Here is a 57671-nt window from a genome sequence, read left to right on the forward strand (position 1 = left end):
GCTATTCTAATAGAGAACGATTATGAGTAAATACTATTACTTGGTAGCCGGTTTGCCTGAACTCACTCTTGAGGATAGTAAACTGAGTTATACAGTAGCCGATTTTAAAACTGAAATTTATCCCGGAATCTCTTCTTCAGACCAGAAGCTGATAGATTTGTTCTATCTGAAATTTGATAATGCAAATGTCTTGAAATTGCTTGAAGACAAGGAGGCTGTTATCGATTTAAGAGGAAATTTCTCTGCGGAAGAACTTATCGAATACATCGGTGTGATAAAAGAAGGTGGTGAGGTTCATCCGAATGACTTCCCTTCCTACATCTCTGTTTTTATTTCTGATTATTTTAATACCCCAGCAGAAAGTGCTGTGTTGCATGAAGATCATTTGGCAGCACTGTACTACGAGTATGCCATGAAATGTGGAAATAAGTTTATCGCATCTTGGTTTGAATTCAATCTGACTATAAATAATATTCTGGTAGCATTTACGGCTCGTAAATATAAATGGGACATAGCACAGAATATTGTAGGCGATACAGAGGTTTGTGAAGCATTGCGTACGTCCGGTGCTCGCGACTTCGGGTTGTCTGGTGAGGTAGATTGCCTGGAACAGTTAGTAAAAATCAGTGAAATAACCGAACTGGTAGAGCGTGAAAAGAAGCTTGATTCATTGCGTTGGGATTGGATGGAAGAAGCTACGTTTTTCAATTATTTTACGATTGAACGCATTTTCGCTTTCTTATTGCAATTGGAAATGATTGAGCGATGGATATCATTGGACAAAGATAAAGGAAATCAGCTATTCCGAAGCATTATTGATACGCTGAAGGATGAGGTACAGATTCCCGCAGAATTTAGGTAAATAAATAACTAAAATTATATGGCAACAAAAGGAACTGTTAGTGGCGTTATTGCCAACATGGTGACCCTCGTCGTTGACGGACCGGTAGCACAGAATGAGATTTGTTATATCTCAACTGGTGGCGACAAGCTGATGGCGGAGGTGATTAAGGTGGTAGGTTCACATGTATACGTCCAAGTGTTTGAGAGCACTCGCGGACTGAAAGTGGGAGCTGAAGCCGAATTTACAGGACACATGCTTGAAGTGACTCTGGGTCCGGGCATGTTATCAAAAAACTACGATGGTTTGCAAAATGACCTCGACAAGATGGAGGGTGTTTTCCTCAAAAGAGGTGAATATACATATCCGTTGGATAAAGAAAGAGTCTGGCATTTTGTGCCATTGGTAAAAGTCGGCGATAAAGTAGAAGCTTCGGCATGGCTGGGACAAGTGGATGAAAACTTTCAGCCGCTGAAAATTATGGCACCTTTTACATTGAAGGGTACTTGTACGGTTGAGTCTATTGCTGACGAAGGTGATTATAAGATAGAAGATAGGATGGCTGTATTGAAGGATGAAGAAGGTAATCTTATCGACGTAAATATGATTCAGAGATGGCCGGTGAAACGTGCTATGAAGAATTATAAAGAAAAGCCACGTCCATTCAAACTGCTGGAGACCGGCGTGCGCGTGATTGATACAGTAAATCCGATTGTTGAAGGCGGCACGGGATTTATTCCCGGTCCGTTTGGTACCGGTAAAACCGTACTTCAGCATGCCATCTCAAAACAGGCCGAAGCAGATATCGTTATTATCGCTGCTTGTGGTGAGCGTGCGAATGAGGTAGTGGAAATCTTTACCGAGTTCCCAGAATTGGTTGATCCACATACAGGACGTAAATTGATGGAGCGTACCATTATTATTGCGAACACTTCGAACATGCCGGTAGCTGCCCGTGAGGCATCTGTATATACGGCAATGACAATCGCAGAATATTATCGTGCAATGGGCTTGAAGATTTTGTTGATGGCCGACTCTACTTCCCGTTGGGCACAGGCATTGCGTGAGATGTCCAACCGTATGGAAGAGTTGCCTGGACCGGATGCTTTCCCAATGGACTTGTCTTCTATCATTTCTAACTTTTACGGTCGTGCAGGATATGTGAAACTGAACAATGATAAAACCGGTTCTATTACCTTTATCGGTACAGTGTCTCCGGCAGGTGGTAACCTGAAGGAACCTGTGACAGAGAATACAAAGAAAGTAGCTCGTTGTTTTTACGCTCTCGAACAGGATCGTGCAGATAAGAAACGTTATCCGGCTGTGAACCCGATTGACTCTTATTCCAAATATATTGAATATCCGGAATTTGAAGCATACATCTCCGAACATATCAATGATGAATGGATTGGTAAAGTAAATGAAATTAAAACTCGTTTGCAACGTGGAAAGGAAATTGCTGAGCAGATTAACATCCTGGGTGATGATGGTGTACCTGTAGAGTATCATGTTATCTTCTGGAAATCAGAATTGATTGACTTCGTTATTCTTCAGCAGGATGCATTTGATGAAATTGATGCTGTAACCCCTATGGAGCGTCAGGAAGCTATTCTGGATATGGTTATTGATATCTGTCATACTGAGTTTGAATTTGATAACTTCAATGAAGTAATGGATTACTTTAAGAAGATGATCAATATCTGTAAACAGATGAACTACTCGAAGTTTAAATCAGAAGATTATGAAGGTTTCCGGAAGCAACTGAAAGAGTTGATTGATGAAAAGAAACTTCAATCGTAATTGCTAAATAGTAAATAGTAAATCGCTAAATTGTAAATATATAAATGGCAACAAAAGCATTTCAAAAAATATATACCAAGATTACTCAGATCACCAAAGCAACCTGTTCGCTGAAGGCGACAGGAGTAGGGTATGATGAGTTGGCTACCGTAAATGGCAAACTGGCCCAGGTAGTAAAGATTGCCGGTGATGAAGTGACGTTGCAGGTATTTGAAGGAACCGAAGGTATCCCGACGAATGCTGAAGTCGTTTTTCTGGGTAAATCGCCTACACTGAAAGTGAGCGAACAGCTTGCCGGTCGTTTTTTCAATGCCTTTGGCGATCCGATTGACGGAGGACCAGAGATTGAAGGGCAGGAAGTAGAAATCGGTGGTCCGTCTGTGAATCCGGTTCGCCGTAAACAGCCGTCGGAGCTCATTGCGACAGGTATTGCAGGTATCGACCTGAACAATACACTGGTATCCGGACAAAAGATTCCGTTCTTTGCAGACCCGGATCAACCATTCAATCAGGTAATGGCAAATGTGGCATTGCGCGCAGAAACCGATAAGATTATTCTTGGTGGTATGGGTATGACGAATGATGACTACCTGTATTTTAAGAATGTCTTCTCTAATGCAGGTGCGCTCGATCGTATTGTCAGTTTTGTAAATACAACAGAGAATCCTCCGGTAGAACGTTTGCTGGTTCCGGATATGGCATTGACAGCTGCTGAGTATTTCGCCGTGCAAAATAATGAAAAGGTGCTGGTACTACTTACTGATATGACCTCTTATGCGGATGCATTGGCAATCGTGTCAAACCGTATGGATCAGATCCCTTCGAAAGACTCTATGCCTGGTTCTATCTATTCAGATTTGGCAAAGATTTATGAAAAGGCCGTTCAATTCCCTGATGGTGGTTCTATCACTATTATTGCCGTAACTACGTTATCTGGTGGCGATATTACACATGCCGTACCTGATAATACGGGTTATATCACTGAGGGACAGTTGTTCCTGCGCCGTGATAGCGATATTGGTAAAGTTATTGTTGACCCGTTCCGCTCTCTATCTCGTTTGAAACAGTTGGTAACGGGTAAAAAGACTCGTAAAGACCATCCGCAGGTGATGAATGCTGCCGTACGTCTGTATGCCGATGCTGCTAACGCCAAGACAAAGCTGGAAAATGGTTTCGACCTTACTAACTATGACGAACGTACTTTATCTTTTGCCAAAGATTACTCCAATCAGTTACTTGCCATTGATGTTAATCTGGATACAACTGAGATGTTGGATGTAGCTTGGGGATTATTTGGTAAGTATTTCCGTCCGGAAGAGGTGAATATTAAGAAGGAACTGGTGGATCAGTATTGGCCTAAGTAATAAAATTTACGATTAGACGATTTACAATTTACGATTAGAATATGTAGATTGTAGTAGTAAAAGAAGTAATTTCAATCGTCTATTTGTAAATTGTTAAATAGTAAAATAAACGAGATGGCTATAAAATTTCAATATAATAAGACATCCCTTCAGCAGCTTGAAAAGCAACTGAAAGTGCGGGTACGTACGCTTCCTATTATTAAAAATAAGGAGAGTGCACTACGCATGGAAGTGAAACGTTGTAAAACGGAAGCGGCTGATCTGGAGGAGAGACTGGAGAAACAAATCCAGGCTTATGAAGCCATGTTCGCACTTTGGAATGAGTTTGATGCCTCATTGATAAAGGTTAATGATGTTCATCTTGGTATAAAAAAGATTGCCGGTGTACGTGTGCCGTTGCTCGAAAATGTTGATTTCGAGATACGTCCGTACAGCATGTTCAATGCCCCTAAATGGTATGCAGATGGTCTGCATCTGCTTAAGGAGCTTGCACAGACGGCTATCGAAAGAGAATTTATATTGGCCAAGCTGAACTTGTTGGAACATGCGAGGAAAAAGACCACTCAGAAAGTGAATCTTTTTGAGAAGGTACAGATACCGGGCTATCAGGATGCACTGCGAAAGATAAAACGATTTATGGAGGATGAAGAAAACTTGTCCAAGTCATCGCAGAAGATCCTGAAATCTCAGCAAGAAAAAAGGAAGGAGGTAGAGGCATGATTACGAAAATGAAGAAAATTACATTCCTTGCTTATCACAAGGAGTATGAGTCATTTCTGAATAGTCTCCGCGAACTTGGAGTGGTACATACTGTAGAAAAGCAGCAAGGTGCCGCAGATAATACGGAACTGCAAGATAACATTCGGCTTTCATCTCGCCTGGCAGCTACTTTGAAATTGCTTCAGAATATAAAGCTGGAGAAAGATACGCTACCCGTTAAAGAGGGAGGGACTCCAGATCGGGGTATGCAGGTATTGGATGAAGTAGATGCATTGCAGGCTGAAAAGAATAAATTATCTCAGCAATTGCAGGTGTATGCTAAAGAACGAGATGCATTGTTGGCGTGGGGTGATTTTGAACCGGAGAGTATTCAGCGTCTGAATGATGCTGGGTATACAATCGGTTTCTACACCTGTTCTGAAGGCAATTATAAAGAAGAATGGGAAACAGAATATCACGCAATGGTGATTAACCGGATTTCTTCAAAAGTATTCTTTATAACTGTAACGAAAGCAGGAGAAGAGGTAGATCTGGACGTAGAACAGGTGAAACTTCCGGTTTATTCGTTGACACGTGTGCAACAGCTCTATGCTGATACAGAGCAGGCTATTACTGAGAATGACCGGAAATTGGCTGCTCTTGCAGAGAAGGATATTCCTGCCTTGAAGGAAGCACAGAAAGAACTGCAGAGCAATATAGAGTTCTCCAAAGTAGTGTTGAGTACGGAACAGGCTGCAGGTGAAAAACTAATGCTGTTGGAAGGATGGGCCCCTGCCCGTAATAAAATAGAGATTGAAGCTTTTCTGGATGCATCTCATGTATATTATGAGATTTCTGATCCTACTCCGGAAGATAATGTACCTATTGAACTGAATAATAAAGGATTTTTCTCCTGGTTTGAGCCGATTTGTAAATTGTATATGTTACCGAAGTATAATGAATTGGATTTAACTCCATTCTTTGCTCCGTTTTTTATGATTTTCTTCGGGCTCTGTTTGGGAGACTCCGGATATGGATTATTCCTGTTTATCGGTGCTACAGCTTACCGTCTAATGGCAAAGAAACTGACTCCGTCAACTAAATCAATTATCTCACTGATTCAGGTGTTGGCTACATCTACTTTCTTTTGTGGACTGTTGACGGGTACTTTCTTTGGTGCTAATATCTATGACCTTGACTGGCCCATTGTGCAGCGACTGAAACATGCAGTATTTATGGATAATAACGATATGTTCCAACTTTCACTGATTTTGGGTGTGGTACAGATTATGTTTGGTATGGTGCTGAAAGCTGTAAATCAAACAATACAGTTTGGCTTTAAGTATGCTGTTGCTACTATTGGCTGGATTATCTTGTTGGTGTCTATGGGGATTTCTGCACTGTTGCCGGCTGTGTTGCCAATGGGGGGAACTATACATTTGGTAATTCTTGGTATTGCCGCTGTTATGATCTTCCTTTTCAATACACCTGGAAAGAATGTTTTCCTTAATATCGGACTCGGTTTGTGGGATTCCTATAATATGGTTACCGGGCTCTTGGGAGATGTTCTTTCATATGTTCGTCTGTTTGCCCTGGGGCTTTCGGGAGGAATTTTGGCGGGAGTGTTCAATAGTCTTGCTACAGGAATGAGTCCTGATAATGCAATTATGGGACCTATTGTGATGGTTTTGATCTTTGTAATCGGGCATGCCATTAACATATTTATGAATGTACTTGGGGCAATGGTTCACCCGATGCGTCTGACGTTTGTAGAGTTTTTTAAGAATTCCGGTTATGAAGGCGGCGGAAAAGAGTACAAACCATTTAGGAAATAAGTACTAAAAACGAAGAATTATAAATAGAATAATAAACTAAAAAATAAAATTAAGATTATGGAAATGAATTTGTTTATTGCCTACATTGGCATCGCGGTAATGGTTGGTTTGTCGGGCATCGGTAGTGCATACGGAGTAACTATTGCAGGTAACGCTGCTATCGGCGCGTTGAAAAAGAATGATAGTGCATTTGGTAACTTCCTTGTATTGACAGCACTTCCCGGTACACAAGGGCTGTATGGCTTTGCCGGATATTTTATGTTCCAGACGATTTTTGGTATTCTTACTCCTCAGATTACGGCAATTCAGGCTTCTGCTGTATTGGGTGCAGGTATTGCTTTGGGATTGGTTGCTTTGTTTTCTGCTATTCGTCAGGGACAGGTTTGCGCCAATGGTATTGCTGCCATCGGACAGGGACATAATGTATTTAGTAATACGTTGATTCTTGCCGTATTTCCAGAGCTTTACGCTATCGTAGCTTTAGCTGCTACTTTCTTGATCGGTAGTGCATTGGCTTAATCTGATTATTGATAAATCAAAGCATTCAGCAGGTATTATATAAGAACTGCTAAGTGACAAGAATCTGGCTCCTATAATAGAAATATTATAGGAGTTCTTGTTTTTATAAATAGCTTTCAAATGAATTGATAGCGTAGTTAATTGGCACATTAACGCATTATTAAACCTAATTCTGAAACATTATTTATCTCAAAAGTTATACTTTAAAAACAGAAGCCGATATTGAAGTGAAATATATCACTTTTTTCTTCCTTTAAAACAACTTCTTATAAGACTTTGCAAACGTTTGTTGCCTTCCGTTAGCTTATATTTTCTGCATAAAGCATTATTTTTCAATAAATAATGCGTATTTTTGCACCCACGTAATAAAAAAAGAGTTCTAAACAATTATATGGTAAAAGATTTATTAACCCCCGATTATATCTTCGAAGCCAGCTGGGAGGTATGCAATAAAGTGGGAGGGATCTACACTGTTCTGTCTACAAGGGCGAACACATTGCAAACCGCTTTTCGTGATAAATTGTTCTTTATTGGTCCGGATGTATGGCAAGGCAAGGATAACCCCTTGTTTATTGAGTCCGATAATCTTTGTGCTGCATGGAAAGAGCATGCACGTGAAAAAGATAACCTTTCTGTTCGTGTCGGACGTTGGAATATTCCGGGTAACCCCATTGTTATTTTAGTTGATTTTCAGCCGTTTTTTGAAAAGAAGGATGAGATATATACAGAAATGTGGAATCGTTTTCAGGTAGATTCGTTGCACGCTTATGGCGATTATGATGAAGCTTCCATGTTTTCGTATGCTGCCGGAAGGGTAGTAGAAAGTTTCTATCGTTACAATCTGACGGAGAATGATAAAGTAGTTTATCAGGCACATGAATGGATGACAGGCCTTGGAGCACTTTATTTGCAGATGGCTGTTCCCGAAATTGCAACTATTTTCACAACTCATGCAACGTCTATCGGACGCTCTATAGCAGGTAACAATAAGCCGCTATATGATTATCTGTTTGCATATAACGGAGATCAAATGGCTGGAGAATTGAATATGCAATCCAAACATTCTATTGAAAAGCAGACTGCTCACTATGTGGATTGTTTTACGACTGTGAGCGAAATAACCAACAATGAGTGTAAGGAGTTGCTTGACAAGTCGGCAGATGTAGTGCTGATGAATGGTTTTGAGGATGATTTTGTGCCGAAAGGAAGTACTTTCACGGGTAAACGTAAACGTGCCCGTTCGACAATGTTGAATGTTGCCAATAAATTAATGGGAACAAATTTGGGTGATGACACGTTAATTATCGGAACCAGTGGACGTTATGAATTTAAGAATAAAGGTATTGATGTCTTTTTGGAGTCATTGAACCGCCTTAATCGTGATAAGAATTTAAAAAGAGAAGTATTGGCATTTGTCAATGTACCTGGTTGGGTGGGAGACCCCCGGGAAGATTTACAGGCGCGTTTGAAAAGCAAAGAGAAGTTTGATACGCCGCTGGAAGTACCTTTTATTACGCATTGGTTGCATAATATGACACATGATCAGGTACTTGATATGCTGAAATATCTCGGAATGAATAATCATCCGGAAGATAAAGTGAAAGTGATATTTGTACCATGCTATTTGAACGGTAGAGATGGTATATTAAATAAAGACTATTATGATCTGCTGTTAGGTCAGGATCTGAGTGTTTATCCTTCTTATTATGAACCATGGGGATATACGCCATTAGAAAGTGTCGCTTTCCGTGTGCCTACTATAACAACTGATCTTGCAGGTTTTGGTCTTTGGGTGAAAAGCCTGAAAAACCAGCATGGCATTAATGATGGAGTAGAAGTATTGCATCGGTCGGATTACAACTATTCCGAAGTGGCCGATGGTATTAAAGATACTATCTCTCTATTTTCCGGAAAAACAGAAAACGAAGTAAAGGAAATCCGCAAACATGCAGCTGAAATCGCAGAACAGGCGTTGTGGAAGCACTTTATTAAATATTATTATGAGGCTTATGACATTGCTTTACGCAGTGCAATGAAACGTCAGCTGAATTAAATTTATTCATCAACAAGTAAATCATAAACATTATGAAAGTTAAAGTTAGTAATGTGAACACTCCGAACTGGAAAGAGGTAACTGTAAAATCCCGAGTTCCGGTAGAATTAGAAAAACTATCTGAAATAGCTCGGAACATTTGGTGGTCCTGGAATTATGAGGCTACTGAATTGTTCTCTGATTTGGACCCGGCTCTTTGGAAAGAGGTTGGTCAGAATCCGGTGCTTCTTCTTGAACGCATGAGTTATGAGAAACTGGAAGCTTTGTCTAAAGACAAGGTGATTTTGAGACGCATGAATGATGTGTATTCCAAGTTTAGAGATTATATGGATGTGAAACCGGACGCTACTCGTCCGTCGGTAGCTTATTTCAGTATGGAATATGGCTTGACTCACGTTCTTAAAATATATTCCGGTGGTCTGGGCGTTCTTGCCGGTGACTATCTGAAAGAAGCTTCTGATAGTAATGTAGATCTTTGCGCTGTAGGATTCCTTTATCGTTATGGTTACTTTACCCAGTCTTTGTCTATGGATGGACAGCAGATTGCTAATTACGAAGCACAGAACTTTGGACAATTGCCTATCGACCGTGTTCTTGATGCTGACGGTAAACCGGTGGTAGTAGACGTTCCTTATATGAACTACTTTGTACATGCCAACGTATGGCGCGTAAATGTGGGTCGTATTTCTTTATATCTGTTGGATACGGATAACGAACTGAACAGTGAATTTGACCGTCCTATCACTCATCAGCTGTATGGTGGTGACTGGGAAAATCGTTTGAAACAGGAAATCCTGTTAGGTATCGGTGGTATCCTGACATTGAAAGCTTTGGGTATCAAGAAGGATATCTATCATTGTAACGAAGGACATGCTGCATTGATCAATGTTCAGCGTATCTGTGATTATGTGGCTACTGGCCTGACATTCGACCAGTCTATCGAGTTGGTTCGTGCTTCTTCTCTTTATACAGTTCATACTCCGGTTCCTGCCGGACATGACTACTTCGACGAAGGTCTTTTTGGTAAATATATGGGTGGATATCCTGCGATGATGGGTATCAGCTGGGACGATTTGATGGATCTCGGACGTAATAATCCGGGTGATAAGGGAGAACGTTTCTGTATGTCTGTATTTGCTTGCAACACTTCTCAGGAAGTTAATGGTGTAAGCTGGCTGCACGGAAAAGTTTCTCAGGAAATGTTTGCTTCCATCTGGAAAGGTTACTTCCCGGAAGAGAGCCATGTAGGTTATGTTACTAATGGTGTACACTTCCCAACTTGGAGTGCTACGGAGTGGAAGCAACTATATGCTAAATATTTCAATGAAAACTTCTTGTATGATCAGTCTAACCCGAAAATTTGGGAAGCTATCTACAATGTATCCGATGAAGAAATCTGGAAAACTCGTTTGACCATGAAGAACAAGCTGGTGGATTATATCCGCAAGCAGTTCCGTGAAACATGGTTGAAGAACCAGGGTGATCCTTCACGTATCGTTTCATTAATGGATAAGATCAATCCTAATGCCTTACTGATTGGTTTCGGCCGTCGTTTTGCTACTTACAAACGTGCTCATCTGTTGTTTACTGATCTGGAACGTCTGGCTAAGATTGTTAACAATCCCGATTATCCGGTACAATTCCTTTTCACAGGTAAGGCTCACCCGCATGATGGTGCCGGTCAAGGCTTGATTAAGAGGATTATTGAAATTTCCCGTCGTCCGGAATTCCTGGGTAAGATTATTTTCCTCGAGAATTATGATATGCAGTTGGCACGTCGTTTGGTATCCGGAGTTGATATTTGGTTGAATACTCCGACTCGTCCGTTGGAAGCATCGGGTACATCTGGTGAGAAAGCGTTGATGAATGGTGTGGTTAACTTCTCTGTACTTGATGGATGGTGGCTGGAAGGTTACCGTGAAGGTGCAGGCTGGGCATTAACAGAAAAACGTACTTACCAGAATCAAGATCATCAGGATCAGTTGGATGCTGCTACTATTTACAGTATCCTTGAAACAGAAATTCTGCCGTTGTATTATGCACGTAATAAGAAGGGATATTCTGAAGGTTGGGTGAAGACTGTAAAGAACTCTATTGCCCAGATTGCTCCTCACTATACAATGAAACGTCAGCTTGATGATTATTATAATAAGTTCTATATCAAAGAAGCAAAACGTTTCCAAATGTTGTCTGCTAATGATAATGCCAAAGCAAAAGAGATAGCAGCATGGAAAGAGGAAGTAGTTGAAAAGTGGGATTCAATTGAAATTGTATCTTGCGAAAAGACAGAAGAGCTTGTGAAGGGAGCTATCGAAAGCGGAAAAGAGTATACAATCACTTATGTAATCGATGAAAAAGGCTTGAATGACGCCGTAGGACTCGAGTTAGTGACTACTTATACGACTGCCGATGATAAGCAACATGTTTATTCGGTAGAACCGTTCAGTGTTATCAAGAAGGAAGGCAACCTGTACACATTCCAGGCAAAACACAGCTTGTCTAATGCAGGAAGCTTTAAGGTATCTTACCGTATGTTCCCAAAGAACCCGGATCTTCCTCATCGTCAGGACTTCTGCTACGTACGCTGGTTTGTGTAACAAACAGCTATAAAGTATTATAATAAAAATAGCCCTTGCAATAGTAAAATATTGCAAGGGCTAATTGTTTGTATATGAAGTTGTGTCAAAAGTCTGAGAAAGCTATCAATATGTAACTTTAGAAACGCAGATTAACACAAATGACCGCGGATTTAATTTAATCTTTGCGTTAATTAGCGTTAATCTGCGTTTTAATGATGGTTAATTTACTTTATTGACGCACCCTCACGATCTTTTTTTATTTCAGTACTTCAGCCAGTTTGCTTTGGAGTCCTTCGCCGTGGAGTCCACGTGCGATGATTGTACCTTCACCGTCAATCAGAATGGTATGAGGAATACTGTTTACAGCATACAATTGTGCACCTTCACTACCCCAATATTTCAGATCGGACATCTGTGGCCATGTGATTTTCAGATTCTTGATAGATTCTTTCCATGCATCAGCGCTCTGGTCAAGTGATACACCTACAATCTCAAAGTTTTTGCCTTTATATTTAGCATAAGCATCTACGAGATTAGGCATTTCACGACGGCAAGGACCGCACCAGCTTGCCCAGAAATCAATAAGAACAACTTTACCTTTGCCTACATAGTCAGACAATTTAACGGGTTTGCCGTCAGGAGTCAACATTTCGAAATCAATGAATTTTTGTCCTACAGCGGTCTTCTTCTGCTTCTCAGTCATTTCCTTGATCTTTACGATTGTTTCGTCATTCTGAAATTGGGCTGGAATTTGTTGCAACAAAGCATCATTTTCCGCAGTTGTCATATTGTAATAGTTGGTTTTGAACAGATGAATACCGACAGGGTTTGTGATATTCTTCTCGATGCCTTCTTTGTAGACCTGTCCCAACTCTTCTTCGAGTTTTTCAAGTTCCTTCATATTGGTTTCTTTCTGTTCATCGGTTATATCGGCACTTCTCATTGATTCATAAAGAGGAGTTGCTTTCTGATTCAACGCATTGATTTTGTTACGGATTTCCTGATATGCATTATTATTGGCTGTACCGGTTGCCGAATCATTATCTCTGGTCAGTGCTATATTGATCTTACCATTTTCAAGGAAGAAGTCTATAAGTAAAGCGTCGTTACCCTTACCGGATGTAATGTAACGGTTGACAGCAGAGTCCTGCACACCTTCAAAGGTGAAAGTTCCTTTTGTGATAATTGCAGTATCCAGTTTGCTAAGCTGTCTGCCTACTACTTCCTGTAAAAATACAGTGTCACCGTCTGCCGCTCCTTCTACTGTACCGGTGATAACGTAGCCGGGTTTGTTGCCGTTACATGCTACCATACCTAAAGCGGCGGCAGCAACGAACAAATAAGTTAACTTTTTCATACTTTTGTGAGATTAGTGAATAAATATTTATGCAAAGATAGATTATTTTTCACTCTTATCGTGGGAAAACTCTGTTATATTAGATTAACACGTAGGAGGAAATCGTAGAAATGTGTACCTTTGCATCCCAAATTGAGTATGAATATGCAAGAAAACAAATCCATTATCGAGGTTAATGCCGTATCGAAGTTCTTTGGCGAAAAGACCGCTTTGGATAATGTGACCTTAAACGTAAAGAAGGGAGAATTCGTGACGATTCTCGGACCTTCGGGTTGTGGTAAAACCACATTATTGCGCCTTATTGCTGGTTTTCAGACGGCTACGGAGGGTGAAATAAAGATATCGGGTAAGGAAATAACACAGACACCGCCCCATAAGCGTCCGGTGAATACCGTGTTTCAAAAGTACGCTCTTTTCCCACATCTGAATGTGTATGATAATATTGCTTTCGGCTTGAAGCTGAAAAAGACACCGAAGCAGGTCATCGAAAAGAAAGTGAAAGCTGCTTTGAAGATGGTGGGCATGACGGATTATGAATATCGTGATGTCGATTCGCTTTCGGGTGGACAGCAACAACGCGTAGCTATTGCCCGTGCCATAGTCAATGAGCCGGAAGTATTGTTGCTTGACGAACCATTGGCTGCACTTGACCTCAAGATGCGCAAGGACATGCAGATGGAGTTGAAGGAGATGCACAAGAGGCTGGGCATCACATTTGTGTATGTGACACATGACCAGGAAGAGGCCTTGACACTGAGTGACACTATTGTGGTGATGAGTGAAGGAAGAATTCAGCAGATTGGTACACCGATTGATATATATAATGAACCGATCAATTCATTTGTTGCCGACTTTATAGGTGAAAGTAACATCTTGAACGGAACGATGGTGAAAGATAAGCAGGTTCGTTTTTGCGGAACCGAGTTCGAATGTGTGGACGAAGGTTTTGGTGAGAATGTGCCGGTGGATGTGGTGATTCGTCCGGAAGATTTATACATCTTTCCTGTGTCTGACATGGCACAGCTGGTGGGAGTCGTGCAGTCTTCCGTATTCAAAGGAGTACATTATGAAATGACGGTGCTTTGCAATGGATATGAATTTCTGGTGCAGGATTATCATCATTTTGAAGTCGGTGCTGAAGTAGGACTATTGGTGAAGCCGTTCGATATTCATATTATGAGAAAAGAGCGTGTCTGCAATACTTTTGAAGGTAAGTTGATTGATGATACGCATGTAGAATTCCTTGGATGTAACTTTGAGTGTGCTCCTGTTTCCGATATTGCTGCCGGTACAGATGTCCGTGTAGAAGTAGATTTCGACAAAATCATTTTGCAGGATAATGAAGAGGATGGTATGCTGACGGGAGATGTGAAATTTATACTTTACAAAGGAGATCACTATCATCTGACTGTGTGGTCGGATTGGGACGAGAATGTTTTTGTAGATACGAATGACGTATGGGACGATGGCGATCGTGTAGGTATTACTATCCCTCCAGACGGAATCCGGATAATTAATAATTAGAAATTAAAAGTAAAGAGGTGAATAAGTTATCAATATTTTTTTCATCACGTAAGAGTTGGACCCTCCCTTACATTATCTTTTCGGCGATATTTGTTGTTATTCCGTTGCTTCTTATTGTGGTCTATGCATTTACCGATGACAGCGGGCATCTTACACTGGAGAACTTTGAGAAGTTCTTTACTCACCATGAGGCAATCAACACTTTTGTATATTCTATCGGAATAGCTATTATAACAACACTTATTTGTATCCTTTTGGGGTATCCGGCAGCCTGGATTCTGAGTAATGCCAAGTTGAACCGTTCCAAAACTTTGGTAGTGCTGTTTATCCTTCCCATGTGGGTTAATATCCTGGTGCGTACACTTGCTACTGTTGCTTTATTCGATTTTTTCAGTATGCCACTGGGAGAGGGAGCATTGATTTTTGGTATGGTGTACAACTTTATTCCTTTCATGATTTATCCTATTTACAATACGTTGCAGAAGATGGATCATAGTTATATTGAAGCAGCACAGGATCTGGGAGCCAATCCGGTTCAGGTGTTTCTCAAAGCTGTTCTGCCCCTGTCTATGCCGGGAGTAATGAGTGGTATTATGATGGTGTTTATGCCTACTATTTCTACCTTTGCCATTGCCGAACTATTGACGATGAACAATATTAAACTTTTTGGTACTACTATTCAGGAGAATATCAACAATAGTATGTGGAACTATGGTGCAGCATTGTCGCTTATTATGTTGCTGCTGATTGCTGCCACCTCACTGTTCAGTACAGATGATAAAGATAATTCTAACGAAGGAGGTGGGCTATGGTAAAGAAGATTTTCGCTCAGACCTATTTGTGGATATTGCTTTTGCTGCTTTATTCGCCAATTGTGATTATTGTGATTTATTCGTTTACCGAAGCCAAAGTTTTAGGAAACTGGACCGGGTTTTCAACAAAACTCTACTCTTCTCTGTTTACAACCGGGACGCATCATTCGTTGATGAATGCGCTGATGAATACGATTACTATCGCTTTGATAGCAGCTACAGCTTCTACCTTGTTGGGGAGTATTACAGCTATTGGTATTTTTAATTTAAAGACCCGTGCCCGTAAAACCATCGGCTTTGTGAATAGTATTCCTATTCTGAATGGAGATATTATCACTGGTATTTCTCTGTTTCTGTTGTTTGTTTCGCTGGGTATTTCACAGGGATATACAACTGTGGTACTGGCGCATATTACATTTTGTACTCCCTATGTGGTGCTTAGTGTGTTGCCGCGTCTCAAACAGATGAATCCGAACCTCTACGAAGCGGCTCTTGATTTGGGAGCTACCCCGATGCAGGCACTACGTAAAGTGATTATTCCGGAGATTCGTCCGGGAATGATTAGTGGTTTCATGCTTGCACTGACACTCTCGATTGATGATTTTGCAGTAACGGTGTTCACTATTGGTAATGAAGGGCTCGAGACGCTCTCTACTTATATTTATGCTGATGCCCGTAAGGGAGGACTGACGCCGGAACTCCGTCCGCTTTCTACGATCATCTTTGTGGTAGTTCTCGCACTGCTGATTGTCATCAATCATAGAGCTGGCACTTCCCGTGCGGGGAGTAACGGCAAGCGATAATTGAACGATGATATGGGATAATATAATGAACTGTTTATGAAGAAAATTCTATCTATATTTATTTTATCAGGACTTCTCCTTACCGGTTGCTACAACACAGGTGAGCCGCGTGGGAAGGTATTGAAGATATACAATTGGGCTGATTATATCGGAGAGGGTGTACTGGAAGATTTTCAGGCTTATTATAAAGAGCAGACAGGTGAAGATATCCGCATTGTTTATCAGACATTTGATATCAATGAAATTATGCTTACCAAGATTGAAAAAGGGCATGAGGATTTTGATGTCGTTTGTCCTTCGGAGTATATTATTGAACGTATGTTGAAGAAAGATTTGTTGCTGCCCATTGATACTGCTTTTGCTCATTCGCCCGATTATATGAACAATGTTTCTTCATACATCCGTGAGCAGATAGCCAAACTTAGCCAGCCGGGACGTCCCGCCAATCAGTATGCAGTTTGTTACATGTGGGGTACAGCAGGGATTCTTTATAACAAGGCTTTTGTTACCGAGCAGGAAGTAGATACCTGGGGGTGTCTTTGGGATAAGAAATATGCCGGTAAAATCCTGATGAAAGATGCTTATCGTGATGCATACGGGACGGCTATTATCTATTCTCATGCCAAAGAGCTGGAAGAAGGAAAAGTAACGGTTGAACAACTGATGAACGATTATTCTCCTGAAGCGATGGCTATAGTAGAGAAATATCTCAAAGCGATGAAACCTAATATTGCCGGCTGGGAGGCTGATTTCGGAAAAGAGATGATGACAAAAAACAAAGCCTGGATCAATATGACCTGGAGTGGTGATGCCATGTGGGCCATTGAAGAGGCTGAAGCGGTGGGCGTGGACCTTGATTATGTAGTGCCTAAGGAAGGCAGCAATATCTGGTATGATGGTTGGGTGATTCCAAAGTATGCACGCAATCCGAAAGCTGCCAGTTATTTTATTAATTTCATGTGTCGTCCTGATATTGCTATTCGGAATATGGATGCCTGTGGATACGTAAGTTCTATTGCCTCTCCCGAGATTATGGAAGAGAAAATAGATACAGCGTTGCCTTATTATTCCGACTTGAGTTATTTCTTTGGTCCCGGTGCAGATAGTATTCAGATCAACCGTATTCAGTATCCGGATCGTAGTGTAGTAGAACGTTGTGCGATGATTCGTGATTTTGGTGATAAGACCAAAGATGTACTCGAGATATGGTCCCGTATCAAAGGGGACAATCTGGGAGTGGGTATTACTATTTTTATCTTTGTAGTGGTGGGGGTAATGAGTGGATGGATGATATACAAGCGTATACAACGTTATCAGCGTAATAAATTACAGAGACGGCGCAGCCGCAGAAAGAAGAATCAGAAGTCGTTGTAATCTTATATATTACTCTGTAGTGAAATACACTCATAACTACACAGTCTTAATCAATTATCAATTTTTAATTAATTTGTTTGCAGCATTTCCCTCATGCGAGCGTCTAATAGACAAAACCAGACGCCGCATGAGGGAAATTTGCATCTATACTATTCTATGTCTATTCTGTTCTGTTACTCTCGTGGCGCAGGAAGTCCCGTTCGAAGGGCTTCATCTGGATGATTTGATTTCAGTCCCCGGCGAGCGTAAACCGGGGACTTTCAAATCTCCTCTGCCTGCTGCTAAGTTGCCGGACTTTGAGATTCTTCGTTCCGATAAACCCTTTGTACCCCATTGGCCGCGTCCTTCTCTTCCTGGTATGACTCCGGTACATTTCCCACAAACAAATTATCTTAGGAGTTTGTCTCTTTGGAAACCTTCCCGGCGATTGACTCTTCGCGGAGATTATTTTTCGTCGGGTTCTTTACCGGTAGAAACTTATTCTGCATACAGTATCCGGTCAGAAGCTGAAGCCGGTTATAAACTGACTAAAAAGTTCTCGCTTTACCTTTCTACCAACTATATATCCGATAGGTATCGCACGCCGCGCAGTCTTTACACAATGGGAGCCGGAGGAGGAGTTACTTACCAGTTTAATAATAAATTTCAGTTGAAAACAGGTGTTTATTATCAGTACAATACTGTTTTCAGAAAATGGGAATGGATGTATCTGACTAGTTTTATTTTCTGTTTTTGAGGTCTGTTTGTAATGCATTCCCACCTTTTTTGCATTTATTTCTAAAGAAATTGCCTTTTTTTTTTCTAAATCCCCACTTAATGTCTATATTTACCACGTTTTAAAGATTTCTGATAAGTAAGATACGGTTCCTTCTCAATATTATTGCAGAGTTATTTATCTCCTTAACAAGACTTCTCTAACAAAATCATTTTATTATTTAAGAATTAATTATTTTTTTCGATGAACATTTTTATTGCAGGATTGAGCTATAACATTAGCGATTCCGATTTAACAGAGTTGTTTGCAGAGTATGGAGAAGTAGCCTCAGCAAGAGTTATTTCTGACAGAGAGACTGGCCGTTCTAAAGGTTATGGTTTCGTAGAGATGGCAGATGAAGAAGCCGGTGATAAGGCTATTGCAGCATTGAACGAAGCAGAAATAGATGGCAGAAAGCTTGCTGTATCTGTAGCTCGTCCTAAGACAGAATCTGCTCCGCGTCGCAGCTTTAATGGCGGTGGCAATCGTGGCGGTGGTTACGGTGGCGGTAATCGTGGCGGTGGCTACGGTGGCGGTCGTGACAGATATTAATCTGACGAAAAGCGGAAACGCTATGTACGCATAGTAAAAAGGCATCCAAAGATATTCTTTGGATGCCTTCCTTTTTATATATTTGTAGGATGAGAGAAACACTATCAGACATTGCGCTTTATCATGAGTATAGAGCTACGACGGATGCGAATGGTTTACTGTCCGAACGGACCTGGGAGGATTTGAATCTGGATGATTTTTTCCTGTTTTCCGACCATACTTCCTCTTGCGTAGGTAGGCAATATCTGTATGATATATTGCACTATAATCGCTCATCGGAAGTGGCGGGTCAGGAGAAGATGCTTGATTCTCTTTCTGCTGATACTGTTTTGCGCCGTGATATCCAAAATGAGTTGAAAAAACTGAATCATGTGGATGCCTGCTCGATTGTCTCGTTGTTCTCGGCTACTCATCCGGTCAGTTCACGTTCTTTCTACTTATTACTGAGAGTTTTGCAATTCATACCGGCACTTTCTTTGGGATTGTTGTATATTACTTCTTCTGCCGGGTTTCTCTGGTTAATGTTGGCAGGGCTGCTTGTAAACCTTGTGTTACACTATCGTAAAAAGACAGAGATGCAGGCATATTTGTTTTCTGTGCCACAGTTACTGAACTTGTTGAAGCAGTCAGAAAAATTAACGAAACGACCGCTCTGCCTCTCAATTAATAAGGAGATAACGGAAGTGTTGTCCGACTTAATGCCTTTGAGGAAACGTTTAGCTTCTTTCCGTCTGAGCATCCGCCTTGAAAGCGATTTGGCTTTTATGGTTTATTTATTCACTGAGTTGTTTAACATGTTTTTTCTGACCGAGGCGATCTCTGCATCCCGTGCTTTTTTTCTTTTACAGGGTAAACAGCAGAAGTTAGAACAGGTATTCCGCTTTTTCGGGCTGATAGATGTTTTATGTTCTGTTTCTGAGTTTCGGAGTAAATTGCCCTACTACTCATTACCTGAGTCTTGTTCTGAAGAGATTTCATTTCAGGTAGAGGATATCTACCACCCATTGATAGAAAATTGTGTATCCAATACCATTATCCTTTATGGCAAGTCTGTATTGATTACCGGTTCCAATATGTCGGGAAAGACAAGTTTTATCCGTTCAATAGGAGTGAATCTACTTTCTGCAGGAGCGTTGCATACTTGTTTTGCGCATCGTTTCTGTTCTTTTCCGGATTTGAAGTTAGCTTCTGCTATCCATATGGAAGATAGTTTAATGGAAGGAAAAAGCTTCTTCCTGCAGGAGGTACAGACCGTTAAGGAGATGATTGATCTGAGCCGGGAAGGAAACCATCTGTTTTTACTGGATGAATTGTTTAAAGGAACGAATACAATTGAGCGGATTGCCATAGCCAAAGCAGTACTTTCGGCATTGGTGGTGCAAAGAAACCTTGTGTTTATATCTACCCATGATATTGAACTTGCATCTCTGTTGAAAGCTGAATATGACTTGTATCACTTCTGCGAAAGTGTAGAAGACGGGATACTGTCTTTTGATTACAAACTGAAGTCCGGCCCGGTGACAGAACGTAATGCCATACGCATTCTTGATATTTGCGGTTACCCGCAAGAGGTAATACAAGAAGCCTATGGAGTGGTAGGTCGGATTTCCGGATTTTAATTTTATTTTAATATGTCCGGAAAGGTTATTGTTACTTTTGTGTAGCTGTTTACTTCTGAATCTATTATTATTTTACCACCATATACTGATAGTATCTTCATAGATAGGCTCAGTCCGATTCCTTGACCTGTATATTCGCGTGTATTACTTGCCCGATAAAAGGAGTGGAATATGTGGTGTATTTCTTCCTCCGGAATGCCAATTCCATAGTCTTTTACCTCTATGACCGGGCAACCTTCACGGATATTTAAACTGACGTCTACCTGTGCTTTTGAGTATTTTCGGGCATTATCTATTATGTTTTGCAGTGCGATGCGCAGCAGATAGAAGTTGGCTGTGATATGGACGTTTCCAGCTGTCTCATTCGTGTTGAATGTCACCTGTGGATATTGCAGGCACAAGTCGCGCAGGAGCACAATGAGGTCTATCTTTTCCCTGGCGTTTTGCAATATATCTTCATCCTGGCGGGAGAGGAAAAGCAGGTGTTTTATCAGTTGGGTGATGCGTTTGCTTTCTGTGGAGATGCGTTGCAGCGAGTCTATGTATTCCGTAGCAGAGCGCTCTTTGAGCAGGCTGATTTCACATTCTCCCTGAATGGCGGTGAGCGGGTTATTCAGTTCATGCGAGGCATTGCTGATGAATGACTTTTCTGCCCGGAACGCAGTATCTATCCTGTCCAGCATTTCATTCAAGGTTCTGATAAGTTCGTCCAGTTCGTCTTTGTTATCGAAGGTTTTCATCCGTACATTCAGATTGTTTCCACGAATGCGTTTCAGCTCTTTGAGGATGTGCTGCAAAGGACGCAGAATACGGTTGGCATAAATTCTTCCGAGGAGATAGATGAGGCCGCAGCTTATCAGCAGGAGGAATACGGCGAGCAGAAGGATATGCTTTTGAATCTCGTATCCATAGATATTGTTTGCCATTACCAAAACAATAAAGTCGCCTTCATTGTCGGGGTAGTGGAGTGCAGCGCCTCTCAGCTTGCCATAAACGAAGGAGACCGGGAGATCTTTGAACAGGCGTGCCTGCTGGTTGCTGTCGAGGTATTTGTTCAGAGAATCGTTTACAGCCATCGGTACACTGTCTATGTTTAGCAATATTTCCTGTGCCTGTGGCAGTAGCTCGTTGTACTTCTGCTGAATTTCGCGGTAACTGTATTCGTCTACCTCATCTTTTTCCCAATGTTTCTGAGCAGTCAGATAGGCTTTCTCTATCAGGTAAGAGTCGTAGAGATGATTGATATACCGGGAGGTGAAAAAGTAGAATACCATAACCACCGCAGTGATGGCTCCTACGGTGATGATGGTATAAAACAGTGCTATCCTGGATCCTATTTTCATCTTTTGTACCTCCCTACATCTTTTTTGTTATTGTATTCCCATGATGTACCCCATTCCCACAACCGTATGAATGAGTTTCGTCTCGAAATCTTTATCTATCTTATTCCGCAGATAGTTTACGTAGACATCTACCACATTGGTGTTGGTATCGAAGTTCTTGTCCCACACATCTTTCAACAGCGTAAGGCGCGAGAGAACGGTGCCCTGGTGTGTCATAAAGTACTCTAAAAGGCGGTATTCCTTTACGGTGAGGTCAATGGTGAACTCTCCCCGCTGGGCACGACGGGTATTACAGTCCAATACAAGATCGTTGCAGGTGAGTTGTAATGCCGGGTTCTCTTTACCCCGGCGGAGCAGTGCTTTGATACGGGCTTCCAACTCCTGAAAACTGAAAGGTTTTACCAGATAATCATCTGCTCCGGCATCGAGTCCCTTTACGATATCTTCGGTAGTACCTAATGCCGTGAGCATGACGACGGGGGTCTGATACCCTTCTCTCTGGCGATATTGCCTGCATAGATCCAATCCGTTTGTTCCGGGCATGATAATGTCCAGTATCAGCAAGTCGAATACTTCATTCTGCAACAGTTCCCAGCCGGAAGTGCCGTCATGGGCTACGGTGACTGTGTGCCCGAATTCCCGTAATCCGCGTTCGATGAACGAGGCAATGTTTATCTCATCTTCTACCAATAATATCTTTGCCATGAACGAGTTGTTTTAGTATTTTGCAAATATACGAGATTCACAACAGAGGACACAGGGGGTACGGCGTTTTTTCTTTTGAACCTTGTGATGTGAGGTTCCGTATGGAACGTAGGGTTTGTCACTGAGGTACCTTCCGTTTGTCGGTGGGGTGGATTATTTTACATGTACATCTAATACAGTACGACATGTGCATGTCGTACTGCTCCACATGTACATGTCATGCTGCTTTACATGTACATGTAAAACATCCCTCCTCTACGACCTCCGGTAGGTTTGTTTACGGGGTACGTTCCTTTCCATACCTTTTGTGGTGAATCTGCTCATAACTTCCTCTGATTCAGGTTTCCCTCCTTGTCATACAGCATCTTTTCGTATACCACTTCCACAATCAGCGGGAAAATGAATAGGGCGAAGAAAGTTGCTCCTATCAGTCCGCCGATGATGACAATAGCCAACGGGCGTTGTGATTCCGACCCGATACCATGACTCATAGCTGCCGGCATCAGGCCAATGGCTGCCATAGCTGCCGTCATCACTACCGGACGGATGCGGGAACGCATACTTGTCTGGATCGCTTCGGGCAGGGGGAGCCGTGCCTGTATGTTATGTTTGATATCCGAAATCATGATGACACCATTCTGAATGCAAATGCCAAACAAGGCGATAAACCCGATACCCGCCGAAATGGAGAAGTTGAAGTGCGTGATGAGCAATGCGATAATGCCACCAACAGCGGCGAAAGGTACATTCAGCAGCACCAGTCCGGCATCCCGGGCGTTGGAGAACAACACAAACAGGATGATAAAGATGATGGCAATGCTTACCGGAACTACCTGTGAGAGGCGTTTCGTAGCCCTTTGCTGGTTCTCAAAGTCTCCTGTCCATTTCAGTGTATAGCCTTCGGGCAGATGTATGGAGGCATTCACTTTCTTCTGTGCTTCGGCTACGGCAGTTCCCATATCCCGTCCGCGTACGGAGAATTTCACGGCACAGAAACGGGTGTGGTTATCACGGAATATCAGTAGAGGGCCGGTAATGGTCTTTATCTCTGCCAGCTCTTTGATGGGTATCATGGTACCGTTCATGGTGGGTACCAGTATCTTGCCTATCTCTTCTTCATTTTGGCGGTATTCCGGTTTATACCGCACCATGATGTTAAATTTGCGTTCATCTTCGTAAAGCAATGAAGCCGACTTACCGCCAATGGCCATTTCGATGATGGATTGTACATCTTCTTTGGCTACACCGTAGCGTGCCAGGCTCTGCTCATTCAATTCAATGCGCAGTTCCGGCTGCCCGATGTTACGGATGACACCCAAGTCTTCGATACCTTGCACGGTAGCGAGTATTTTGTCTATTTCTACTGCTATCTTCTCAGACTTGTACAAGTCTTTGCCGAATACTTTTACGGCGATAGACCCTTTGACACCCGAAGCGGCTTCTTCCACATTGTCCGTGATAGGCTGGGAGAAGTTGAAGTCGATACCGGGATAGAGTGAGAGGTCATCCTGCATTTTATCTATCAGTTGCAGTTTGCTTCGTTTGCTTTCCCACTCCTTTTCCGGATAGATATCTACATGAAATTCAATATTGTAGAACCCCGTTGCATCCGTACCGTCGTTGGGGCGTCCGGTCTGCGAAAGCACTTGCCTTACCTCAGGATAAGCAGCGAGCTTGCACCTCATCTGATTGGCGAGTTTCACCGATTCGTTCAGCGAGATACTTTGTGGCAGGGTAGCACGGATGTAGATAGAACCTTCGTTCAACTGTGGCAGGAATTCAGTACCTAACAGAGTAAACATCCACAATCCGACAACAGCCACGATACTTGCCAACCCGATGGATAGTTTGCGGTGCGCATAGCATTTATTGAACAGGGCGCTCGCTTTCTCGTTGATGAAGCGGACAAAGAAGTTGTTCTTTTCACGTACATTCTTCTTTAATAACATAGACGACATCACCGGAACCAGTGTAAGCGTGAATAATAATGCACCCAACAAGGCAAAACCGAGAGTATAGGCGAGAGGTGAGAACATCTTGCCTTCTACTTTCTGGAAAGAGAAGATAGGAATAAGGGCTGTGATAATAATCAGTTTGGAGAAAAAGACAGCCTTTGCCTTGTCTTTGGCTGTATGGCGGATCAATCCCATTTTCGACATACGGTTGAAAGCCGGCATTCCTACTTCCCGTGCTTTCTTATCGAGCGCCACAAATATCCCTTCCACCATTACCACGGCACCGTCTATAATAATACCGAAGTCGATAGCTCCCATCGATAAGAGATTGGCCGACATCCCCATGGCACGCAGGCAGATAAAGGCAAAGAGCAGTGCCAGCGGGATGACTACCGCCACTACCACTGTAGTCCGCCAGTCTGCCATGAATATCAGTACAATGAAGGTCACAAGCAGGATTCCTTCAATCAGGTTATGTGTCACCGTTCGTACGGCGAGGTTTACAAGGTTTTCGCGGTCATAGAAAGGCACAATCTGTACATCCTTGGGCAATACATTCTTGTTGATATCTTCTATTTTGGTCTTTAGAGCATCAATCACTTCTCCTGGGTTTTCTCCCTTACGCATTACGACGATGCCTTGTACTACATCGTCTTCATCCATTCTTCCTACTTGTCCCAGGCGAGGCAGGGAGGATTCGTGTACATCTGCCAGATGGCGTACTAACACAGGAGTGCCGTTGATATTCTTCACTACGATGTTCCGTAACTCTTCCAGGTCGTTGATGAGGCCGATGCCGCGTACTACATATGCCTGTGAACTTTTGGTGATCACGTCGCCACCCACATTGATGTTACTGTTGGCAATGGCGTTGTAAAGCTCAAGCGCGGTGATACCGTAATTAATAAGCTGGTGAGGGTTGACGCTTACTTCAAACGTCTTTACCTCTCCGCCGAAACTAACGATATCCGCCACGCCCGATACCGAACGGAGGTTACGTTCAATCACCCAGTCCTGGATGGTTTTCAGTTCCCGTACGCTTCGCTTATCACTGCGCAAAGTATAGCGGAATATCTCTCCCGTAGGGCCGTAGAGGGGTTGTACTTCCGGTGTTATCCCATCCGGCAGGTCAGCATCATTCAATAAATTGTACACTTGCTGGCGTGCGGTGAAGTCGTCCACCTGATCTTCGAACATCACGTTGATAACCGACAGTCCAAAGAGGGTAGTGGAGCGTATATCTGTTTTCTTCTGCACCGGATTCATCGCTATCTCAATGGGGATAGTGATGAACTTCTCCACTTCTTCGGCACTGCGTCCCGGCCATTGGGTGATGATGGTCACTTTGGTATTCGTTACATCCGGGAAGGCATCAATCGGGGTATGTTTAAAAGATACAACTCCGGCAATGACGGCTATCGTGGTACAGAAAAAGATAAAAAACTTGTTCTTCAGTGAGAAGGCTACAATGTTGTCAATAAACTTATGCATCGTTTGTTCCTCCTTTTAATCTGCATTCAATGCGTTGTAAACCAGCAATACATTTTTATTCAGGATTCGGTCTCCCTCTTGTACACCCGATGAAAGATAGCACTCTTTGCTCAGTTGGCGGTAGACTTCAACTTCCTTTATGGTGAGTTTGCCGTTGGCGTCTGCTGCTACTACGTAGTTCTTTCCATTTTCAAAAACAAGGGCGTGTGAGTCTATGCGCGGCAGTTTCTTACCGGATGCCTTACTTATCACGCATACATTGGTAAACATGCCCGGCTTCAGCAGATAATCTCCATTGGTGAGTTTTACCCGTACACTCATCGTTTTGCTTTCGTTGTTGAGCATGTTGTACACTTTGTCTATCTTTCCGCTGAACTCTTTGTCCGGGTAGGCGAGAGTAGTGATGCGTACCGGAGCACCTTCGTGCACCTTGCTGATGTCGCTCTCGTATACGTCTGCCATTACCCATACATTCTCCAACCCGGAGATGGTAAACATCTCATCGTTTTGGTCCGAACGTATCTGCATCTCTTTATTGATATTCTTTTCTACGATAAAACCGGATACGGGGGCTTTCACCAGATAAAGCGATTTTCCGGCAAGATGATAGATGGAGAAGATCTCCGTGATTCTCTTTTCTTCTGCTTCGGCATTGCTCAGTTCCTGACGGGCTTGCAGTACATCACGTTCTGATGCCATGCCGGAGGTAAACATATCCTGTACAGATTGCAAGTTACGGCGGGCAATGATAAGTTGTTGTTCCGCTTCTTTCTTTTGTTTCTCATAATCGGCTACTTCGCCACTCCGGATGATGGCAAGTACATCACCTTTGCTTACATGATCGCCGATTTCGGCAGAGACCTCAGTCACTGTACCTCCGAAAATAGGAAATACACGTGCCACTTGTTCCTGGTTGAAGGTAACCCTGCCGTTGAGAGTCAGCTCGTCGGTCACTTCATGTGTGTATACAGTATCTACCGATACTACGTGTTGTAAACTGTCTGTAAGGAAGAGCTCCTGAGACATTTCTTTGGGAGTTTCTGTTTGTCCGCCACAAGCACTCAGTATCATGACGCAGAGGCAAACGGGTAGTAAGATACGGTTCATATTGATTCTAATAGTTAAATACAGTTTGTCCTACAATTGTGTTTAAGTTCTCCATAGCGAGGAATACATCTTTTTTGAGCTCATACAGTTGCAGGCAGGTTTCTTTGTAGCTTTGATAATAGTCGATGAATTCAAGCATGCTGATGTTCCGTTTCCGGAAGTTTTCATTTACTCCTTCGATAAGGCGTCCGAAGTTGTGTTCCAGTTCATCATTGGACGACCGGTACAACTCTACTGCTTTTTGTAGCCGGCTATAAGCAGCGTATAACTCCATGCGTGCTTTCTCTATGGCATATTCTTCTTCCTTTCCGTTTTGCATAATATCGATTTTAGCCGATTTAATGTTTCCCTGGTTGCGGTTGAAGATAGGGACGGAGACGCTCACTCCTACGGCGAAGTAGTTGTTGATGAAGTTTCCGGCGCGGTCATACATACCTTTGATTGAAAACTCCGGTGCTGCCATGGAACGCTGTAACTTCAGGTTCGCTTTGGCAGCCGTAACACTGCTATGGGCCATTTTCAGATCAGGACGGACAGAAAGCATATTATCCATATCCGCAAAAGGAACGGCAGCCGTATCCACTTGTTTCAGAATATCATCATCCAGCAGTAGATCTATCTCCTGTCCGGCAGGGAGGCTTAACAACAAGTTTAGCTCACCACGCAAGTTCACGAGGTTGTTTTCCTGTTCATTCTTCTCTTTACGGAGCGATAGCAGTAAAGATTCCATTCGTGAACTCTCCAGCAGAGAGATGTTTCCTTTATTTTGCTGTTCCCTGGAGGCTTTCATCAACAGGCTGAGAGATTCGATCTCTTTGTCGTATATCCCGATAGAGCGGGTGGAGAAACATATTTCAACAAAAGTCTTGTCCAGTTCGCTTCGCAGGGTACGCAATACTTCTTCAAATTGATGTTCGGCTATTTCCTTGTTTACCTTTTCCAGCCGTACCCGTTTATTACGTTGTCCGGCAAGGTTGATAACCTGTTCTATTTCGGCAGTGGCTTCTCCTTCTTTTCCTACATCAAAGTACTTGCCGTTCAGTCGGTTGTATACATTCTGTTCAAGTGAGATTACGGGATTGTCAAATAACCGTGCCTGAGTCACCTGTGCCTGTGTCTTGTCGATATTATATCGTTCGGCAATTAATGACAGGTTACGTTCCAGAAACATCTTTTCTGCATCTTTCAGTGATAACTGCAAAGGAGATTCCTGTGCATGCGGGAGTCCGTAGATAGAAGAGAAAAATAAAATAATAATCAGCCTTTTCATTCTTACTTTTAATTTGCGGACAAAAGTAAGGCTCTCTCTTCGAAAGGCACTCTAAAGGTGATTATAAAACACTTAGCTGAGATTAGAAAGTGATTAGAAATAGGTTTGTTACTCTGTATACAGAGTTTTTATTGACATGTTGAAGAGATTATTATAAAGTGAATTATTTGTTTGGTAGTTAATTTTTTTTATGATAAAAAGGTTGTGTAGTTTAGGAAATATTATCTATATTTCGGTGCAAAATAAACACTATGATAATAGACTTCTGAACAATAAATGTAATAACTCATCATGGATATAAATATGCTAAGTGTACTGGTACCTGTCTATAACGAAGAAGAGTGTTTCTTATTACTCTATGAGAGACTGAGTTGCGTACTTTCAAAGCTACCCTGTAAATCTGAAATACTGTTTGTGAATGATGGCAGTAAAGATAACTCTCTGCTTTTGATGAAGGAGGTTCAAAAGAAAGACAAACGGGTGTCTTTGGTTGATTTATCACGTAATTTCGGAAAGGAGATTGCAATGGCTGCCGGTATTGACTATATAAGAGGTGATGCATTGGTCATCATTGATGCCGATTTACAGGATCCTCCCGAATTGATTCTTGAAATGTTTAAGGAAATAGAGCAGGGATATGACGATGTGTATGCAAAGCGCTCTAATAGGAAAGGAGAATCCTTTTTAAAGAAAGCCACTTCCAAGCTATACTATAGATTATTAAAAACGATGTCGGATATTCCTATCCAAGAAGATACAGGTGATTATAGGATGTTTAGTAAACGGGCTATTGATGCTCTGCGGCAATTGAAAGAAAATGAGCGGAATATGAAAGGGCTGTTTTCTTACATTGGCCTTAAAAAGAAACCTATATATTATGAGCGGGATGCAAGAGCGGCAGGTTGTACCAAATGGAATTATTGGAAATTGACTAATCTGGCAATTAAAGGTTTTACTTCGTTTTCCAAAACTCCTTTGCGTATTGTATCGTTAATTGGCGTCATAGTATCTTTCACGGCATTCGTCTATTTAATAACTGTTGTTGTACGGGCTGCTATTTGGGGAGATCCTGTATCAGGTTATCCGTCATTAATGAGTGTTATTCTTTTTTTAGGAGGAATTCAGTTACTCGCGTTAGGGATTATAGGCGAATATTTAGGTATTGTCTTTTCTGAAACGAAGAAAAGGCCTGTCTATTATATAAATGAATACAGTACAAACATTGAAGAAACAAACTGATCTGATTTTCAACTTTTAAACACACACACAGATAATCATGTACATATTTAAGAAGCAAATAGTTGGTAGCAATCTTTTTGCAAAGACTAATCTATGGTTTACAATTGGCTTTATTCTGACGGCTGCCCTTACGTTTTCGGAAGTAGCACGTGGCAGACAGTATAATTTTATGATATTTAGTGATGCCACCAGAGACTTCTGGAATGGTATTATTCCATACGGAGCAACATGGGCGGAAGAAAAAGGACACGATGTGTTTCTTTATGGGCCTTTGTTTAACATACTCTTTAGCCCGTTTGCTTATCTGCCTTCATGGCTTGCGCCTTTTGTGTGGAACTTAATGAATTTTACGCTCTATTTTATTTCTATATTTACATTACCGGATAAATATACCAAGGAGACAAAATGCAAGATATTCCTGTATACATTGCCTATTTTAGCAACGACGTTACTGTCATTTCAGTACAATGTCAGTGTTGCTTATTTCTTTCTCTTTTCATTTTCTTTGCTGGAGCGTGGTAAGTATCTGCCGGCTATTTTGATTATATTGTTATCCGGATTTACTAAGATCTATGGCATTTTTCAGTTGGGAATGTTGTTGTTTTATCCTAAAGTGTGGAAAAACTTCGGGTATGTTGCATTAATTGCAGCCCTATATATTTTTGTACCATTGATAAAAATACCTGTTATGGAGTTGTCTGGATATTATGAACATTGGTTTAACGGGTTGGCACATCAGAAAACGCTTCGTGTTTTTCATACCTTCTTCTATCTGAAGCCATTCTTTTCGCAACCGCCTGCATGGACTACAATAGCTCAGATCTTTGCTATAGTTCTATTGGCTTTTTTGGTTTTAGTAAATCGGTCTAAATACAAGGATTTTGCATTTAGAGTACAGGCACTTGGTATATTAATGGGATGGGTTATTCTTTTCGGTACCTCATCGGAGTATCACACTTACGTAATAGCACTCCTGGGATATATGTTGTGGTATTATAGCCGTCAGCCTTCCCGGATAGATAAAATACTGTATTACAGTAATCTGATTGTGTTAGGATTGATGCCGATAGATTTATTCTGCCCAGGTGTAGTGTGGCGTTTCTTTTTCCTGACTACGACTCTTAATATCTGGATATTCACAATCACCTGGTTTCGGATGGTTTGGATAACGTTTTGCTCTTCATTTGTTTTTGCCACTCTTTTGCCTTATCTTCGTCCGTCAAAAAGATGATGAAACAGAATAATAATTTATCCGCTAAATACCGGTATCTCTTCTTCGATCTGGATGGTACCGTTACTGATCCTATGCAGGGCATTACCCGCTCTGTAGACTATGCACTCAATCACTTCGGTATTGTTGTGAACGACCTTCGGGAATTGTGTCCTTTTATCGGCCCTCCGCTGAAAGATTCTTTTATGGAGTTCTATCAGTTTACGGAAGCACAGGCAGAGGAGGCGGTGAAAAAATACCGGGAACGGTATTCGGAGACAGGGCTTTATGAGAATGAGGTGTATCCCGGCATTGCCGAACTTCTGGAAAAGGCCCGTCAACAAGGATATCAGTTGATGATGGCAACTTCCAAACCGGATGTTTTTGCCCGACTTATTTTGGAACATTTTCATTTGGACGGTTGTTTTTCTTTTGTTGGTGGCAGTGGTCTGGATGGTTCACGACATACGAAAGCAGAGGTGATAGAATATGTGTTGCATGAGAACGGAATTACGGATCTGAACCGTGTGGTGATGATTGGTGACCGGAAGCATGATATCATAGGTGCAAAGGCAGTAGGCATTGATTCAATCGGTGTACTTTATGGATATGGTGACAGAGAGGAACTGACGAAAGCCGGAGCAGATTATATTGTGGAGGACATTGCAGACTTGGGAGAGCTTTTATTGAAGTAACAGAAAATAAACAGGAGGGAGTAATGGATACAAAAAGAACTGTTCTTGTGCGGGGCTTGCTGATGGTGTGTCTGCTTTTAATATTGCCTTACGTAAGAGCACAACATCCTTTGACAAAAGAGCTTGACATCTTGTTGCAAGGAAAACAGGCAAAGGTAGGAGTGGCTGTTGTGTTTGAAGGGCGGGAGACATTCACTTACAACAATCAGCATCATTACCCTTTGATGAGTGTTTTTAAGTTTCATCAGGCATTGGCGGTGATGAAATCTCTCGATACACGGCAGTTGCCTTTGGAAACAGAAATATATGTTCGCAAAGCAGATCTGCTGCCCGATACTTATAGTCCTTTGAGAGATGCCCGCCCCGAGGGAGAGTTTAATATCTCTGTGGGAGAATTATTGCGGTACAGCATATCGGAGAGTGATAATAACGCCTGTGACATTTTGCTTCGTTATATAGGTGGTACGGGAGTGGTCGATGAATATGTTCGCACGTTGGGTATAGAAGATTTTAAGATTGAGGCAAATGAAGAGAAGCTGAATGAAGCTTTTGCATATCAGTATCTCAACTGGACTACACCGTTTGCAGCCGTTCAGGTGATGGAGAAGTTTCGTACAGAAACATTGTTTCGGCATTCCGGATATAAAGAGTTTTTAGAGAAGTTAATGATAGGAACTGTTACAGGAAACGATAAGTTAAAAGCCGGATTACCCCAAGAGGTTGTATTTGGGCATAAGACGGGCTCTTCCGGCAGAAACGAATCGGGGTTGAAAGCGGGAGATAATGACATGGGATTTGTCCGCTTGCCGGATGGGAGGCAATATAGTATAGCAGTGTTTGTGACAGATTCCAGAGAAGATGACAAAACGAATGCAGCTCTTATTTCCGAGATATCCCGAAAAGTATATGAATATTACAATGCACCCAAAGAGCGAAAAATTCCTTATACCAGCGAAAAGAATTTTGCCGATACCATCCCTTTTGAGTTTTCTCAGAATCGTATTTTAATTTCCGCTTCAGTAAATGGCACTGAGCGGAAATTTCTTTTTGATACCGGTGCTTCCTCTTTACTTCTGAATAAAGAGTTGTTAAGTGGCGAAGATACTTATAGAGGAGATAGTGCACGTGATGCCAACGGTGTACGTATTGCTGTAAACATGGCAGATGTAAGGGAGTTGCGTTTAGGAAACCTGCATTTCAATCATTATCCGGCTACCCTTTGGGATATGAATGAGAATAGTCTTTTCAACTGTGAAGGAGTAGACGGGCTGATAGGAAGTGAGATTTTGCAGAATTTATCGGTTAAGATAGATACCAGAAACCAACGCCTGATCCTGACAGACAGGAAAAATCATTTTAAGGCAGAGAAAGGAAAACGGAGACGGATGAAGGTGATAGCAAACTGTCCCCTTCTGGATATAAAGCTATTCCGTAGATTGCAGGAGACCGGAGTACTTTTTGATACGGGAGCTCCGGAACTTTATGACCTTTGCGATGAGGTATTTATTCTGTTGAAGAATCGTATGCCTAAAAAGATAGAACGGTGTGTGACGGACTGTGCTTATGGAGCTTCTTCTATTGGCATAACAGGTGCTGGCCGGGATACTTTGCGTTATCGTTTGAGGTTTGACTGGATGAAGATCGGTCCGGTCACTTTCAGGAATGTGATGACAGAAACACATACAGGGGTTACTTCGCGTGTCGGAGCCGGTTTGCTTAACTATGGGCAGATGATTCTTGATTTTCCCCGAAAGCAATATCTTTTCATACCGTATGACGGTATTTCGTCAGTAATGCTGCCTGATACCGGTGTTTCCGGTATTTCATTTATCCCCGAAGAAGGTCGGATCAAAATCGGGTTGGTGTGGGAAAACTCAAAGGCCTACCGGATAGGAGTACGAAGAGGATTCGTTGTGAAAGAGGTCAACGGATATAATGTAGAAGATGACTTTTGTGCCTTGTTGAAACTACGTAGTTCGCGTGCAAAGTCACTCAAGGTAGTCGATTTGCAAGGAAAAGAGCAAATTTACCAGTTTTCTGAAGAATAATTCTTATCTTTCGGAGACAAAATAAGGGATTTTCGTTGATGTGGAAATGAGTTAATAAACTTGATTATGGAAACTACAGTGTTGATTACAGCTTTCATCCTTATTGGGCTCGGGGTACTCGTAAAGCGCTTCCCGATTCTTATTGCAGGATATAATACAATGTCTAAAGAAGAGAAAGAAAATGTAGATGTCAAAGGGTTGTCTACTTTTATGTGTTATAGTCTGGTGGGAATGGGAACCGTACCTTTACTTACTTATTATGCCTGCCTTGGGGTAGGGCATGCAGACTGGGCCAGTTATTGCATTCTTCTGCCTATACTCTATATTCCGTATCTGATAATCAAGGCAAATAAATTTGATCATAATCCTCCCAGGAAAAGTACGAAGTATGTGGTTGCTATTAGTGTGCTTACTATTGCGGTGATTGCTGCATTTATAGCATATGGTATGAATCCGGCAACTATAAAGATAAAGGAGGATAAGCTGATTTTTACGGGAATGTATGGCACGTCCAGAACATTGGAAGAGATAACCGGAATTTGTTTGATAGACTCTCTTCCCGATATCGGGCTTCGTCTTAATGGTCTTTCTATTGGTGGTATAAGTAAAGGGTGGTTCAAGCTGAAAGACGGAGGTAACTGTCTGCTATTACTCTCTTCACACAGCAAACCCTATATTATGTTTACGGAGAATACAGGTAAGGAGATATTCTTTAATTCGAAGAACAGCGAAATCACAGAAGCTTTGTATAAGGAGTTGAAGAAGTGGATCCATTAAAAGTAGATGATAAGGTTTGTAAACAACAGGGGCATGAATTAACAATGTTAATGCCTTTTCGGAATCCTATTTCTCATACCGATAGAAGTACGTACTTTTAAGATGTAAGAATACGTATTTTACCACAGAAAAAGTACGTATTTAATTGCCCATTAAGTACGTACTTCTTGTGTTTTAAAGTACGTACTTCTTGTGTTTTAAAGTACGTACTTTTGATTCCAATAAATAGTGTTTTAAAACGCTGAAAATGAATGATGTGTTTCTTTCTCTTTAATATTTTTCCTGTTGCCCTCTTTTTTATCTTCGTTTTAGCAAACCCACTTACTTATTATTTTGGCAACTATCTTTTATAAACATCTCTCCCTGTCATCGCCTGCCGAACCTCCCCGTGCGGGAAGCACAAAAAATCCTCCCCGGCAAGCCGGAGAGGACCTTATAGTTTTAATCCCATTTTGGTGAATTTGCTTACTATTATTCAGCAGCTTCAGTAGCAGGAGCCTCTTCTGCCGGAGCAGCAGCTTCTTCTGCAGGTGCTTCAGCAGCAGCCTTTTCAGCAGCTTCAGCAGCTTTCTTTTCTGCCAATGCTTTCGCTTTTGCTTCGTTTATTTTCTTTTCAGCTTCTAAACGTGCTTTTGCTTCTGCTTTTTTAGCTTCATCTTCTTTAGCTTTCAGAGTAGCAAGTCCTGTCTGCTTGTTGTTTTTCCAAGCTTCGAATTTTGCTTCAGCTTCAGCTTCGCCAAATGCGCCTTTAGCTACACCGCCAAGGAGATGTTTTTTCATGTAAACACCTTCACGAGAAAGGATGTTACGTACAGTATCGGTAGGTTGTGCACCTTTCAATACCCATGCCAATGCAGCGTCGAAATTCAAATCTACTGTAGCAGGATTGGTGTTCGGGTTGTAAGTACCAATCTTCTCTGTAAATTTACCATCACGTGGTGCTCTGCTGTCTGCAATTACAATTGAATAAAACGCGTAACTTTTACGTCCGTGTCTTTGCAATCTGATTTTGGTTGCCATTTTAAATAAATGTTTTTAATTAATGATTTGAATTAATGCTACTAACTCGTAATAGCGGGCGCAAAGATACGGCTTTTGTTTGAACTGGCAAAGTATCTTACTGATTATTTGCAATATGCGGATTCCGATGTAGGGCTGTTTCTATTTTTTCTGATATTCCTGTGGTGTCATTCCCGTTCTTCTTTTGAAGAATTTGCAAAAAAAAGAAGGATTGGGAAAATTTAATTCATCGGCAATTTGATAAACCATTAAGTTACTATGTTTCAGTAAGACCTGGGCTTCGAGCGTGACGGCCTGGTTAATCCATTCCATTACCGTCTGTTGGCTTACTTGCCGTATAACGGTATTCAGATAGCGGGGGGTAAGGCAGAGTTTATCTGCATAGAAACCTACGGTACGCTCTTTTTTATTGTATTCATTGACCAGGGCAATAAACCGACGGAATAATTCTTCCTGGTGTGATGGTAATTGGCTAATGCTGCTTTGGTTCTTTTTCTGTATATACCTTATATTATATAGAAGAGCCGTAAGCAGATGTTGTATTACTTCCTTCCGGAAGGTGGATTCTTGTACTGTTTCCCAGATCAGTGAGAAGTACATTCCCGTTTCGTTCCATTCTTTATCTGTCAGTTTTATCACGATACCTTGTTTCATATATGAATCGGTCAGATCTTCTCTGTGTGGAACAGACAAAAAGTTGTTGCTTGCTACAATCACTTGAAAATCATAGTCGGGAGAAAAGCTTATCACCTGAATGATAGAGTCCGGTGGGGTGACAATTATCATTTCCGGAAAAGCATCGTATTCTATCAGATTGACGGATATACGGGCCCTTCCTCGTAAGGCACGGATGATGCGTCCCTCTTTGGTGCGGTAGGGTTGTCCTATTTTAAAGAGATAACTATCTAATCCGGCAAAACTAATGACGATACCAAAATCGGGATTTATATACCTATACTCATTATTACGTGCAATTTGGGTATGTTTTAGTAAGTCGAGTGCCAGTTCGAGAGGCTTATTCTTTTCTTCCATAACAGACAGGAGTTGTTGTATTTTTCACAAAGATACAATATGAAGATAAGACTACATTGTAATCTACAGGTGAATTTTATTCAAATCTGTTCATTATCGAACTAATGGGACATCATTGCAAACTATTGGAACCTGGTTGCATGTTCTATTTGCCTATCTTTGCAAAAAAGAAATTAATAGAGAAGAAGAATATGAAACGAATGATTCTTTCATTATCATTTCTGCTGGCTGTATCGTGTATGTACGGACAGATAACTTTGGAAGAGTGTCGGCAGAAAACGCAGGACAACTATCCGTTAGTGAGGCAGTATGGTCTTATAGAAAAAACTAAAGAGTACAATCTGAATAATGCTTTGAAAGGATATCTGCCGCAGTTTGCCCTTTCGGCAAAGGCCAGTTATCAGAGTGATGTGACCGAACTTCCTGTGAAAATTCCCGGAATAGATATTAAAGGTCAGCCCAAGGATCAATATCAGGTAATGTTAGAGCTGAAACAGAACATTTGGGATGGTGGAGAGATACATACTAAAAAAGAGATGGTCCTTGCGTCTTCTGATGTGGACCGGGAGAAGTTGAATGTAGATATGTATGCTCTGAATGAGAGAGTAGATCAATTGTATTTCAGCATTCTCCTGTTGGACGAACAGCTTATACAAAACCGGCTTTTGCAAGACGAACTGGAGCGTAGTTTCCGGCAGATCAGTGCTTATATGGAGAATGGAATAGCCAGTCAGTCTGATCTTGATGCTGTGAAAGTGGAACAGTTGAATACCCGTCAGAAGCGGGTGGAGCTTTCTGCTTCGAGACAGGCTTATGTACAGATGCTGGCATTACTGACAGGGGAGGATCTGACGGAAAACACCAAGTTGAAGAAGCCTTTGGAAAGTGAGATATCTCCTTGGGGAGATATACGCCGTCCGGAACTGACGTGGTTTGATGCACAAAATCAACGTTTGCAAATACAGGAAGAAGCATTGAAAACAGGTTATATGCCTCGTTTCGGGTTTTTTGTGCAGGGAGCTTATGGCAACCCCGGATTGAATATGCTGAAAGATGAGTTTTCTCCTTTTTATGTAGCAGGAGTACGGTTGTCGTGGAACTTCGGGAGTCTATATACGCTGCGAAATGATAAAAAACTGATATCGACCAATAAGCAGCAATTGCAAAACAACCGGGATGTCTTTCTTTTTAATACCCGCCTGCAGGCTACTCAACAAAACAGTGGCATTGTTTCTATGCGGAAACAGATGCAGGATGATGAAGAGATTATTCGTCTGCGCACTAATATCCGCCTGGCAGCTGAAGCAAAAGTGGCAAACGGTACACTGACTGTTACGGATCTGTTACGTGAGATTACTTCAGAGAGTATGGCACGGCAAACCAAAGCTCTGCACGAAATTCAATTGCTGATGAATATCTGGAAACTAAAATATACCATTAATTTATAAAATAGCCCTGTTATGAAACGAATGAAATTTATAGGATTTTCTTCCCTACTGTTCATAGCTGCTGCTTGTGGAAGCGGTAGCCCCGATTATGATGCTACCGGAACATTTGAAACAACCGAAGTACTTGTGTCTTCCGAAGCGGCCGGTAAATTATTGAGCCTGGAAGTAGAAGAAGGCACACCAGTGAAAGCCGGTCAGCAGGTGGGACTTGTAGATACTGTTCAGCTTTATCTGAAGAAGATACAATTGGAAGCTAATGTGAAGTCAGTAGAAGATCAACGACCTGATATTCTGAAACAGGTGGCTGCTTTGAAAGAACAGATTGTCACTGCCGAACGTGAGAAACGCCGTGTTGAAAATCTGTTGAAGGCGGGAGCTGCGAATCAAAAACAACTGGATGATGCGGATGCACATCTCTCTGTACTTCAACGGCAATTGATTGCCCAGGGTTCAACCTTGCTCAATAGCCGGCAAAGCCTTACGTGGCAAAGTTCTTCGGTGGGTATTCAGGTGGCACAGATAGAAGATCAATTAATGAAATGTCATATTACATCTCCTCTTAATGGAACGGTTCTTGCCAAATATGCCGAAGCCGGTGAACTGGCTACTATGGGGAAACCCTTGTTTAAAGTGGCGGATATGGAACAGATGTATATTCGTGCCTATATAAGCTCTGAACAGCTTTCACAGGTGAAACTCGGACAAAAGGTGGCTGTGTTTTCAGACTACGGTAATGATATCCGGAAAGAGTATCCCGGAGTTGTTACCTGGATATCTGACCGTTCGGAGTTTACCCCAAAGACTATCCTTACCAAAGATGAACGTGCTAATCTGGTATATGCAGTGAAAATAGCTGTGAAGAATGACGGGTACCTGAAGATAGGGATGTATGGAGGAGTTTGTTTTAATTGAAAATGGAAAGTTGAAAGTTGAAAATGAGAGTTGAAAGTTGAGGGAAATAGAAAAAGTTAGGAGATGGAGATGGAAGTAGTGGTAGATAATATAAGCAAACGTTATGGGAAGGTGGAGGCGCTTCGTGGAGTTTCTTTTGCTGTGAAACCCGGTGAACTTTTTGGACTTATTGGTCCGGACGGGGCAGGGAAGAGTACACTTTTTCGTATACTTACTACTTTATTGCTTGCCGATGAAGGTACGGCTACTGTAGGTGGGGCGGACGTGGTGAAAGATTATAAAGAGATTCGCCGGAAAGTAGGCTATATGCCCGGCAGGTTTTCACTTTACCAGGACCTGACGGTGGAAGAGAATCTGAACTTTTTTGCTACCGTTTTTCACACTACAATAGAAGAAAATTATGATTTGGTGAAAGATATCTATCAGCAGATAGAACCTTTTAAGAAACGTCGTGCAGGAGCATTGTCGGGGGGAATGAAACAGAAGCTTGCATTGAGCTGTGCTTTGATACATAAACCGGATATTCTTTTTCTGGATGAACCTACTACCGGAGTCGATCCCGTTTCCCGTAAAGAATTCTGGGAAATGCTGCGTCGTCTCAAAGAGCAGGGGATTACTATTATAGCCTCTACGCCTATCATGGATGAAGCCCGTCAGTGTGACCGGATCGCATTTATCAACGAAGGACAAATACATGGCATTGATACTCCGGAACACATCCTCCGGCAATTTGCCCATATCCTGTGTCCACCGGGATTGGAACGGGAGGAGTTACGTCATAAAGGCGAAACTGTTATCGAAGTTGATAATCTCTGTAAGCGTTTTGGTACGTTTACTGCTGTAGATCATATCTCGTTTCAGGTAAACCGTGGTGAAATTTTTGGTTTCCTGGGTGCTAATGGTGCCGGAAAGACGACTGCTATGCGTATGCTTTGCGGACTAAGTAAACCGACTTCCGGTAGTGGCAGGGTAGCCGGATTTGATCTTTTCACTCAGTCTGAAGAAATTAAGAAAAATATAGGCTATATGAGTCAGAAGTTTTCTTTGTACGAGGATCTTAAAGTCTGGGAAAACATTCGCCTCTTTGCTGGTATATATGGTATGAAAGAGAGGGAGATAGCTAATAAAACCGATGAGTTATTGGAGCGCCTTGGTTTTACTGCCGAACGTGAGACACTTGTGAAAAGCCTCCCCCTGGGATGGAAACAGAAGCTGGCCTTTTCAGTCTCTATTTTCCATGAACCGAGGATTGTTTTTCTGGATGAACCGACCGGGGGAGTAGATCCTGCTACCCGCCGTCAATTCTGGGAACTTATCTATCAGGCTGCCGATCGTGGTATAACTGTCTTTGTGACCACTCATTATATGGATGAGGCTGAGTATTGTGACCGTGTTTCTATTATGGTGGATGGACGTATTGAAGCTCTTGATACTCCCCGTGGGCTCAAAGAGAAGTTCCATACTCAAACAATGGATGACGTATTTCAACAATTGGCTCGTAAGGCCGTTCGTAAAGCAGATTAAATTATGAAACAGTTTTTTGCCTTTGTAAGAAAAGAATTTTATCATATTTTCCGTGACCGGAGAACGATGCTAATCCTTTTGGGTATGCCTGTCGTTCAGATTATCCTCTTTGGTTTTGCTATCTCTACAGAGGTGAAAAATGTGCGGGTGGTGGTGCTTGATCCCAGTAATGATATGATGACTCGTCGTATTGTAGACCGTATCGGTGCCAGCGAATACTTTAGGATGGAGCGCATGATACACTCTCCGGAAGAGTTGGAAACGATTTTTCGTGAAGGAGATGCCGATCTGGCCATTGTATTCAGTACCCGTTTTGCTGATGGCATTTATAGCGGTGATTCACAAATACAGCTTGTGGCCGATGCCACTGATCCCAATATGGCAACTACCCGAACGAACTATGCTGCCGGTATCATTGCTTCCGTACAGCAGGAATTGATGCCTCCGGGCGTGTCGGTTGCCACTATTGTGCCGGATGTGAAATTGCTCTATAATCCGCAGATGAAGAGTACTTATAATTTTGTGCCTGGTGTGATGGGACTTATACTTATGCTGATTTGTGCGATGATGACTTCCATTTCGATTGTTCGCGAGAAGGAAACCGGTACGATGGAGATTTTGTTGGTCTCTCCGGTAAAACCACTTTTTGTTATCTTGTCAAAGGCGGTACCTTATTTTGTGCTGTCGTTCATCAACCTGGTCACTATTCTGTTATTGTCAGTCTATGTACTGCATGTACCGGTAGCAGGCAGCCTGTTTTGGCTGATAACGGTGTCTTTGTTATTTATATTCGTGTCGTTGGCATTAGGGCTACTTATCTCTTCTGTAACACGAACACAGGTGGCGGCTATGCTTGCTTCGGGGTTGATACTGATGATGCCGACAATGATTCTTTCCGGTATGATTTTTCCTATAGAGAGCATGCCGTTGGTATTGCAGATTATTTCTGATATATTACCTGCCCGTTGGTATATTCAGGCTGTTCGTAAACTGATGATTGAAGGAGTGGATATTACATTGGTGTTGAAAGAAGTGGGTATCCTGGCATTGATGGCAGCAGTACTGATAACGGTTAGTTTTAAAAAGTTCAAGAACAGATTGGAATGATATATCAACAAGTGAGAATTAACTAATATAATTAACCTACTAAAACGCGCCAGCCAATTGATACATTGGCATATTGGCACATTATTGAATATGATAAAGTTTCTCATTGAAAAAGAATTCAAGCAGTTGTTTCGCAACTCCTTCCTTCCGCGTCTCATACTTGTTTTTCCTTGTATGATTATGATTCTTATGCCTTGGGCTATGAATCTGGAGATACGGAATGTTTCTCTCAATATTGTAGACAATGATCATTCGGTTACTTCTCGCCGGTTGGTTGATAAGATTTCCGCTTCTACTTATTTTCGTCTGACAGCACTTCCTGACTCGTATGATGAGGCGCTGAAGAATGTAGAAGCTGGTGATGCCGATATTATTCTTGAAATTCCACGTGATTTTGAAAAGGATTGCACAGTGGGGCGTAGTCCTCACGTTCTCATTGCTGCTAATGCGGTGAATGGTACCAAAGGTGGTCTTGGTGGTTCTTATCTCTCTAATATCATTCAAAATTATGCTTCTGAGGTAGTGGTGCTTCCCGCATGGGGAGATACGTCGGGGGATGTAAGTGTCATGACGAATTCCCAACTTTCAACTTTCAACTCTCAACTTTCAACTAACTATACAACTCTCAACTTATTCAATCCTAACCTTAATTATAAATTGTTCATGATTCCGGCCCTTATGGTGATGTTGCTTACCCTTATTTGTGGCTTTTTGCCTGCTCTCAACATCGTTAGTGAGAAGGAAGTTGGTACTATTGAGCAAATAAATGTTACGCCGGTGAGTAAATTTACTTTTATTCTGGCTAAGCTCTTTCCATATTGGCTCATTGGTTTTGTGGTACTTACCATTTGTTTCATCCTTGCCTGGTTACTTTATGGCATTTTGCCTGTCGGGCATTTTCTTGTTATTTACTTCTTTGCTATTCTTTTCGTCCTTTCCATGTCCGGGTTGGGACTGGTTATTTCCAACCATTCTGCTACCATGCAACAAGCTATGTTCGTTATGTGGTTTTGTATGCTTATCCTTATTCTTATGAGTGGGTTGTTTACTCCTATTAGCAGTATGCCGGAGTGGGCGCAAGTGATTACTATTCTCAATCCGCTGAAGTATTTGATGCAGGTAATGCGTATGGTTTATCTGAAGGGGAGTGGTTTTACAGATATGTTACCACAATTGGGAGCATTATTGGTATTTGTTTTGTTCTTTAATGTGTGGGCTGTACGAAGTTATCGAAAGAGGATGTAGGTTTTACTTGTTTTCATAGAGACATTTGATTATAAAAAAACAGTTCCCCTTTTTAGTGGGAAACTGTTTTTTATTTAATCTGTTGTAACGTTTGTCTAATGATTATTTTATTTCGATGGTTCTTTCAGGCTTTTTAATCTCTTCTTCGCTAAGCTTTGGAAGTTCAATGGCAAGGACACCATTTTCAACCTGAGCTGAAATCTTTTCTTTGTCTACATTATCAGGCAAAATCATTGTTTGCTGGAACTTAGAGTATGAGAACTCACGACGCAGATAGCGACCGTCTTTCTTTTCTTCCTTGTTCTCTGTTTTTTTCTCCATAGAAATAACAAGATTATTATCTTCATCGATACGGATGTTGAAATCTTCTTTCGTCATCCCCGGAGCAGCCACTTCTACTTTGTATTCTTTTTCTGATTCGATTACATTAATAGCGGGTGCAGTAGCATTTGCTTTTACCATCCATTCATTATCAAAGAAATCGTTAAAAATACTTGGTAACCAGTTCTGAGTTCTTCTAACAGGCATCATAATTTTAGTCTCCTATCTTTTAGTTAAACATTCGGTTAATTAATGAACTTCCGTTCCGTTTCCGGAACCGTTGTTCATTAATAATTAAGCAAAACATATGCCAAGGCATTTTTGTTCTTGTATTTGACTATTTGTCAGAATTGAAGCGCCAAAGTTTCGCTATTTATGCCATAATGTTACTTATTTTTGTTTATTTTATATAAGATAGATAGATTTTTGTTTTTTCTCCTATTGTTTTATTAGCTTAAACCGTATCCTCAATACTTTTTTTTCTTCATCATAATCGTGACTGATGATTTTGAATGTATCTATTTCAGAGGTATTTTCTACATGTAGTCCGATACAGGCACAAGCATCATAATCTCCTATACGGACAATGCGTAGAGTTTCACTTGCATCTTCCGGCAGTTTACTAAGATCTACGATATCTTTAGCTTTTTCTTTGGGCATGAATTCAATCGTTACAGGGAGATGTTGATTGATAACTTCATTTACTTTATCTTCTACAGCCTGTATTTGTCCGTCAGTAGGGCAGGAAGAAAGTTCGTAGTCACATTTACTTTTTTTCTTTTCTATGTGAGCCGTTCGCGAACGTGGACAGCCAAAAGTTTTCACCATGGTTGCGTTCAGAATGTGTTCTACTGAATGCATAGGAGGATACTCCTGTTTATTGTGATCGTTGAGCTGAGGTTGTTGTTCCATAATTATTTTAATAGCTTTTTATTTTACTTCAAAATTTATTTTTGATGAAGGTTGCTGTGTCTTTTCATAATGGTATAATTAGTTTTAAAATTAAACTTTCCTGCAAAGAAACGAAATATTTTTTTTAAGCTACATTTTTCCATTGAATCAGAATTTACCTTTTTAGAGGTAGAGTTATCTTCTTCAATTATTTTATGTTGTAGAGAAGTGCCACTTATATATTGTTTGAAGTATTCTAATACATATTCATACCAGTTGTCTTTTGTGAAAGAAGAGTCGTTCCAATAATATTGTCTTCCACACTCCTCCATTTCATCTATTGCATTGGATAATGCGTAAAAATCATATAAGTTAGTATTGTAGTCATTGCTTATACATAAATACTCAAGCTTTTTTAGAATGTCACAAATCTTATTTTTATTTGGTGATTGTATGGCTTGTTGAATTAGAAAGGTACTGTATGCTATAAGAGTTTTATCAATATCAATATGATTCAAATGTAATTCTTCGAATATTTTATCAGTCAGTGCTGTAAATTCAAAAGGGTTGCAATAAATGTCTTCTCCCGCTAATATAATAATATTTTCAGTCTCATATCCAGCTTGAAACATATCTATAGCCCAATTTATCCATTGGATATTGATATTTGAATTTTGTTGTTTGTAAAATAATATTTCTGCAGTTGATGGAACTTTCTGTAGTATGTCATTTAAGGCTGTATCTTCCTCTGTATGCATAGGAGGATACTCTTGTTTATTTTGATCGTTGAGTTGAGGTTGTTGTTCCATAATTATTTTAATAGCTTTTTATTCTTGATATCTTCAACTTACCAATTCTATATATTGATTTATAGTTTTATTTGAATGAAACAATCTATGTATTTTATCAATAAAATTATGTTAGAATACATTTTGTCTTATTATAACTCTTGATAAAGCTTTGAATTTATTTATATGATAATACTTGGATGTTTGGAGGAAATGTCTGTATTGCAAATGTATTACTATTTTTAGAGAAAGCAAACGTATAGGCATAAAAAAAGGAGCAACGCCTTGCTCCAACCTTTGTTAACCTTAAATCTAATACTATGAAAAACACAATGCAAATATACGGACTTTCCGGAATATAGCAAATTTGTCAAGAGTAAAACTATGTTTTATAACATTGATTAATAGTTGCAGGATTGGATTGAAGTTTTATTAAGAAATTTCCGATTGTTTCAATGTCTTGAGAAATAATAGAGCGCTTTAATAATAGGAAGTGAAAAGTCTAATGATTAAATTCTTCTGAATGGATGAGAATACTTATATTTGTCTCCTGAAGTTGTAAAATTCTCAATAGATCCAGGTTTGTAATATTATGAAACACGATGTTTTTATTAGCTATTCAAGTAAAGATAAAAGTGTAGCAACCGCTCTTTGTCATGCTTTAGAACAGGCGGGAATACGTTGTTGGATTGCTCCGAGAGATGTTACTCCCGGTCAGCCCTATGCTGCTGAAATTGTTAATGCCATTCGGGAAGCCCGGTTGGTGGTACTTATTTTTTCTATCCATTCAAATAACTCGCCACATGTGGGTAATGAAATTGATAAGGCTTTCAACCAAGGAAAAATAATAATCCCATTTCGGATTGATAAATCAGAGTTGAATGATTCGTTAGATTACTACCTGGCCCGCAAACATTGGATTGATGCTTATCCAAACCCGAATAAGAGCTTTGGTAGTTTAATACAGACGCTCACTACCTTTTTAAAGAGCCAGAATCGGGTAGTAGTTCCACTGGATACACCTCGGAAGAAGGAAGGACAACCTCACAGAATGAAGATGGGGATAATTATAGCTTGTTGTGCTATAGTTGGATTATTAATAGTCGGAGGACTTTGGTGGGGGGTAAAAAATCAGGATCTGATACCGGATGAAATTTCTGAAGTGTTGCAAACAGATTCTTTTAAAAAGGACTCTGTAGTAGTGCCGGTACATATAGAGAATGGAAAAGAGGTCCCGGTAACTTCAAAACCGACAACGACACTGAATGTTGGTACGGTTCCTGTTGCACCTGTTGAAAGTGGTATCCCTGAATGGATCTTTTCAAATCAGAGAATGGTGCATATTGGCATTTCCGATCCCGGACTTGAAGAGACTGAGGCACGTGAACAGGCGATAGTTCGTGCCATTTATTTATGGGCAATATCACAGGGAAAAGAGATAAACTCGATTATTGATAGTAGTATCTCTGACAAAGAAGAGACATTCGATATTGTTCAGAAAATGGTTTTATCTTCTTTGAATTATGATATAATGAGGGAGTATAAATATAAAACCGGTGAAATGTTTGTAGCAATTCAGATGAAGAGTGGTACAAAGGGAAAATTGAATTTAACTATTTCGCGTCATTTGAAATCGGTGATAACAGGTAGTGCCGAAGATTTTACGAGTAGTACGACTATTGAAGCTACCGGATTCTCTAAGTTGAAGAGTACTTCGATCTCCAAAAATATAATAAAAGGAAAAGAAACGTTTAGCTCTCTTTATAATGGAATGGAAACTTCTTTGTCCCGGTATTCCTATCCAGACTGTGGTGCAGAACAGGGAAAAGGATTTGTTGCTGATAGTAAGAAATATCATTCTTTGGGGAGAGCTTGGGCGGAATGCTTAAATACTTCTATACCTTTCACAGAATTGGGTGTTAATGCACAGATATCTTCACTGACAGAAAACTCAAAAGAAAGAGAAACCGGAAAAGAAGTTTTATCGACTACCAGCAGGAGTGTTGCCAAAGGAGAACCAGTAGAACCTTATATCATTCAGTTTCTGGGTATAAATGATGGAAAATTATCTGTCTCTATCCAGTTAGATGAACTATTGCGAAAAAAACTACTTGATGAGTACTTAAAAAAAGTAGCCAATAAGGCAAAATAAAAGAATGAATATGTGGTATGGACATAAAAAAAGGAGCAACGCCTTGCTCCAACCTTTGTTAACCTTAAATCTAATACTATGAAAAACACATTGCAAATGTACGGGTTTTCCGAATATTAGCAAATTTTGTGGGAGAAAAAACATGTTTTATAACATTGATTAATATTTTGCTTATTGAATTCAATTTTTATTAAGAGTTTCTGTTTATTCTTCCCACTTTTCTTTCATAAGATCTTCCAGTTTCAGTAATTCGTCACGATATTGAGCTGCTTCGATGAATTCCAGTTTTTTGGCAGCTTCCTGCATTAACTTGCGTGTACGGTCTATGCTCTTTTGCATCTGAGCTTTAGTCATATATTGAATGATCGGATCAGCAGCTACATTCGGGCTTGATGGTTCTATATAAACATGTTTTTCTTTTAGCATTTCCTCGGTATTGTTTCCACCGAATACAGCGAGATTACGTGCTTTCTTTATTTGTTGTGGGGTGATGCCATTTGCTTCATTATAAGCAAGCTGTTTTTCCCGGCGTCGGTTGGTTTCGTCAATTGTCAGCTGCATACTTTCTGTCATCTTGTCTGCATACATGATTACTTTTCCGTTTACATTTCGGGCAGCACGTCCGGCTGTTTGTGTCAGGGAACGATGGGAGCGCAGGAATCCCTCTTTGTCTGCATCAAGAATGGCAACCAAAGATACTTCTGGTAAATCAAGTCCTTCACGTAAAAGGTTTACACCGATCAATACATCGTACACACCTTGACGAAGGTCGTCCATAATTTTTACACGCTCAAGTGTATCTACATCGCTGTGGATATAGTTGCATCGCACATTGTTATTAAGCAAATATTCTGTTAATTCCTCAGCCATGCGCTTAGTTAAAGTCGTCACGAGAGTACGTTCCTCTTTTTCGATACGTATTTGAATTTCTTCCATAAGATCATCAATCTGGTTGAGGCTGGGACGTACCTCAATCACAGGGTCAAGCAGACCGGTAGGTCGGATTACTTGTTCCACAATGATACCTTCAGACTGTACCAGTTCATAATCGGCCGGAGTCGCACTGACATAAATAACCTGTTTGGCCATTTCCTGAAACTCTTCAAATTTAAGAGGACGGTTGTCCATGGCTGCAGGTAGGCGAAAACCATATTCTACCAGATTGATTTTTCGGGCGCGGTCACCACCATACATAGCACGTATCTGTGGGACGCTAACATGGCTTTCGTCTATAACAATTAGAAAGTCATCCGGGAAAAAGTCGAGCAGGCAATAGGGGCGGGTACCGGCACTGCGACCATCAAAATAACGTGAATAGTTCTCAATACCGGAACAGTGCCCCAGCTCGCGAATCATTTCCATATCATACGTCACCCGTTCATAAAGACGCTTGGCTTCATATTCTTTTCCGATAGATTCGAAAAAGGCTACTTGCTTGGTAAGGTCATCTTCTATTTCGTGGATAGCACGTAGAGTTGCCTCTTTGGTTGTCATAAATAAATTAGCCGGATATATTTTATATGACTCAAAAGGAGCAATTGTTATGCCTGAGATCGGATCTACTTCTTCAATTCCATCAATTTCATCTCCCCAAAAAGTCACTCGCAGGATGGTATCGGAATAGGCCAGATAAATGTCTACTGTATCACCTTTTACACGGAAGTTACCACGATTCAGATCCAGGTCATTGCGTACATAAAGGCTGTCTACGAGACGGCGCAGAAATACATTACGATCCAGCATACGCCCCCGTTCCACTTCTATGACATTGTCATAGAAGTCGGATGGATTTCCCATACCATAGATGCATGAAACAGAAGAAACTACCACTACATCTTTACGTCCTGAGAGTAGGGAAGAAGTGGCGGCAAGCCGTAGCTTATCTATTTCATCATTGATGGCAAGATCTTTTTCGATATACGTATCAGAGCTGGGAAGATAGGCTTCCGGCTGATAATAATCGTAGTATGAAACATAGTATTCCACAGCGTTGTTGGGGAAAAATCCTTTAAATTCACTGTATAGCTGGGCAGCCAGCGTTTTGTTGTGGCTCAATATCAATGTAGGTTTGTTGATATTAGCTATGACGTTGGCTATAGTAAACGTCTTTCCTGAGCCCGTAACACCCAATAGGGTCTGGGCAGGTAATCCTTGTTTTATACCTTCGGTTAATTGGGCAATAGCCTCAGGCTGGTCGCCTGTAGGCTTATAGGCGGATGTTAATTCAAAATTCATGTTTTTGTTTTAAAAGGGGGAGCAATATTCGGGAAAATAGTTGAGATAAACAAATTGTTTTTCCAAATAAATCCTTTACTTTGCAACAGTTTATTATAAAACATCGCTGGAGTTGATGTGAAGCTGTTTAAAAGATGGTTGATGGAGAGGCAAATCTGCAAAGAAACAAAGGTTTGAATTATCTCGTGAATCGTTTTTTATCCTTCTAAATGGATGACTGTAAAGCGCTGGTAATCAATGTTTATAAAAGTGTACACTTTGGTGGGTCAATATTGTACACTTTTGTATGGTAAGAGTGTACATTGTTGTGAGGTAAAAGTGTACACTTTATTATTTCTTGTTTGATTTAGCCGAAATTTACTCAATTATTTATTTAATTCCCTCAGCGGGTTGTGTAAAGAAAAAACAGATTAATACAAATATAAATACAACGAGAAACATGATTTGGAACGAAAGTATCGAATGCATGGACCGTGAGAGTCTTCGCAAAATCCAAAGTATACGGCTCAAAAAGATTGTGGAGCACGTTTATCACAACACCCCCTTTTATCGCAAAAAGATGCAGGAGTTAGGAATTACTCCGGATGATATTAACAGCATTGATGACATTGTAAAATTACCGTTTACCACCAAGTACGATTTGAGAGATAATTATCCGTTCGGACTATGTGCGGTTCCGATGAGTCAGATTGTGCGTATTCATGCCTCTTCAGGAACAACGGGTAAGCCTACTGTTGTAGGATATACCCGCAAAGATTTATCTTCGTGGACGGAATGTTTATCACGTGCCTTTACTGCTTATGGAGCTGACAGCTCGGATATCTTCCAGGTGTCTTATGGATATGGTTTGTTTACCGGTGGTCTGGGGGCTCATGCCGGAGCCGAGAATATCGGAGCATCGGTTATTCCCATGTCAAGTGGTAATACAGAGAAACAAATAACTCTGATGCATGACTTTGGCTCTACTTTGTTGTGTTGCACGCCTTCTTATGCGCTTTATCTGGCTGATGCGATTAAAGATTCCGGGTTTCCCCGTGAAGAGTTTAAGTTGAAAGCCGGTGCTTTCGGAGCTGAGCCGTGGACGGAGAATATGCGTCGTGAAATAGAAGAAAAACTGGGAATTAAAGCTTATGATATATATGGATTGAGTGAGATTGCCGGCCCGGGGGTGGGTTATGAGTGTGAATGCCAGCATGGTACACATTTGAATGAAGATCATTATTTTCCTGAAATAATTGATCCTCATACGCTGCAACCTGTTGAACCTGGACAAACCGGTGAACTTGTTTTCACTCATCTTACTAAAGAAGGAATGCCTTTATTGCGTTATCGTACAAAAGATCTTACTGCTTTACATTATGATAAATGTACTTGTGGACGTACATTAGTGCGCATGGATCGTATTCTGGGACGTAGTGATGACATGCTTATTATTCGTGGAGTTAATGTATTCCCAACTCAGATTGAGTCTGTCATCCTTGAGATGCCGGAATTCGAACCACATTATCTGTTGATTATTGATCGTAAGAATAATACGGATACGATGGAGCTGAAGGTGGAAGTTCGTGAAGACGCTTATTCTGACGAGATCAATAAAATGCTGGCATTGAAGAAGAAACTTACTTCTCGTCTGCAAAGCGTATTGGGACTGGGGGTAGATGTGAAGCTGGTGGAACCGCGTAGCATTGAACGTAGTGTAGGCAAAGCGAAGAGAGTGATTGATAATAGAAAATTGTGAGTTGTAACTTTTTAAATTTCAAATATTATGGTAGCAAAACAACTTTCTATCTTTTTGGAAAATAAGTCTGGTCGTTTGACGGAAGTGACTGAAGTGTTGGCAAAAGAAAATATAAATCTTTCTGCCTTGTGTATAGCCGAAAATGCTGATTTTGGTATTTTGCGTGGTATAGTATCTGACCCTGACAGAGCTTATAAGGCTTTGAAAGAGAATCATTTTGCCGTGAATATAACAGAGGTAGTAGGCATTAGTTGCCCTAATGTGCCAGGTGCACTTGCCAAAGTATTGCGATTTTTATCTGATGAAGGGGTATTTATTGAATACATGTATTCGTTTGCTAATAACAATACGGCAAATGTTGTGATTCGTCCTAATGATATGGAGAATTGTATTCGTGTACTCACAGAGAAAAAAGTAGATTTGCTGGCAGCAAGTGATCTGTATAGGCTTTAGAAGCTGGAAATTGGTAGCTGGTAGTTAGAATCTTTGCGGCATATAGTTAATCTGCATAGATTCCAACTGCCAGCTACTAACTTCTATATTCTATATTTCAACTCCTATTTTATATTAAAAAACATTGATTAATTGGTTTATTCCGCATGATTCTGTAACTTTGCGCATTATTTAAAATAGGATGAAGAAGAATATTATTATAACTCTGCTTGCAGCCGCTACACTTTCCTCGTGTGGAGAGTACAATAAGTTGCTAAAAAGTACCGATTACGAATATAAGTATGAGGCGGCAAAAAACTACTTCGCTAAAGGTCAATATGGGCGTTCTGCTACATTATTGAATGAGCTGATAACCATTCTGAAAGGTACCGATAAAGCAGAAGAATCTCTTTATATGTTAGGTATGAGTTATTATAATCAGAAAGATTATTCAACTGCTGCCCAGACATTTATAACCTATACCAATACTTATCCGCGTGGCACATTTGCTGAATTGGCAAGTTATCATGCAGGCAAAGCGCTTTATTTGGATACCCCGGAGGCGCGTCTGGATCAGTCTGGTACTTATACAGCTATTCAGCAACTGCAGACATTCCTTGAATATTATCCTGCAAGTTCTAAAAAACAGGAAGCTCAGGATATGATTTTTGCTCTTCAGGATAAGCTTGTTCTGAAAGAATTTATGTCTGCCAAATTGTATTACAATTTGGGTAATTATATGGGTAATAATTATGAGTCATGTGTAATCACTGCTCAGAATGCGCTAAAAGATTATCCTTATACTGATTATCGTGAGGATCTCTCTATCCTGATTCTTCGTGCTAAATATGAAATGGCTATTAATAGTATAGAAGAGAAAAAGATAGATCGTTATCGTGAAACTGTCGATGAATATTATGCTTTTAAGAATGAGTTTCCGGAAAGTAAGTATCTGAAGGAAGCCGAAAAGATATTTAATGCATCAACCAAAGTAATTAAAGATTAAATTATAAATAGATTTATGGATTACAAAAAAACGAATGCTCCTACTAACACCGTTACGCGTGACATGATGGAATTGTGTGCTGATACAGGTAATGTTTACGAAACAGTGGCTATCATTGGTAAACGTGCCAATCAGATTAGTGTGGAAATCAAGAGTGATCTTTCCAAGAAGCTTGCAGAGTTCGCTTCTTATAATGACAACCTGGAAGAAGTATTTGAGAATCGTGAACAGATTGAAATTTCTCGCTATTATGAGAAATTGCCAAAGCCTGCATTGATTGCTACACAAGAGTATATCGAAGGTAAGATTTATTATAGAAATCCGGCCAAGGAAAAAGAAAAATTGCAGTAAAAGAACGCAAGAAGTTAAGAATAGAATAACGTAGTAAGAATTAGATAGTCAAGTAGTAAGTAGGAAGAGTGTTCTTATTATTACTTGGCTATTTTTTTACTGTCGGTTATTTTTTTTATCGTTATAAACTTTTAAAACTACTAAGACAATATGATTCAACGTATTCAGAGTATTTATTTGTTGCTTGTTACGGGCTTGTTAATAGCGAGTATGTGTTTGCCTGTAGGCTCTTTGATTAATTTAAATGGAGCGGTAAGTGTTTTTAAACCACTCGGACTTACAATGGGTGATACATTTCAGTCTACATGGGGGCTTTTTTGTATATTGATGCTGGCTGCAATTGTTGCATTTGCTACTATCTTTCTTTTTAAGAACCGTATATTGCAGATTCGTATGACTATATTCAATAGTTTATTATTGGTGGGGTATTATATGGCTTTCCTTGCTTTCTTCTTTGTGCTTCGTAGTGATGAAACTTCCTTTCAGTTTCATTGGGCGTTGTGTTTTCCATTGATTGCTATTATTCTCAATTATTTAGCCATACGTGCAATCGGTCGTGATGAAGCAATGGTGCACGCTGCTGATAGGTTGAGATAGATCATACAATATTGTATACTTTAAAAAAAAAGATGCCACATCGTTCTGTAGGACGGTGTGGCATCTTTTTATAAGTAGGCTAATATTATTAAAATCTCTGATAATCTTAAGGGGCTGTATCTTTTGAATTATTTCTTCAAGTCAAACAGATAAGTCAACTTTATTGATATGGTATTGTGGGCTGCACGGTCAAAATCGTCTTTTTTGCTGGTATGGTAGAAATCGGATAACGCAAAGTAATATCTTCCTTCTAACAGAAAACTACCGGCTTTTTTACTTCTTACTTCAAGTCCACCTCCTCCGGTTATTCCATAGTCAAACTTGTTTTCTATCTTCTTTCCATATTCTTTTGCACTGGCAATTTGTTCGGCCGTCCATCCGCTTGCCTTCTCTGACTCACCTATTAAAAAACCTACCTGTGGTCCCAGATTGATAAAGAACTGTACACCATAATCTTTGCCAAATGCCAGATGGGCTAAAAAAGGAATATCTATGTAATTCATATTCCTGCTATAACTTCGGCTAAGGTCTTTTGTGCCGTCAGCTAATTCAAAAGCCTCTTCCCAACCTCGTTGTGAAAAGTTTAGCTCAACCTGTGCACCGCAAATCATAGCAAAATATTTCTCAGAGATATAACGGGCAGTCAGTCCGCCTGTGATTCCCATGGGCATGCTTTGCTTGATCTTTCGTTGAAAAGTTACTTTGTTGAGATTGACACCACCATTTATTCCGATGGCAAAATTGTGACGCATTTCGCCAATCTGTGCCATTGCCGGAAAAGCAATGCCTATTAGTAACACTACTGTTATGATTGTTGTTTTTATATGTGTCATCTTATTCAAAATCAAGCTTTACTAATTCAAAGTTCTTTGTAAAATGAACAAAGAATACCTTTTTGTTGATGAAACCTCCCCAGTTGTTCACCCGTTGAAATTTAAATCCGGTTTGTATAGGGGTCAGATCCATTTTAGGTAGATTCTTTTCCAGTTCGGAGCCATATCTGGATAATCCTTTCAGGAAGAAGAATCCCGTATCAAATCCTAACATTCCGTATTGAGGATAATTGATGGCCATATCTTTGCTATACCATTTGTGATAAGAGTTAATGAAGTTGATAGCTGCCGGAAGCATGTTGTTTGTATAAAACGAAGAGTAAAAATATGTATCCAGCTCAAAGAAACTGTCCAGGTGATCTTTTGTATAAGTCTGCCATTCCGGGTAACCAAAAAGGTGTACGTTAGCGTCCGGATTTTCTCTTACCAGTACAGTTAGCTGCGGAATGATTTTAATGAGTGTCACGTCACTACCAGACGTAGGGATAAAAATATTTTCTTTATCACTGCGTAGAGCTTCCTTCATCGCTTGTGCTGTGGCTGATTCGGGGAGTGTCTTTACCGGAATTCTTTTGTTTGTCAGTTCCTGTTTCAGTCCTTTGATAAATTCTGTTTTATCTTTATCTACCGTCGTAGCTTCCAATATGATTATATTGGCATTGGAGAACTGACGTATAAAGTGTTCATATACCTCTGAATACAGATAGGATTGTGGAGTATTAATCTGATAAATAAACGGATTGCTAAATACCTCTTCTTCTTTTGAAGAGAAAGGAATAACCATACGAATATCATGTTTCTTAGCAAAAGTTGCCAGTGCTTTTGTGTGCTTTGACTGTGACGGACCAAAGATAATATTCATCTTTTTCATTTCGTCTTTAGCAAGAATGCTATTTAGAGAAGCATTGTCGTCTCCACAATTATAAGCATAAAGATCAATAGAAGTGCCTGTACGTTTCAGGCTGTCTACAGCAAGAAGAAATCCTTCGTAATATTCAACCATGCGCTTATCTTGAAGGAAAGGCAATAATATGGCTGCTTTTATGGTGCTTATCTTTTCCGGTGCTTCTTTGCTGGCCAGGAATAGTTCCTTATCAGTAGGAGGAGTTATGTCTTTATTTTCCTGAGGTGCCACAGGTTTTGCCGAAGGGTAGGGGATGCAAAGGAACTGTCCTTTTTTCATCCCTTGTTTTAGTTCCGGATTAGCATCAATCAGTGCCTGTTCGCTGATTCCGTATTCGCGGCTGACGCTGAAAATGGTTTCACGTCGTTTTACCTTATGCATATCTTTGCATCTGGATTGAACAGGACCCTGAACGGTGGTAGTCGATGGAGAAGTTGTTGCAACGTCCTGAGTCAAAGGAGTGGCAGTGGCTTGGGCAACTTCTTCGGCAGAAGGAATGCGGATCACTTGCCCGATACGGAAATTTTCGGCACTAAGTCCGGGGTTGGCTTCACAGATTGCTTTAGCCGATACATTATATATTGTAGTTAGTTTATATAAGGTTTCTCCAGCTTCAATGGTGTGGAACTTTTCATCTTGTTTTGATGCTTTTTGTTTCTGAGGAATCCGGATTGTTTGTCCTGCATAGATTTTCTCTTCACATCCCGGGTTTAACTGTATGATATCTGATTGACTGACTCCATACATACTGGATATGGAATATAAACTTTGTCCCTTTTCAATGGTGTGAAGGAAGTAAGATTGATTCTCCTGAGCATGAAGGCTCATACAAGAGATGCTTATAAAAAACAGAAGAAAGAGTATTCGGCTTATTAAGGGTCTCATCAATTTTTAAACTATTAGTTCTTAAAATCAGGCAACAAAGGTACAAATTCTGATATATATCTGCCTAATAATTGAGTTAAGAAAATAATATTGTGTTTCTTTAAGACCATAATTCAAGTGGAAACATTAATTTTGCAGATGTTATGTCACTACACAGATTATCTTATATAATATTGTTCTGTCTTGCCTTTCCTTTTTCAGAGGGTTGGGCACAGATTAAGTTAAATCCTGTGGCTATATTGCTACTGGAGAATGGTACTGATCCTACAGAGCCTAAGACGCTTGAGGCCGGTGGAGAACCATATGTGGGGTCGGCTCCACTTAAATTTCGTTTTGTGGCCAATATTGAGTCTCCTTCTCCAACATTACGTTATGAATGGAATTTTGCATCTGATGAGGAATTTAATGATCCTATAAGCGGGTCACCACGTTATGAAGAAGAAACCATTTTTGATTTTGTTACTTCGGGGACATTCTATGTCAGGTTACAGGTGAGCGATACGGAAACAGAAGACGGACCAACTTCGGTATCAGATGTGTTTATCATTCAGGTACCTGAGTCGGAATTGAAAATACCTAATGCTTTTTCACCTAATGGAGACGGCATTAATGATATTTTTAAAGTGAAGTATAAATCACTTGTTAGTTTCGATGCTGTTGTGTTCAATCGCTGGGGACAGAAGTTATATCAGTGGGGATTGACGGACATTGATAAGGGATGGGATGGAACATCCCGTGGGCATCAGGTGCCTGTAGGCGTGTATTTTATCGTAGTAGAAGCACGTGGTGCAGATGGAGTCGTGTATAAACATAAAGGAGATATAAATATACTGAGGTAAAAAGGATATGCAGGAAACAGAATATATAAATGTATACGGTGCGCGTGTACATAATTTGAAAGATATTGATGCTGAAATTCCCCGTAACAGTCTGACAGTTATTACCGGATTGAGCGGAAGTGGTAAATCTTCTTTGGCATTCGATACGATATTTGCTGAGGGACAACGACGTTATATTGAAACCTTTTCAGCTTATGCCCGTAATTTTTTGGGTAATCTGGAGCGTCCTGATGTAGATAAAATAACCGGATTGAGTCCGGTGATTTCCATCGAACAGAAAACAACAAACAAGAATCCCCGCTCTACAGTGGGTACAACAACGGAGATCTATGATTATCTCCGTTTGCTCTATGCCCGTGCCGGAATAGCTTACTCTTATCTCTCAGGAGAGAAAATGGTGAAATATACCGAAGAGCAGATACTTGACCTTATTTTAGGAGATTATAAAGGCAAGAAAATCTATATGTTGGCACCGTTGGTGCGTGCCCGTAAAGGACACTATAAAGAACTGTTCGAACAAGTACGTAAGAAGGGGTATCTTTATGTACGTGTAGATGGTGAGGTACGTGAAGTGACGCATGGTATGAAGTTGGATCGCTACAAGAATCATGATATTGAAGTAGTGATTGATAAAATGATAGTGGGCGATAAGGACGATAAACGTCTGAAACAAAGTGTTGCCACAGCAATGCGTCAGGGTGACGGATTACTAATGATATTGGACGTCACTACCGGAGAACTCCGTCACTATAGTAAGCGTTTAATGTGCCCCGTAACCGGACTGTCCTACAGGGAACCGGCTCCGCATAATTTCTCTTTTAACTCTCCGCAAGGAGCCTGCCCAAAGTGTAAGGGACTTGGAGTAGTGAATCAGATTGATATCGATAAGGTGATTCCTGACCGGAACATGTCTATCTATGAAGGTGCTATTGCTCCGTTGGGCAAATATAAGAATGCAATGATATTCTGGCAAATCGGTGCATTGCTTGAAAAGTATGAAGCCACATTGAAAACTCCGGTTAAAGATTTACCGGAAGATGCTATGGATGAAGTGCTGTATGGATCGGATGAACGAATTAAGATAAA

General features: G+C 40.8%; 48 protein-coding genes (2 of these 48 only partly in view). 34 read left to right on the forward strand and 14 right to left on the reverse strand.

What is annotated here, in order from left to right; genetic code table 11:
- The 9 genes from VCM39_RS08175 to VCM39_RS08215 form a co-directional block, all read left to right on the forward strand.
- Nucleotides 1-10: the final stretch of a hypothetical protein gene (locus VCM39_RS08175; RefSeq protein ID WP_221649884.1), read on the forward strand. It extends 581 nt beyond the left edge of the window; the window shows 10 of its 591 coding nt (coding positions 582-591); the start codon falls outside the window, past its left edge; its stop codon occupies nt 8-10.
- 12 nt (nt 11-22) lie between these two features.
- Nucleotides 23-862 (forward strand): DUF2764 domain-containing protein, encoded by an 840-nt coding sequence (locus tag VCM39_RS08180; protein WP_322933099.1) that lies wholly within the window; start codon nt 23-25, stop codon nt 860-862.
- 18 nt (nt 863-880) lie between these two features.
- Nucleotides 881-2641 carry a V-type ATP synthase subunit A gene (locus tag VCM39_RS08185; protein WP_322933098.1) on the forward strand — a complete coding sequence of 587 codons (1761 nt, stop codon included), beginning with the start codon at nt 881-883 and terminating at the stop codon, nt 2639-2641.
- Between the two features lie 44 nt (nt 2642-2685).
- Nucleotides 2686-4005, forward strand: a complete 1320-nt coding sequence (locus VCM39_RS08190) for a V-type ATP synthase subunit B (protein WP_002562682.1) — start codon at nt 2686-2688, stop codon at nt 4003-4005.
- A 114-nt stretch (nt 4006-4119) separates the two neighbouring features.
- On the forward strand, nt 4120-4725 hold the full coding sequence (locus tag VCM39_RS08195) for a V-type ATP synthase subunit D (RefSeq protein WP_002562681.1): 606 nt from the start codon (nt 4120-4122) through the stop codon (nt 4723-4725).
- Nucleotides 4722-6539: a V-type ATP synthase subunit I gene (locus tag VCM39_RS08200; protein ID WP_323673993.1), complete on the forward strand. Its 1818-nt coding sequence runs from the start codon at nt 4722-4724 to the stop codon at nt 6537-6539. Before VCM39_RS08195 ends, VCM39_RS08200 begins: the two co-directional genes overlap by 4 nt.
- A gap of 57 nt (nt 6540-6596) precedes the next feature.
- Nucleotides 6597-7058, forward strand: a complete 462-nt coding sequence (locus VCM39_RS08205) for a V-type ATP synthase subunit K (protein WP_002562679.1) — start codon at nt 6597-6599, stop codon at nt 7056-7058.
- 391 nt (nt 7059-7449) lie between these two features.
- Nucleotides 7450-9111 (forward strand): glycosyltransferase, encoded by a 1662-nt coding sequence (locus tag VCM39_RS08210; protein WP_221649888.1) that lies wholly within the window; start codon nt 7450-7452, stop codon nt 9109-9111.
- 32 nt (nt 9112-9143) lie between these two features.
- A complete protein-coding gene (locus VCM39_RS08215) occupies nt 9144-11708 on the forward strand; it encodes a glycosyltransferase family 1 protein (protein WP_221649889.1) in 2565 nt (854 codons plus the stop codon).
- Between the two features lie 238 nt (nt 11709-11946).
- Here the strand turns inward: VCM39_RS08215 and VCM39_RS08220 are convergent, their stop codons facing one another.
- Nucleotides 11947-13047, reverse strand: coding sequence for a TlpA disulfide reductase family protein (locus tag VCM39_RS08220; protein WP_322933096.1), 1101 nt, complete (start codon nt 13045-13047; stop codon nt 11947-11949).
- 138 nt (nt 13048-13185) lie between these two features.
- Between VCM39_RS08220 and VCM39_RS08225 the strand changes: the two genes are divergently transcribed.
- The 7 genes from VCM39_RS08225 (at nt 13186) to VCM39_RS08255 (ending at nt 20485) form a co-directional block, all read left to right on the forward strand.
- Complete coding sequence (locus VCM39_RS08225; protein ID WP_221649891.1) at nt 13186-14571, forward strand: ABC transporter ATP-binding protein; 1386 nt, start codon at nt 13186-13188, stop codon at nt 14569-14571.
- A gap of 17 nt (nt 14572-14588) precedes the next feature.
- The gene (locus VCM39_RS08230) at nt 14589-15386 is read left to right on the forward strand and encodes an ABC transporter permease (RefSeq protein ID WP_002562673.1); all 798 of its coding nucleotides are present in this window, start codon (nt 14589-14591) and stop codon (nt 15384-15386) included.
- On the forward strand, nt 15380-16186 hold the full coding sequence (locus tag VCM39_RS08235) for an ABC transporter permease (RefSeq protein WP_221649892.1): 807 nt from the start codon (nt 15380-15382) through the stop codon (nt 16184-16186). The genes VCM39_RS08230 and VCM39_RS08235 overlap by 7 nt, the downstream gene beginning before the upstream one ends.
- 36 nt (nt 16187-16222) lie before the next feature.
- Nucleotides 16223-17560 (forward strand): ABC transporter substrate-binding protein, encoded by a 1338-nt coding sequence (locus tag VCM39_RS08240; protein ID WP_221649893.1) that lies wholly within the window; start codon nt 16223-16225, stop codon nt 17558-17560.
- Between the two features lie 127 nt (nt 17561-17687).
- Nucleotides 17688-18296 carry a DUF481 domain-containing protein gene (locus VCM39_RS08245; RefSeq protein ID WP_221649894.1) on the forward strand — a complete coding sequence of 203 codons (609 nt, stop codon included), beginning with the start codon at nt 17688-17690 and terminating at the stop codon, nt 18294-18296.
- Between the two features lie 222 nt (nt 18297-18518).
- Nucleotides 18519-18866, forward strand: a complete 348-nt coding sequence (locus VCM39_RS08250; protein WP_221649895.1) for an RNA recognition motif domain-containing protein — start codon at nt 18519-18521, stop codon at nt 18864-18866.
- An 89-nt stretch (nt 18867-18955) separates the two neighbouring features.
- Nucleotides 18956-20485, forward strand: a complete 1530-nt coding sequence (locus VCM39_RS08255) for a MutS-related protein (RefSeq protein WP_221649896.1) — start codon at nt 18956-18958, stop codon at nt 20483-20485.
- Nucleotides 20486-20487: 2 nt separating this feature from the next.
- Here VCM39_RS08255 and VCM39_RS08260 read toward each other — a convergent pair whose 3' ends face one another.
- The 5 genes from VCM39_RS08260 to VCM39_RS08280 form a co-directional block, all read right to left on the reverse strand.
- Nucleotides 20488-21828, reverse strand: coding sequence for a HAMP domain-containing sensor histidine kinase (locus VCM39_RS08260; RefSeq protein ID WP_322933094.1), 1341 nt, complete (start codon nt 21826-21828; stop codon nt 20488-20490).
- Between the two features lie 27 nt (nt 21829-21855).
- Nucleotides 21856-22533, reverse strand: coding sequence for a response regulator transcription factor (locus VCM39_RS08265; protein ID WP_322933093.1), 678 nt, complete (start codon nt 22531-22533; stop codon nt 21856-21858).
- Between the two features lie 320 nt (nt 22534-22853).
- Nucleotides 22854-25979, reverse strand: coding sequence for a CusA/CzcA family heavy metal efflux RND transporter (locus VCM39_RS08270; protein ID WP_322933092.1), 3126 nt, complete (start codon nt 25977-25979; stop codon nt 22854-22856).
- A gap of 15 nt (nt 25980-25994) precedes the next feature.
- The gene (locus tag VCM39_RS08275) at nt 25995-27050 is read right to left on the reverse strand and encodes an efflux RND transporter periplasmic adaptor subunit (RefSeq protein WP_323673995.1); all 1056 of its coding nucleotides are present in this window, start codon (nt 27048-27050) and stop codon (nt 25995-25997) included.
- Between the two features lie 43 nt (nt 27051-27093).
- Entirely contained in the window at nt 27094-28356 is a 1263-nt protein-coding gene (locus VCM39_RS08280; RefSeq protein ID WP_322933090.1) for a TolC family protein, read from the reverse strand.
- A 291-nt stretch (nt 28357-28647) separates the two neighbouring features.
- Here VCM39_RS08280 and VCM39_RS08285 point away from each other — a divergent pair, with 291 nt between their 5' ends.
- The 5 genes from VCM39_RS08285 to VCM39_RS08305 all read left to right on the forward strand — a co-directional run bounded on the left by VCM39_RS08285 (nt 28648) and on the right by VCM39_RS08305 (nt 34325).
- On the forward strand, nt 28648-29595 hold the full coding sequence (locus VCM39_RS08285; protein ID WP_221649902.1) for a glycosyltransferase family 2 protein: 948 nt from the start codon (nt 28648-28650) through the stop codon (nt 29593-29595).
- A gap of 37 nt (nt 29596-29632) precedes the next feature.
- On the forward strand, nt 29633-30826 hold the full coding sequence (locus VCM39_RS08290) for a glycosyltransferase family 87 protein (RefSeq protein ID WP_322933089.1): 1194 nt from the start codon (nt 29633-29635) through the stop codon (nt 30824-30826).
- Nucleotides 30826-31500, forward strand: coding sequence for an HAD family hydrolase (locus VCM39_RS08295; protein ID WP_025867744.1), 675 nt, complete (start codon nt 30826-30828; stop codon nt 31498-31500). Before VCM39_RS08290 ends, VCM39_RS08295 begins: the two co-directional genes overlap by 1 nt.
- A gap of 23 nt (nt 31501-31523) precedes the next feature.
- The gene (gene bla / locus VCM39_RS08300; protein ID WP_322933087.1) at nt 31524-33548 is read left to right on the forward strand and encodes a class A beta-lactamase, subclass A2; all 2025 of its coding nucleotides are present in this window, start codon (nt 31524-31526) and stop codon (nt 33546-33548) included.
- Between the two features lie 66 nt (nt 33549-33614).
- Nucleotides 33615-34325, forward strand: a complete 711-nt coding sequence (locus tag VCM39_RS08305; RefSeq protein ID WP_289292024.1) for a DUF3784 domain-containing protein — start codon at nt 33615-33617, stop codon at nt 34323-34325.
- A gap of 471 nt (nt 34326-34796) precedes the next feature.
- Here the strand turns inward: VCM39_RS08305 and VCM39_RS08310 are convergent, their stop codons facing one another.
- Complete coding sequence (locus tag VCM39_RS08310) at nt 34797-35345, reverse strand: 30S ribosomal protein S16 (RefSeq protein WP_289292022.1); 549 nt, start codon at nt 35343-35345, stop codon at nt 34797-34799.
- Between the two features lie 141 nt (nt 35346-35486).
- The gene (locus VCM39_RS08315; protein ID WP_221649907.1) at nt 35487-36377 is read right to left on the reverse strand and encodes a helix-turn-helix domain-containing protein; all 891 of its coding nucleotides are present in this window, start codon (nt 36375-36377) and stop codon (nt 35487-35489) included.
- Between the two features lie 191 nt (nt 36378-36568).
- On the opposite strand from VCM39_RS08315, the gene VCM39_RS08320 reads away from it, so the two are divergent.
- The 5 genes from VCM39_RS08320 (at nt 36569) to VCM39_RS08340 (ending at nt 42613) form a co-directional block, all read left to right on the forward strand.
- Nucleotides 36569-37825 carry a TolC family protein gene (locus tag VCM39_RS08320; RefSeq protein ID WP_221649908.1) on the forward strand — a complete coding sequence of 419 codons (1257 nt, stop codon included), beginning with the start codon at nt 36569-36571 and terminating at the stop codon, nt 37823-37825.
- A 12-nt stretch (nt 37826-37837) separates the two neighbouring features.
- A complete protein-coding gene (locus VCM39_RS08325) occupies nt 37838-38737 on the forward strand; it encodes an HlyD family secretion protein (RefSeq protein ID WP_322933086.1) in 900 nt (299 codons plus the stop codon).
- 63 nt (nt 38738-38800) lie between these two features.
- On the forward strand, nt 38801-40261 hold the full coding sequence (locus VCM39_RS08330; protein WP_221649910.1) for an ATP-binding cassette domain-containing protein: 1461 nt from the start codon (nt 38801-38803) through the stop codon (nt 40259-40261).
- A gap of 3 nt (nt 40262-40264) precedes the next feature.
- Nucleotides 40265-41368: an ABC transporter permease gene (locus VCM39_RS08335; protein ID WP_322933085.1), complete on the forward strand. Its 1104-nt coding sequence runs from the start codon at nt 40265-40267 to the stop codon at nt 41366-41368.
- Nucleotides 41369-41458: 90 nt separating this feature from the next.
- Nucleotides 41459-42613: an ABC transporter permease gene (locus VCM39_RS08340; protein ID WP_221649912.1), complete on the forward strand. Its 1155-nt coding sequence runs from the start codon at nt 41459-41461 to the stop codon at nt 42611-42613.
- A gap of 102 nt (nt 42614-42715) precedes the next feature.
- On the opposite strand, the gene VCM39_RS08345 is transcribed toward VCM39_RS08340, so the two are convergent.
- The 3 genes from VCM39_RS08345 to VCM39_RS08355 form a co-directional block, all read right to left on the reverse strand.
- Nucleotides 42716-43144: an Hsp20/alpha crystallin family protein gene (locus VCM39_RS08345; protein ID WP_025867749.1), complete on the reverse strand. Its 429-nt coding sequence runs from the start codon at nt 43142-43144 to the stop codon at nt 42716-42718.
- A 228-nt stretch (nt 43145-43372) separates the two neighbouring features.
- Nucleotides 43373-43846, reverse strand: coding sequence for a hypothetical protein (locus VCM39_RS08350; protein WP_289292005.1), 474 nt, complete (start codon nt 43844-43846; stop codon nt 43373-43375).
- A 35-nt stretch (nt 43847-43881) separates the two neighbouring features.
- Nucleotides 43882-44634, reverse strand: a complete 753-nt coding sequence (locus VCM39_RS08355) for a hypothetical protein (protein WP_322933084.1) — start codon at nt 44632-44634, stop codon at nt 43882-43884.
- A 571-nt stretch (nt 44635-45205) separates the two neighbouring features.
- Here VCM39_RS08355 and VCM39_RS08360 point away from each other — a divergent pair.
- On the forward strand, nt 45206-46765 hold the full coding sequence (locus VCM39_RS08360; RefSeq protein WP_221649916.1) for a toll/interleukin-1 receptor domain-containing protein: 1560 nt from the start codon (nt 45206-45208) through the stop codon (nt 46763-46765).
- A gap of 204 nt (nt 46766-46969) precedes the next feature.
- Here VCM39_RS08360 and uvrB read toward each other — a convergent pair whose 3' ends face one another.
- Entirely contained in the window at nt 46970-49000 is a 2031-nt protein-coding gene (uvrB, locus tag VCM39_RS08365) for an excinuclease ABC subunit UvrB (protein WP_122201535.1), read from the reverse strand.
- A gap of 439 nt (nt 49001-49439) precedes the next feature.
- On the opposite strand from uvrB, the gene VCM39_RS08370 reads away from it, so the two are divergent.
- The 5 genes from VCM39_RS08370 (at nt 49440) to VCM39_RS08390 (ending at nt 53124) form a co-directional block, all read left to right on the forward strand.
- Nucleotides 49440-50738 carry a phenylacetate--CoA ligase family protein gene (locus VCM39_RS08370; RefSeq protein WP_221649917.1) on the forward strand — a complete coding sequence of 433 codons (1299 nt, stop codon included), beginning with the start codon at nt 49440-49442 and terminating at the stop codon, nt 50736-50738.
- Between the two features lie 27 nt (nt 50739-50765).
- A complete protein-coding gene (locus VCM39_RS08375; protein ID WP_221649918.1) occupies nt 50766-51191 on the forward strand; it encodes an amino acid-binding protein in 426 nt (141 codons plus the stop codon).
- Nucleotides 51192-51372: 181 nt separating this feature from the next.
- Nucleotides 51373-52176 carry an outer membrane protein assembly factor BamD gene (locus VCM39_RS08380; RefSeq protein ID WP_007485988.1) on the forward strand — a complete coding sequence of 268 codons (804 nt, stop codon included), beginning with the start codon at nt 51373-51375 and terminating at the stop codon, nt 52174-52176.
- Nucleotides 52177-52191: 15 nt separating this feature from the next.
- Nucleotides 52192-52527: a DNA-directed RNA polymerase subunit omega gene (locus VCM39_RS08385; RefSeq protein ID WP_221649919.1), complete on the forward strand. Its 336-nt coding sequence runs from the start codon at nt 52192-52194 to the stop codon at nt 52525-52527.
- A gap of 150 nt (nt 52528-52677) precedes the next feature.
- On the forward strand, nt 52678-53124 hold the full coding sequence (locus VCM39_RS08390; RefSeq protein WP_221649920.1) for a DUF4293 domain-containing protein: 447 nt from the start codon (nt 52678-52680) through the stop codon (nt 53122-53124).
- Between the two features lie 128 nt (nt 53125-53252).
- Here VCM39_RS08390 and VCM39_RS08395 read toward each other — a convergent pair whose 3' ends face one another.
- On the reverse strand, nt 53253-53957 hold the full coding sequence (locus VCM39_RS08395) for a porin family protein (protein WP_221649921.1): 705 nt from the start codon (nt 53955-53957) through the stop codon (nt 53253-53255).
- A gap of 1 nt (nt 53958) precedes the next feature.
- Entirely contained in the window at nt 53959-55746 is a 1788-nt protein-coding gene (locus VCM39_RS08400; protein WP_221649922.1) for a LysM peptidoglycan-binding domain-containing protein, read from the reverse strand.
- Between the two features lie 143 nt (nt 55747-55889).
- Between VCM39_RS08400 and VCM39_RS08405 the strand changes: the two genes are divergently transcribed.
- Together VCM39_RS08405 and uvrA are read left to right on the forward strand one after the other, a co-directional pair.
- Nucleotides 55890-56585 (forward strand): gliding motility-associated C-terminal domain-containing protein, encoded by a 696-nt coding sequence (locus VCM39_RS08405; RefSeq protein ID WP_303070999.1) that lies wholly within the window; start codon nt 55890-55892, stop codon nt 56583-56585.
- Nucleotides 56586-56592: 7 nt separating this feature from the next.
- Nucleotides 56593-57671: the beginning of an excinuclease ABC subunit UvrA gene (gene uvrA / locus VCM39_RS08410; RefSeq protein ID WP_221649924.1), read on the forward strand. Its footprint extends 1747 nt past the window's final position; the window shows 1079 of its 2826 coding nt (coding positions 1-1079); the start codon lies at nt 56593-56595; its stop codon lies off the right edge, out of view.

It is taken from the genome of Bacteroides mucinivorans (assembly GCF_034654355.2).
Classification (GTDB): domain Bacteria; phylum Bacteroidota; class Bacteroidia; order Bacteroidales; family Bacteroidaceae; genus Bacteroides; species Bacteroides nordii.

Coding starts and splice junctions, on each gene's coding strand:
- uvrB (WP_122201535.1), bottom strand. CDS start 49,000: ATGAATTTTGAATTAACATCCGCCTATAAGCCTACAGGCGACCAGCCT.
- VCM39_RS08240 (WP_221649893.1), top strand. CDS start 16,223: ATGAAGAAAATTCTATCTATATTTATTTTATCAGGACTTCTCCTTACC.
- VCM39_RS08215 (WP_221649889.1), top strand. CDS start 9,144: ATGAAAGTTAAAGTTAGTAATGTGAACACTCCGAACTGGAAAGAGGTA.
- VCM39_RS08180 (WP_322933099.1), top strand. CDS start 23: ATGAGTAAATACTATTACTTGGTAGCCGGTTTGCCTGAACTCACTCTT.
- VCM39_RS08275 (WP_323673995.1), bottom strand. CDS start 27,050: ATGATACTGAGTGCTTGTGGCGGACAAACAGAAACTCCCAAAGAAATG.
- VCM39_RS08260 (WP_322933094.1), bottom strand. CDS start 21,828: ATGAAAATAGGATCCAGGATAGCACTGTTTTATACCATCATCACCGTA.
- VCM39_RS08320 (WP_221649908.1), top strand. CDS start 36,569: ATGAAACGAATGATTCTTTCATTATCATTTCTGCTGGCTGTATCGTGT.
- VCM39_RS08310 (WP_289292022.1), bottom strand. CDS start 35,345: ATGGCAACCAAAATCAGATTGCAAAGACACGGACGTAAAAGTTACGCG.
- VCM39_RS08220 (WP_322933096.1), bottom strand. CDS start 13,047: ATGAAAAAGTTAACTTATTTGTTCGTTGCTGCCGCCGCTTTAGGTATG.
- VCM39_RS08330 (WP_221649910.1), top strand. CDS start 38,801: ATGGAGATGGAAGTAGTGGTAGATAATATAAGCAAACGTTATGGGAAG.
- VCM39_RS08380 (WP_007485988.1), top strand. CDS start 51,373: ATGAAGAAGAATATTATTATAACTCTGCTTGCAGCCGCTACACTTTCC.
- VCM39_RS08245 (WP_221649894.1), top strand. CDS start 17,688: ATGAGGGAAATTTGCATCTATACTATTCTATGTCTATTCTGTTCTGTT.
- bla (WP_322933087.1), top strand. CDS start 31,524: ATGGATACAAAAAGAACTGTTCTTGTGCGGGGCTTGCTGATGGTGTGT.
- VCM39_RS08385 (WP_221649919.1), top strand. CDS start 52,192: ATGGATTACAAAAAAACGAATGCTCCTACTAACACCGTTACGCGTGAC.
- VCM39_RS08270 (WP_322933092.1), bottom strand. CDS start 25,979: ATGCATAAGTTTATTGACAACATTGTAGCCTTCTCACTGAAGAACAAG.
- VCM39_RS08405 (WP_303070999.1), top strand. CDS start 55,890: ATGTCACTACACAGATTATCTTATATAATATTGTTCTGTCTTGCCTTT.
- VCM39_RS08375 (WP_221649918.1), top strand. CDS start 50,766: ATGGTAGCAAAACAACTTTCTATCTTTTTGGAAAATAAGTCTGGTCGT.
- VCM39_RS08390 (WP_221649920.1), top strand. CDS start 52,678: ATGATTCAACGTATTCAGAGTATTTATTTGTTGCTTGTTACGGGCTTG.
- VCM39_RS08280 (WP_322933090.1), bottom strand. CDS start 28,356: ATGAAAAGGCTGATTATTATTTTATTTTTCTCTTCTATCTACGGACTC.
- VCM39_RS08235 (WP_221649892.1), top strand. CDS start 15,380: ATGGTAAAGAAGATTTTCGCTCAGACCTATTTGTGGATATTGCTTTTG.
- VCM39_RS08195 (WP_002562681.1), top strand. CDS start 4,120: ATGGCTATAAAATTTCAATATAATAAGACATCCCTTCAGCAGCTTGAA.
- VCM39_RS08250 (WP_221649895.1), top strand. CDS start 18,519: ATGAACATTTTTATTGCAGGATTGAGCTATAACATTAGCGATTCCGAT.
- VCM39_RS08340 (WP_221649912.1), top strand. CDS start 41,459: ATGATAAAGTTTCTCATTGAAAAAGAATTCAAGCAGTTGTTTCGCAAC.
- VCM39_RS08335 (WP_322933085.1), top strand. CDS start 40,265: ATGAAACAGTTTTTTGCCTTTGTAAGAAAAGAATTTTATCATATTTTC.
- VCM39_RS08225 (WP_221649891.1), top strand. CDS start 13,186: ATGAATATGCAAGAAAACAAATCCATTATCGAGGTTAATGCCGTATCG.
- VCM39_RS08185 (WP_322933098.1), top strand. CDS start 881: ATGGCAACAAAAGGAACTGTTAGTGGCGTTATTGCCAACATGGTGACC.
- VCM39_RS08285 (WP_221649902.1), top strand. CDS start 28,648: ATGGATATAAATATGCTAAGTGTACTGGTACCTGTCTATAACGAAGAA.
- VCM39_RS08360 (WP_221649916.1), top strand. CDS start 45,206: ATGAAACACGATGTTTTTATTAGCTATTCAAGTAAAGATAAAAGTGTA.
- VCM39_RS08205 (WP_002562679.1), top strand. CDS start 6,597: ATGGAAATGAATTTGTTTATTGCCTACATTGGCATCGCGGTAATGGTT.
- VCM39_RS08325 (WP_322933086.1), top strand. CDS start 37,838: ATGAAACGAATGAAATTTATAGGATTTTCTTCCCTACTGTTCATAGCT.
- VCM39_RS08190 (WP_002562682.1), top strand. CDS start 2,686: ATGGCAACAAAAGCATTTCAAAAAATATATACCAAGATTACTCAGATC.
- VCM39_RS08200 (WP_323673993.1), top strand. CDS start 4,722: ATGATTACGAAAATGAAGAAAATTACATTCCTTGCTTATCACAAGGAG.
- VCM39_RS08345 (WP_025867749.1), bottom strand. CDS start 43,144: ATGATGCCTGTTAGAAGAACTCAGAACTGGTTACCAAGTATTTTTAAC.
- VCM39_RS08210 (WP_221649888.1), top strand. CDS start 7,450: ATGGTAAAAGATTTATTAACCCCCGATTATATCTTCGAAGCCAGCTGG.
- VCM39_RS08400 (WP_221649922.1), bottom strand. CDS start 55,746: ATGAGACCCTTAATAAGCCGAATACTCTTTCTTCTGTTTTTTATAAGC.
- VCM39_RS08265 (WP_322933093.1), bottom strand. CDS start 22,533: ATGGCAAAGATATTATTGGTAGAAGATGAGATAAACATTGCCTCGTTC.
- VCM39_RS08255 (WP_221649896.1), top strand. CDS start 18,956: ATGAGAGAAACACTATCAGACATTGCGCTTTATCATGAGTATAGAGCT.
- VCM39_RS08295 (WP_025867744.1), top strand. CDS start 30,826: ATGAAACAGAATAATAATTTATCCGCTAAATACCGGTATCTCTTCTTC.
- VCM39_RS08305 (WP_289292024.1), top strand. CDS start 33,615: ATGGAAACTACAGTGTTGATTACAGCTTTCATCCTTATTGGGCTCGGG.
- VCM39_RS08290 (WP_322933089.1), top strand. CDS start 29,633: ATGTACATATTTAAGAAGCAAATAGTTGGTAGCAATCTTTTTGCAAAG.
- VCM39_RS08355 (WP_322933084.1), bottom strand. CDS start 44,634: ATGGAACAACAACCTCAACTCAACGATCAAAATAAACAAGAGTATCCT.
- VCM39_RS08370 (WP_221649917.1), top strand. CDS start 49,440: ATGATTTGGAACGAAAGTATCGAATGCATGGACCGTGAGAGTCTTCGC.
- VCM39_RS08350 (WP_289292005.1), bottom strand. CDS start 43,846: ATGGAACAACAACCTCAGCTCAACGATCACAATAAACAGGAGTATCCT.
- VCM39_RS08395 (WP_221649921.1), bottom strand. CDS start 53,957: ATGACACATATAAAAACAACAATCATAACAGTAGTGTTACTAATAGGC.
- VCM39_RS08315 (WP_221649907.1), bottom strand. CDS start 36,377: ATGGAAGAAAAGAATAAGCCTCTCGAACTGGCACTCGACTTACTAAAA.